This window comes from Gracilimonas sp. (assembly GCF_031581265.1).
GTDB lineage: Bacteria > Bacteroidota > Rhodothermia > Balneolales > Balneolaceae > Gracilimonas.
Genome location: NZ_JAVLBQ010000003.1, coordinates 93,328 through 135,685 on the forward strand (window position 1 = coordinate 93,328; position 42,358 = coordinate 135,685).

The 42,358-nt window shown below is 42.2% G+C and carries 37 protein-coding genes and 1 riboswitch; of the genes, 26 read left to right on the forward strand and 11 right to left on the reverse strand.

Annotated elements, in window-relative coordinates:
- From RI561_RS02420 to RI561_RS02435, 4 genes are all read right to left on the reverse strand, one after another.
- Positions 1 to 1,421: AAA domain-containing protein (locus tag RI561_RS02420; RefSeq protein ID WP_395078623.1), on the reverse strand; the 1,421-nt coding region annotated here is incomplete at its 3' end.
- Between the two features lie 73 nt (positions 1,422 to 1,494).
- Entirely contained in the window at positions 1,495 to 2,388 is an 894-nt protein-coding gene (locus RI561_RS02425; RefSeq protein ID WP_395078624.1) for a GntR family transcriptional regulator, read from the reverse strand.
- Between the two features lie 117 nt (positions 2,389 to 2,505).
- The gene (locus tag RI561_RS02430; RefSeq protein ID WP_395078625.1) at positions 2,506 to 3,231 is read right to left on the reverse strand and encodes a pyridoxine 5'-phosphate synthase; all 726 of its coding nucleotides are present in this window, start codon (positions 3,229 to 3,231) and stop codon (positions 2,506 to 2,508) included.
- A 127-nt stretch (positions 3,232 to 3,358) separates the two neighbouring features.
- Positions 3,359 to 4,576, reverse strand: coding sequence for a putative sugar nucleotidyl transferase (locus RI561_RS02435; RefSeq protein WP_395078626.1), 1,218 nt, complete (start codon positions 4,574 to 4,576; stop codon positions 3,359 to 3,361).
- Between the two features lie 92 nt (positions 4,577 to 4,668).
- On the opposite strand from RI561_RS02435, the gene glmS reads away from it, so the two are divergent.
- Positions 4,669 to 6,501 (forward strand): glutamine--fructose-6-phosphate transaminase (isomerizing), encoded by a 1,833-nt coding sequence (glmS, locus tag RI561_RS02440; protein WP_395078627.1) that lies wholly within the window; start codon positions 4,669 to 4,671, stop codon positions 6,499 to 6,501.
- Between the two features lie 338 nt (positions 6,502 to 6,839).
- On the opposite strand, the gene RI561_RS02445 is transcribed toward glmS, so the two are convergent.
- Positions 6,840 to 7,274 carry a GNAT family N-acetyltransferase gene (locus tag RI561_RS02445; RefSeq protein WP_395078628.1) on the reverse strand — a complete coding sequence of 145 codons (435 nt, stop codon included), beginning with the start codon at positions 7,272 to 7,274 and terminating at the stop codon, positions 6,840 to 6,842.
- 101 nt (positions 7,275 to 7,375) lie between these two features.
- On the opposite strand from RI561_RS02445, the gene RI561_RS02450 reads away from it, so the two are divergent.
- Positions 7,376 to 7,705, forward strand: coding sequence for a phage holin family protein (locus RI561_RS02450; RefSeq protein ID WP_395078629.1), 330 nt, complete (start codon positions 7,376 to 7,378; stop codon positions 7,703 to 7,705).
- A 64-nt stretch (positions 7,706 to 7,769) separates the two neighbouring features.
- On the opposite strand, the gene RI561_RS02455 is transcribed toward RI561_RS02450, so the two are convergent.
- Positions 7,770 to 8,780, reverse strand: a complete 1,011-nt coding sequence (locus RI561_RS02455) for an isocitrate/isopropylmalate dehydrogenase family protein (protein WP_395078630.1) — start codon at positions 8,778 to 8,780, stop codon at positions 7,770 to 7,772.
- Between the two features lie 149 nt (positions 8,781 to 8,929).
- Here RI561_RS02455 and RI561_RS02460 point away from each other — a divergent pair, with 149 nt between their 5' ends.
- Both RI561_RS02460 and RI561_RS02465 read left to right on the forward strand, forming a co-directional pair.
- Complete coding sequence (locus RI561_RS02460) at positions 8,930 to 10,354, forward strand: DASH family cryptochrome (protein ID WP_395078631.1); 1,425 nt, start codon at positions 8,930 to 8,932, stop codon at positions 10,352 to 10,354.
- A complete protein-coding gene (locus RI561_RS02465; RefSeq protein ID WP_395078632.1) occupies positions 10,329 to 10,529 on the forward strand; it encodes a hypothetical protein in 201 nt (66 codons plus the stop codon). Before RI561_RS02460 ends, RI561_RS02465 begins: the two co-directional genes overlap by 26 nt.
- Before the next feature lie 99 nt (positions 10,530 to 10,628).
- On the opposite strand, the gene RI561_RS02470 is transcribed toward RI561_RS02465, so the two are convergent.
- From RI561_RS02470 to RI561_RS02480, 3 genes are all read right to left on the reverse strand, one after another.
- Positions 10,629 to 11,348, reverse strand: coding sequence for an SDR family NAD(P)-dependent oxidoreductase (locus RI561_RS02470; protein ID WP_395078633.1), 720 nt, complete (start codon positions 11,346 to 11,348; stop codon positions 10,629 to 10,631).
- Positions 11,349 to 11,395: 47 nt separating this feature from the next.
- Complete coding sequence (locus RI561_RS02475; RefSeq protein WP_395078634.1) at positions 11,396 to 11,950, reverse strand: DUF6580 family putative transport protein; 555 nt, start codon at positions 11,948 to 11,950, stop codon at positions 11,396 to 11,398.
- 91 nt (positions 11,951 to 12,041) lie between these two features.
- A complete protein-coding gene (locus tag RI561_RS02480; RefSeq protein WP_395078635.1) occupies positions 12,042 to 12,647 on the reverse strand; it encodes a YceI family protein in 606 nt (201 codons plus the stop codon).
- A gap of 242 nt (positions 12,648 to 12,889) precedes the next feature.
- Here RI561_RS02480 and RI561_RS02485 point away from each other — a divergent pair, with 242 nt between their 5' ends.
- Entirely contained in the window at positions 12,890 to 13,417 is a 528-nt protein-coding gene (locus RI561_RS02485) for a DUF4168 domain-containing protein (RefSeq protein ID WP_395078636.1), read from the forward strand.
- A gap of 68 nt (positions 13,418 to 13,485) precedes the next feature.
- Here RI561_RS02485 and RI561_RS02490 read toward each other — a convergent pair whose 3' ends face one another.
- Entirely contained in the window at positions 13,486 to 14,085 is a 600-nt protein-coding gene (locus RI561_RS02490) for a DNA-3-methyladenine glycosylase (protein ID WP_395078637.1), read from the reverse strand.
- A complete protein-coding gene (locus RI561_RS02495; protein ID WP_395078638.1) occupies positions 14,085 to 14,993 on the reverse strand; it encodes a YihY/virulence factor BrkB family protein in 909 nt (302 codons plus the stop codon). Before RI561_RS02495 ends, RI561_RS02490 begins: the two co-directional genes overlap by 1 nt.
- A gap of 285 nt (positions 14,994 to 15,278) precedes the next feature.
- On the opposite strand from RI561_RS02495, the gene mutS reads away from it, so the two are divergent.
- The 21 genes from mutS to RI561_RS02600 all read left to right on the forward strand — a co-directional run.
- Positions 15,279 to 17,948, forward strand: a complete 2,670-nt coding sequence (mutS, locus tag RI561_RS02500; RefSeq protein ID WP_395078639.1) for a DNA mismatch repair protein MutS — start codon at positions 15,279 to 15,281, stop codon at positions 17,946 to 17,948.
- Positions 17,949 to 18,173: 225 nt separating this feature from the next.
- Positions 18,174 to 19,064: a GTPase Era gene (gene era, locus RI561_RS02505; protein WP_395078640.1), complete on the forward strand. Its 891-nt coding sequence runs from the start codon at positions 18,174 to 18,176 to the stop codon at positions 19,062 to 19,064.
- A gap of 569 nt (positions 19,065 to 19,633) precedes the next feature.
- Positions 19,634 to 19,769: riboswitch (SAM riboswitch) on the forward strand.
- A gap of 148 nt (positions 19,770 to 19,917) precedes the next feature.
- Entirely contained in the window at positions 19,918 to 21,246 is a 1,329-nt protein-coding gene (locus tag RI561_RS02510; RefSeq protein WP_395078641.1) for an O-acetylhomoserine aminocarboxypropyltransferase/cysteine synthase family protein, read from the forward strand.
- A gap of 200 nt (positions 21,247 to 21,446) precedes the next feature.
- Positions 21,447 to 22,487, forward strand: coding sequence for a homoserine O-acetyltransferase (gene metX / locus RI561_RS02515; protein WP_395078642.1), 1,041 nt, complete (start codon positions 21,447 to 21,449; stop codon positions 22,485 to 22,487).
- Positions 22,488 to 22,489: 2 nt separating this feature from the next.
- Positions 22,490 to 23,578: a hypothetical protein gene (locus RI561_RS02520; protein WP_395078643.1), complete on the forward strand. Its 1,089-nt coding sequence runs from the start codon at positions 22,490 to 22,492 to the stop codon at positions 23,576 to 23,578.
- 105 nt (positions 23,579 to 23,683) lie between these two features.
- The gene (locus RI561_RS02525) at positions 23,684 to 24,820 is read left to right on the forward strand and encodes a P1 family peptidase (RefSeq protein ID WP_395078644.1); all 1,137 of its coding nucleotides are present in this window, start codon (positions 23,684 to 23,686) and stop codon (positions 24,818 to 24,820) included.
- 357 nt (positions 24,821 to 25,177) lie between these two features.
- Positions 25,178 to 25,645 (forward strand): division/cell wall cluster transcriptional repressor MraZ, encoded by a 468-nt coding sequence (gene mraZ / locus RI561_RS02530; protein ID WP_395078645.1) that lies wholly within the window; start codon positions 25,178 to 25,180, stop codon positions 25,643 to 25,645.
- Position 25,646: 1 nt separating this feature from the next.
- Entirely contained in the window at positions 25,647 to 26,573 is a 927-nt protein-coding gene (gene rsmH / locus RI561_RS02535) for a 16S rRNA (cytosine(1402)-N(4))-methyltransferase RsmH (protein ID WP_395078646.1), read from the forward strand.
- The gene (locus RI561_RS02540; protein WP_395078647.1) at positions 26,570 to 26,977 is read left to right on the forward strand and encodes a hypothetical protein; all 408 of its coding nucleotides are present in this window, start codon (positions 26,570 to 26,572) and stop codon (positions 26,975 to 26,977) included. The genes rsmH and RI561_RS02540 overlap by 4 nt, the downstream gene beginning before the upstream one ends.
- Positions 26,978 to 26,980: 3 nt before the next feature.
- Complete coding sequence (locus tag RI561_RS02545) at positions 26,981 to 29,152, forward strand: penicillin-binding transpeptidase domain-containing protein (RefSeq protein ID WP_395078648.1); 2,172 nt, start codon at positions 26,981 to 26,983, stop codon at positions 29,150 to 29,152.
- A complete protein-coding gene (locus tag RI561_RS02550; RefSeq protein ID WP_395078649.1) occupies positions 29,153 to 30,613 on the forward strand; it encodes a UDP-N-acetylmuramoyl-L-alanyl-D-glutamate--2,6-diaminopimelate ligase in 1,461 nt (486 codons plus the stop codon).
- Complete coding sequence (gene mraY / locus RI561_RS02555) at positions 30,613 to 31,749, forward strand: phospho-N-acetylmuramoyl-pentapeptide-transferase (protein WP_395078650.1); 1,137 nt, start codon at positions 30,613 to 30,615, stop codon at positions 31,747 to 31,749. Before RI561_RS02550 ends, mraY begins: the two co-directional genes overlap by 1 nt.
- Positions 31,746 to 33,101, forward strand: coding sequence for a UDP-N-acetylmuramoyl-L-alanine--D-glutamate ligase (murD, locus tag RI561_RS02560; RefSeq protein ID WP_395078651.1), 1,356 nt, complete (start codon positions 31,746 to 31,748; stop codon positions 33,099 to 33,101). The genes mraY and murD overlap by 4 nt, the downstream gene beginning before the upstream one ends.
- A 249-nt stretch (positions 33,102 to 33,350) precedes the next feature.
- A complete protein-coding gene (locus RI561_RS02565; protein ID WP_395078652.1) occupies positions 33,351 to 34,541 on the forward strand; it encodes an FtsW/RodA/SpoVE family cell cycle protein in 1,191 nt (396 codons plus the stop codon).
- Entirely contained in the window at positions 34,534 to 35,640 is a 1,107-nt protein-coding gene (gene murG, locus RI561_RS02570) for an undecaprenyldiphospho-muramoylpentapeptide beta-N-acetylglucosaminyltransferase (RefSeq protein ID WP_395078653.1), read from the forward strand. The genes RI561_RS02565 and murG overlap by 8 nt, the downstream gene beginning before the upstream one ends.
- A 60-nt stretch (positions 35,641 to 35,700) precedes the next feature.
- Positions 35,701 to 37,074 carry a UDP-N-acetylmuramate--L-alanine ligase gene (gene murC, locus RI561_RS02575; protein WP_395078662.1) on the forward strand — a complete coding sequence of 458 codons (1,374 nt, stop codon included), beginning with the start codon at positions 35,701 to 35,703 and terminating at the stop codon, positions 37,072 to 37,074.
- The gene (locus RI561_RS02580; protein ID WP_395078654.1) at positions 37,075 to 37,803 is read left to right on the forward strand and encodes a cell division protein FtsQ/DivIB; all 729 of its coding nucleotides are present in this window, start codon (positions 37,075 to 37,077) and stop codon (positions 37,801 to 37,803) included. It begins immediately after the preceding gene.
- A gap of 44 nt (positions 37,804 to 37,847) precedes the next feature.
- The gene (gene ftsA / locus RI561_RS02585) at positions 37,848 to 39,107 is read left to right on the forward strand and encodes a cell division protein FtsA (protein WP_395078655.1); all 1,260 of its coding nucleotides are present in this window, start codon (positions 37,848 to 37,850) and stop codon (positions 39,105 to 39,107) included.
- A 366-nt stretch (positions 39,108 to 39,473) separates the two neighbouring features.
- Positions 39,474 to 40,814, forward strand: coding sequence for a cell division protein FtsZ (gene ftsZ, locus RI561_RS02590; protein ID WP_395078656.1), 1,341 nt, complete (start codon positions 39,474 to 39,476; stop codon positions 40,812 to 40,814).
- A 386-nt stretch (positions 40,815 to 41,200) separates the two neighbouring features.
- Positions 41,201 to 41,962, forward strand: a complete 762-nt coding sequence (locus RI561_RS02595) for an FkbM family methyltransferase (protein WP_395078657.1) — start codon at positions 41,201 to 41,203, stop codon at positions 41,960 to 41,962.
- 44 nt (positions 41,963 to 42,006) lie between these two features.
- The coding region (locus RI561_RS02600) for a transposase (protein WP_395078658.1) at positions 42,007 to 42,358 on the forward strand (352 nt) is incomplete at its 3' end.

Below are 42,358 nucleotides of genomic sequence, written 5' to 3' on the forward strand. Positions count from 1 at the left end.
GATGCTGCCTCCCCGTTATCCAGGCTACGTCCATCAGCCGGCTCTCCCGATTTCAACCGGCCTTCATAAAACACCGAACTGATGACTCCTGCCAAATCATCTTTCATGCGATATTGCACATCAAAAAAACTGGTGAAATTCTTATTAAAATCGTGCCAGTTGAATAGATCTTCCGTTGATTCCGATTTCGATACATAGGTAAAAATATCCTGCTCTAAAAAGTCCCTTGATTTGGGGTGGTTCGTGATCGCTATCGGGGGTAACTGCATGGGATCTCCGGCAACCACTAAGTGTTTTTTACTTTTGGCAGCCATCAACAGCATATAGGGAATTCCGGCCATCGAACCCTCGTCCACCACCACGGCATCATAGCTAAGACTATAGAATAGCTCAGACGTGCACACTTTAGCCAGCGTTGTAGCAACCAATTGCTTTTTCTTTAACTCGTATCGTTCGTTCAAGTTCATCAACCGGTCGATCTCAATTTCAAGAGACTCCACTCCACCGTGCTCATCTACTTTATTGCCGGCCAACTGACATTCCAAATCCAGTTTATCGGGAACCTCCTCCCCATTGCGTATCAAGTCATCTACTTTTTCTTGCAAGCTTTCATACTTGCTGAGTAGGTTTGACAGCTGTACTGCATCGGCTTTGCGCCCATCCAGCTTGGCTTTCACCTGGTGATCGAACAGAATGTCTTCGAGGCGGGCATCATCCAGAGCGGCTTCCCCAAACCGGGTAGTGTTTTGAAGATTGAAGCCGGGATCAATTTCATACAAGGCATCAATCACACTTAGCAATCCCACATCTACGGCACGATTGGTATTTGATACGAACAAAACCCTTTTTTTTTGCTTAAGCAAATTGGCAACGATATACCCTAAAGTTGCCGTTTTACCAGTTCCGGGAGGCCCCCAAACATATAATATGTTATTCTTGAGCGACTTTTCGATGGCGTCTCTCTGCGATTCATTTCTCAATTCATCTACTTTGATTTCAGCTGAATCGGAACGTTCTTTAAAATTTTTCTCGGGCTCAAGGAGTGCTTTTAGCTGAGGAATTTCATCCGCTTTTTCCTGAATTTTAAGCAGGTGTTCTTCCATTTTTTTGAGTACAAAATCATTTTCCCATTCCAGGAAAACCTCTCCTATTTTACTTCCTACATTTTTGGGGAATTCCAGGCGAACTTTTTTGTCCTTAAATTCTACCGGCTGCACCTTGTATTCTTTGTCATCGATTTTTGCCCTGATTTCTTCAGCAAAACGGAGTCCCTTATTTTGGGTGTCGAAGGTATAAATGAATTCTCCGGATATCTTTTCTAAATCCCCGTTGAAAAGTACGTCGGTAGATGGAGTTTCCCTCACCGCAATTATTTCATGTTCAATGGCTTCTATTGCCTGTTTTAAAACTTTCTTAATCAAAGTAATGCTAAGTGTTAAATGCTAAATGTTAAATGGTTGATCATTTAACATTTAGCATTATATAATTTAAAATTTATTGGTCCCACAATTCGGCTCGAATCATTTCTGAGCTTTTTTCTGATAGCAAGTATTCAAGTCTCAGCCTGCTTTTCTGAGGCACCTTTTGCTCAACCAACCGGGCACTGTCTGAGGTATATAGGACCAAATCAGATTCCCGCACAAAAAGTGGGAGTGATTTACCATAGATAGTCCCAGCCACAAAAGATCCTTCGAATTGAACCGATCGCTTCAACTCATCGATGATTTTGGGAATGGTCTCTTCAGAGCCGGTTACCAAACCGATGGTTTCAATAGCGGCACGATCTACCATAGAAAGCAAGATGTCTGGATCGTAATCATATACAATGGGAAGGATGAGCAGGCTTTCTCTCAGGCTCCGGAAATTACTCATCAAATGGATGGGTACAAATAGCGCATCGTATTTTGCCGCACTCTCATATTCATTAATACTGATGGCCTGACTTTTAACGCCCACTTGCTTCTTGATGGCATCCGATAACATTCGTGCCAGTTCATGATTTTGCCCCACACTGGCTGAAGTTTGAATACGATCGGGCCATTCCATAAAGCCAAGCTGCTCTTGAAATAACAGCTCTATCTCGGATTCATCCAGCCCATAACCAATAAGTTCTTCTACCAACGCCTGCACTTTCTCACCGCCCACTTCCAGCCGAGCCGATTTATCCAACAGTGTAGTCTGATTTTTAACGGTGAATCCCCGTCCCTTCTCACCTAAAATTAACCCTTCTTCCTCCAGTATATGATAGGCTTTTCGTACAGTATGAAAACTCGCCTCCAGCTGCTGACCCAAATCGCGGGTAGAGGGCAACATCTCACCCACCTGAAACTGCTTGGTGGCAATCATCAACCGGATACGGTCTGCTATGTGTTTGGCGGATGTTTTCAAATAATTTCATTCCTTTTTAAATGAGGTTCTGAATATCCAATATTCAGCATGGAATAACCAATGTCCAAGTTTTCTTCATTAGCATTCCGAGCCCTGTGTGGGCTTTTGGATATTTCCTCATCCATAAAAATTTTCGATAATTTCAATGTAAGCTTTTACAGTTCTATCAAGTCCCCAAAACAGTGATTTACTAATCAGCGCATGACCAATACTTACTTCATTCAGGTTTGGGACCGTTTCAAGCAGGTCGGGTAAATTTTCTAAATTCAACCCATGACCGGCATTCACTTTTATACCAAAATCATTTGCCATAATGGCCGCTTTTCGAAGACGGGTTAGCTCGTGCTGTTGTTTAGCTGAATCCGCATTGGCAAAATTCCCGGTATGCAATTCAATGGCATCCGTTCCCAGCTCATGTGCCAGTTCAATATCCCTGGGATTTGGATCCAAAAACAAACTGATTTCAATGTTGGTCTCCCGTAATTTGGGAAAAACACGATTCATGTAATCATCAAATACCACTTCCATATCTAGTCCACCTTCCGTAGTCAGCTCTTCCCGTCCTTCGGGGACCAGCGTACATAAATGGGGATCTACTTTTGTACATATTTCGAGCATCTCATCCGTGGCAGCCATCTCGAAATCGAGCTTTCCGCGTACATGATCTTTTAACCGAAATACATCTTCATCACGAATATGGCGGCGGTCTCCGCGCAAGTGAAATACAATCCCGGCTGCTCCGGCTTTTTCACAAATTTGAGCTGCCTCAATGGGATCAGGGTATCCCTCACCCCGTGCATTTCTCAGTGTTGCAACATGATCGATATTAACGAGCAGTTTCATTTTTGGCTTCAATTATTTCTGGTTGCTGTTAGTCTCTAAAACGGCCTTCTAAAGCCGGGACTAAAAGTAAGCATAAGAGCTTACAGTTACAGAAATGAAATCCACTCACAAAAACCTGCAGGGTCTTTTATTTGCTATCTTTTTCAGCAATGTATTCCATCATATTTTTGTACCCGTCACTTAATGGAATATCTCTGCGCTTCATCATAGAGTGCATGGCTTCAATGGCTTTATCAAATTTATACACTCCATACTCTTCTGACCCAACCCACGAAAATGAAGGAATGTATTTTGGTGGAAAGCCACTCATAAATATATTGGAACTAACGCCGCATACTGTCCCGGTGTTTAGCATAGTATTAATTGCTGTTTTGGAGTGGTCGGCCATGATAGTGCCTAAAAACTGCTGTTCTGTTTCTGTCTCTTGTTTTGTATTCCAATCTGTTATTCGAACGGTGCTGTAGTTATTTTTTAAGTTCGAAGTGTTGGTATCTGCTCCTAAATTCACCCATTGGCCGAACAAAGAATTACCGGTAAATCCATCATGGGCTTTATTGGAGTAGGAATGAAATATACAATTCATCACTTCTCCCCCAACCTTACAAACCGGACCGAGCGTGGTACCATCCGAAATTCGTGCTCCCATTTTCACCGTTGATCCTTTGCCAATGACCACAGGTCCCTTTAAAATACTGCCTGACTCAATACAAGCTCCCTTCATAAGAACGATCGGCCCCTTATTTGCAATTAAAGTAACCCCCGGTTCTAATTCTACTTCTTCAGCAATGAATGTGTTTTCGGGATGGGTGATAGTGGCTTCAAATTCATGTCCTAATTCTGCAACTGATTTTAACCCGGAAAGTGTGACATCTTTTTCGATTTCATAGGCATTAAGCATCAATAAATCCCACAGATGTTCCAGGTGGATAAGATCTTTGACTACTATCTCATCTAATCCATCAGCTGAAAATTTCTCTTTCTGAAACATTTCTGCTGATTTATCTGCAGTAACTTTTGCAGCTGCGCATGAACCATCAAATATAATGCACTGGTTTTCTTTTAGCACTTCCAGTGCATCCATTAGTATTTGGGATGGAAGGAACCGGGGATTCACCCATAAAATTACATCATCCCTATCTACCTCTCCTTGTTGAAACACTTCCTTCATGTAATTGGGCAGCAACCTGCTATATCTGTGTATCCCAAATGATCGCAACCATTTTTCGCGAATAGTGTACGCCCCGACACGTAGATCATCAACCGGACGGGTGAGTGTAAGCGGATGAAAATTTTTAGCTTTTTCATCCGTAAAGAAGCAGAGTTTATTAATTTTTTCAGAAGCCATGGGAACAAAAAATTGTAATCGTTATTAAATCAATAAGACATTATATTTAAGCATTATTAACCCCAAAAAAAATTTTTTGTGAGAGATTATTTATGTGTGGAATTGTAGGGTATGTGGGCAATAAAAAGGCAAGTGATATCATCATTAAGGGGCTTAAAAGATTAGAATACCGTGGGTATGATTCAGCCGGACTTGCTACAATAAATGGACAAATCAACCTTAAAAAAGGGAAGGGTAAAGTAGCTAACCTCGAAAAAATGTTGAATAGCTCCGATAATGGAAAAGTAGGCATTGGCCATACCCGGTGGGCTACTCACGGTGAACCAAACGATACAAATTCCCACCCTCATGTAAGTGAAGATGGTGATTTAGCCATTGTCCATAACGGAATTATTGAAAATTACAGCTCTTTAAAGAAAACACTTACAGAACAAGGACATAGTTTTTACTCGGAGACTGATACCGAAGTATTAGCTAAACTTATAGACAATTTTTTAAAAAAGGATGGAGCATCACTGAAAAACGCTGTAAGTCATGCACTCCATCAAGTACATGGCACCTATGGTATAGCCGTTATTCATGTAAATTTCCCGGAGCAAATTGTAGTTGCCCGAAAAGGTTCTCCATTGTTACTTGGAGTTGGAGATGGCGAAATGCTTATCGCTTCCGACGCCTCTGCTGTTGCAGCTTACACGGATAAAGTGGTGTACCTCGATGATGGCGAAATTGCCGTTATAACCAAAGATGATTACACCGTAGAATCATACGACCAAATTGAATTAACGAAAGAAGTTCATGAACTGGCGCTAAGTCTTGAAGAAATTGAAAAAGGTGGCTATGACCACTTCATGCTTAAAGAAATATTTGAACAACCTCGTGCACTTTCGTATTGCCTAAGGGGTCGTATCAATCCTGATAACGGGACCATTACCCTTGGGGGAATTGATAGTGTGATGGATAAACTCACCAATGCAAACCGGCTAATTATTGCTGCATGCGGCACCAGCTGGCACTCCGGTTTAGTAGGCGAATACTTATTCGAACACCTGGCTAAAGTGAATGTTGAAGTTGAATATGCTTCTGAATTCAGATATAAAGAACCTTTGATTAACGAAGACGATGTTATGATCGTGATTTCCCAGAGTGGAGAAACAGCTGATACACTGGCTGCCCTCAGAGAAGCACGGGAACGAGGTGCTACCGTCATTGGTGTGGTTAACGTGGTAGGATCAACCATTGCTCGCGAAACGGATGCCGGCGTATATATCCATGCAGGACCAGAAATCGGGGTCGCATCCACAAAAGCTTTTACTGCACAAGTAACTGTCCTTATCATGATGGCAATTAAACTTGGATTAGCAAAAGGCACCTTAACCAGGAAAAAAGCCAAAAAGTTAATTTCTGAGTTAGCAAAAATTCCGGGACAAATTAATGAGATCCTGGAACAGACCAATGAACTGCAGCGTATTTCGAATTTATTTTCCTATGCACCAAACTTCCTGTATTTAGGTCGCTCTTATAACTTTCCGGTAGCTTTAGAAGGTGCCCTTAAACTAAAAGAAATTTCATACATTCATGCAGAAGGATATCCTGCCGCTGAAATGAAACATGGCCCTATCGCTCTTATTGATGCAATGATGCCCGTTGTTGTAATTGCCGCCACAAAGCATACCAACGACAAAATGATTAGTAACATTGAAGAAGTTCGAGCCCGAAAAGGACGTATAATTGCTATAACTACCCCTAATAATGGTGAAGTTGGAGATCTTGCAGAATTTACTTCAATTATACCTGAGACCAGTGATGTATTGTCACCGCTTCTATCTGTAATTCCTTTACAGCTTTTATCCTATTACATCGCTGTTAACAGAGGTTGTAATGTTGACCAGCCCCGAAATCTTGCAAAAAGCGTGACAGTTGAGTAACAGAATGTGGATAAAACTTTATTACACCAAGAAGTAGTTTTTAAAATTATTTGTTAAACATCTTAAATAACGCATAAAAGCGTTTCCATAATTTTTAAAAATTGTTGTGGATAACTTGATTTTTTGATAATAATTGTGTTCAATAATGCTCTCTTGAGTTAGCTAATAAATTTGATTTAAATGAAAAACTGGAAAGCATTAATATTTAAAGTTGTAGTATTGGTTTTGATAGGCATCGTAATTTTCACGGGCTAACAAACTCCCAAAATTATTTCTCTCACTTCCCTTTTACGAGATCGCTCTATCTATCATAATTTTTAAAGATCACTTCTGGTTTATTACTTTTCTAAAACCATCTCGATGTGATCGATATCATCAACTACATACACATCACTAACCACTTTAAATCCTAATGACTCATAATAATATTGTAGAGCCGCCTGGGCTTCTATTTTTACGGTCTCTCCAATGCATAATTCAATTCCCTTCTTTACTAACTTCGGTCCCAGTCCGGTTCCTCTATATTTTGGAGAAACTATAATTCTTCCCAAACTGGCTTCTTCTTTATACTTATCACCGGGTTTAAAAATTCTTAGGTACGCAGCTAATACTTCTTCATCATAGAAAAATAAGTGGCCGGCTTTTGCGTCGTACCCGTCAATGTCCTCGTATAAACAAGTTTGCTCAATGATAAATACCTGCTGCCTCAGCCGAAACATATCTTCAGCTTGCCCGGGAGTAAGTTCGTTAAAGCCTTTATAAATAATATTCATATCTGCTTTTGGAAGTGTTTTGCTTTATTTGATATGGAAATGTAACCATTTTTGATTCTCTATCGTACAGTCAACTCACTTTTAACAAAATCTATGATTCTATGATTTGGGCTTGGTTATTAAATAGTATTTCCGTTTACGCAACTGCCAGTTTATTGAAGGGGGTTGAAATCAAAAACTTTTGGAGTGCTCTTTTTGTAGCAGCACTGCTGGCCCTTATAAATACCTTCATCAAACCGATATTGGTTATTTTAAGCCTGCCAATTACTATCCTAACCTTTGGCCTTTTTGTATGGGTCATCAATGCCTTGCTGATTATGCTGGTTGATGCCATGGTTGAAGGCTTTAAACTTAAAAGCTTTGGATGGGCACTCGGCTTTGGCTTGGTGATGTCAGTGATTAGCTGGGTATTGTTTAGTTTATTTGGATAGTAAACATAAAAAAGGCTGCCAATTAATTTGACAGCCTTTTTAAATTCAGCAAAAGAAGTGTGATTTAAATGTTATCACACACAGCCTGTGTGAAGGTCGAAGTTGTGCCCTCTCCCCCGATATCCGGAGTGCAATACACTTTCTTCTCTACTAACGTCTTATAAATTGCTTTCCTAATGTTTTCGGCCACCTGCTTTTGATCTATATGCTCAAGCATCATAAGAGATGAAAATAGCAACGCCATAGGGTTCGCAATATTCTTACCTACAATATCGGGTGCAGAACCGTGAACAGCTTCAAACATGGCAGCATCATCACCTATATTCGCTGCACCGGTCACTCCAAGTCCGCCCACTAACCCGGAAGCTAAATCTGATAAAATATCACCAAATAAATTTGTAGTTACCACAACATCAAACTGACTTGGCCGAATCACCATTTGCATAGCCATATTATCTACAATGACATCTTCGAATTCGATTTCAGGATACTCTTCAGCTACCTTTCGGCCAACTTCCAGGAATAACCCGGTGGTAAGCTTCAGGATGTTCGCTTTATGCACTAATGATACTTTTTTACGCTCATTTTGCTTCGCGTATTCAAATGCAGCACGTACAATTTTTTTACTTGCCTCTTCCGTTACTACGGCGATGGCTTCAGAATGTCTTTTATTTTCCCCCTCTTCAATCCACTTTTCTTTCCCGATGTACAATCCCTGGGTATTTTCACGGAAAAGTACCATATCAACATCTCTGAAAGGAGAGTCTATACTCGGCAGGGTATGAGCCGGACGAATGTTGCTGTATAAATTAAATTTTTGTCGCAATGCTACGTTGACAGAGCGGAATCCTGAACCTACGGGTGTTGTTAGCGGTCCCTTTAAGGCTATTCTATGCTCGTCAATAGCTTCAATTGTATCTTCAGGAAGTGGATTGCCGGTTTCTTCATATGCTTTCAATCCGGCTGATTTTTCGATCCAATTTATATCAGCACCGGCTTTTTCTAATATGGTTGTAACAGATTCAGTGATTTCCTGACCAATCCCATCGCCGGGTATTAAAACAATATTTTTCATTCAAAAAAGTAGTTTAGTTCTTCAATTTTCGAGAGCCCTAAATATATTGATTTAAAAGCCCAAATGTGAATTTCTACTGTACAATCTTCTACTCTTTAAATTGAATGATCGTTGCCTAAAAAAGCTTTCATAAATAAAAAAAAGAAATTATGAAAAGATCTCTTATTTGGTTCAGAAATGATTTGCGTATCCACGATAACGAGGCATTGATAAAAGCCTGCCAGGCTAAAGAGGTGGTTCCTTTGTATTGTATAGATCCCCGACATTTTGCAAAAACCTCATTCGGATTTCCAAAAACAGGCTATCATCGCACGAAGTTTTTATTAGAATCTCTGCAAAATCTGAGGTCCAATCTTAAAGAAATTGGCATTGACTTAATTATAAGAGAAGGCAAACCGGAAGAAATTATTCCTGAAATCATAGAAAAGTATGATATCGATCTTGCCTTCACCCACAAGGAAATCACAAGAGAGGAAATTGATGTTGAGAATTCTTTAAAGGATACACTGGGAGATACACTAACTTTCGCATGGAGCAGTACGCTTTTCCATATCAATGATATTCCTTTCAGCAAAGAGGACGTACCGGATGTGTTTACTCAGTTTCGCAAGAGAACAGAAAAGGAATCGAAGGTCAGAAAAGAATATGAAGAACCTACAAGAGCTTCTTTAGTTCCCGGCATTGAAGCCGGTAAAATTCCAACTGTAGAAGATTTAGGCTTAGAAGATAAGCCCGATGACCCAAGGGCTGTACTGAATTTTAAAGGAGGCGAAGACGAAGCACTCAAAAGACTACAGAACTATTTTTGGGAAGGTGATCATCTAAAAAATTACAAATTTACACGCAATGGCTTGTTAGGTCCTGATTATTCTTCAAAGCTATCGCCATGGCTGGCTAATGGCTGTATCTCACCTCGCAGAATTTATTGGGAAGTGAAACAGTACGAAGAAAAACGAAAGAAAAATGTATCTACCTACTGGATGATTTTTGAACTTCTTTGGAGAGATTATTTCCGATTTTCGGCTTGGAAATATGGTGATAAAATCTTCTGGCCTTCCGGTATCCAGGGTAAAAAAAGAAAATGGAAGACCGATCGGGATATTTTTAATAAATGGGCTGAAGGTAACACCGGAATTCCTTTTATTGATGCTAACATGAGAGAATTAAATAATACCGGTTATATGAGTAATCGTGGTCGCCAAAATGTAGCGAGCTTCCTCGCTCAAAACTTAAATATAGACTGGAGAATGGGGGCAGAATATTTCGAATCCCTGTTAATTGATTACGACCCATGCAGTAATTATGGCAACTGGGCATATAACACCACAGTAGGACATGACCCTCGAAATCGATATTTTAATATTATTAGTCAGGCTGAAAAATACGATAAAAAAGGTGAGTACGTTAAAAACTGGGTTCCTGCATTACGAAAAGTATCAAAAGACTTTATTCACGAACCTCATAAAATGAATCAGGATCAACAAACGTTATTTTCAGTGGATATTGGGAATGGATATCCTGAACCAATGATTAACCTGGATGAAAGCTATGAAGAAATCAAAGCAAGAGATTAAAGGTAAAATTTTACGCTTTAGTAAAACCAAGAGGTACGAAAATGATGTTTCGCCCACGGAGGTCACTAAAAATTTATTCTCCGGTATTTGGAAAAACCATGTTGATGGAGAAAGGACTTCCATCAAAAAGCTGCATAAGCGAAAATTAATTCTGACTCCTGTAGACAGAGATTAGGCCTAATTATACTGGCATGGTTAAGTAGATGGGAGAAATGGAGGGCTAACTGGGTTAGCATAAAATATTGCAACGCAAGCTGTAGCAGAAACAAATGAATTACAATCGATTCCAAAGCCACTCAGGAACACATTTAGCAACCCAAGCCAACAGCCTCCATCTTTTAGTCACATACAAATAGTTTTTTCGCTTTTCGATTCCCTTTATCATTTGTGACGCTGCTTTCTCGACCGGTGCTACCCAAAACATACCTTTCGCCCGCTCTGTCATTTCAGTCCAAATATATCCAGCCCTTATCTCTGTAACCGCAATATCGGCATCTACACGACGAGCCTTTTGCCTGTACCCAACCAGGTAGTTCGATACGAAATGTTTTGTGGCCGTATAAGCTGTAGCTCGATGATGCGCAACCAAAGAAGCCATGGATGACATCCCCACAATGTGCCCGTATCCTTGTTCTTTAAAATAATCGAAAGCAAAATGACAGCCATGCGCAAAAGCGAGAGCGTTTACTTCTATAAGTTTAGATTCTGCCCTCCAGGGTGGCATCATCTGAATGCGACCGATACCCGCGTTTAGAATCATAACATCCAGTCCACCCATCTCATCAATCAATTCCTGATATGACTTCTCAGCGGACTCATGCTCTGTAACATCCTGATTTTTTATATAAACTTTCTCTCCTATTGTGGATTGTAATTCTTCAAGACGTTCCGTTCGCCTGCCAATCAAGCCCAAAATATGTCCTGCCTCTCCATACTGAAGAGCGAGTTCTCTCCCAATACCTGAGGTTGCACCGGTTATGATAATCTTTTTCATAGTAGCTTAAACTAAAAAAGGCTTCAGTGACTGAAGCCTTTTAAATATTACTTAGCCAATTGCAGTGCCGGGACTTTTTGTTTCGCGTATTCAAAAGCTCCAAACATCACCCCGGAGTAAATGAGGTCTCCTGCAATGGTGTAGTTAAAGAATGGAATACCCGCGCCATAACTCATCATCAGCCCTGAAAGAGATTGCGGATATATCGGGCTACCCAACCATGCACCAAAATTGGTTATCAAAAAGAATATGATGGAGGCACTCAAGCTACCTGCAACCACGGTTTTCAGATTAACTTTCTTTAGAATAAAAACTCCCGCTAAAACAATAAGAGCTATGGAAACATACATCCAATAAAAACCGGGTGTGAATAGCACAAAGCCGTTGTAGTAATTTGCAAAAAGTAAATTGTTAACCAACAAATCACTTATAAAAAATGCTGCTAACGGAAGTAAAAAAGAAAATTTCTTGTCCGTAAAATACGCCGCTCCAAAAAGTGACATAGCTCCCATCGGAGCAAAATTATAAGGATGAGGCACAATTCTTGAGAGTGCAGCTATGACTATAAATCCGGATAGAACTAAAAAGCGCTTTTTATTCATTGATCTTGTTGATGCTTGGTTTAGGCGTTAAAATAAAAAAAGCATCGTCTCAAATGAAACGATGCTTTTAAAATAACGCTAATTTTTGAAATTACTTATCGGCGTTTAGCTCAAGGTTTAAATCAATGGTAACTTCATCACCAATAACGGCATCAGAAGCCCAGTCACCGGTCCCTACCGTATATTCTGTTCTATCTATTACTGTTGAAGCCGTTATACCTGCTACCATAGTTCCCTCTTCCATGGGGTTATCCATGATTCCTAAAAGTTCAAATGGCAAAGAAATTTCTTTGGAAACATCCTTTATTGTGAGTGTTCCGTTAGCGACATACTCGTTCTCTCCGGTTTGTTCTATGCTGTTGCTTTTGAATGAAATGTGAGGCCATTTCTCAGCATTGAAGAAGTCATCTGTTTTCAGGTGACCATCTCTTCTTTCATTTTTAGTATCAACGCTGTTCACCATAATTTTAACATCGATCATACTCTCATCCAAGTTCTCCGGATCAAAGTTAATAGTAGACTCGTAATTATTGAATTGTCCATTTACGGGAGTGAAGAAGTGAGTAACCTCAAAATTGATGGCACTGTGTGCTTTATCAATAGTCCACTCATTTGCTACATATTTTGTTAATGCTATGGAAGAAACAGCAAAAATTGTTACTGCTATTATTGTTGTTATTTTATTTAATGATTTCATTTTACTGATTTATTGTTCTTGATTAATAGTTGATTTGAAAACAGAATGTTTTTTTAAATAATTTCATTCAATGTTAAACAAACTCTTTTGTTCATCAATATGATGATCCCAAATCAACCAATCTTACCGAAATCATGTAACAACATGTAAAACAACTTTAAGAAACCGAACATTTTCCCTTTTCTTGTGTTCTGAACAACACGACATAAATATACCCAATCATTCAATACACAGATTATATCATGAAGAATTTTTTTAAGCTCTCACTTATTATTTTAGTGGGTACACTTTTCAGTACAGCTGCCATTGCTCAACAGCAGCAACAACAAATGCCACCACAGCCGGAACCGTTAAGTCCTGAAGAAGTAACAGACGAACAACTGGAAATGGTTTCTAACGTAACTAAAGCCGGACAAGGCATTCAAGAGGAAGCCGATACAAAAATGAGAGAAGTCGTTGCAGATGTGGATATGGAATTTCAACGATTTCAGCAAATTATGATGGCTCAACAAAATCCTCAAATGGCCGGTCAACTTGATCTTTCTGAAGAAGAACAACAAACCCTTCAGCAAATTCAGCCTCAATTGATGCAAATAAGTCAAGAAACTCAGCAAAAGTATATTGCTAAAATTCAGGAAGAAGGACTAACAATTCAAAAATTTCAGCAAATCACCCAAGCTATACAGGCACACCCTGAAGTAGCAGAGCGTTTTGAGGAAATTAATGCCGAAGAAGATGAAGGAGACGGCGACGATGGAGATGACGGATAAGTCTTAACCTCTTTCATAATTCTTTTTATTTAAGCCCGGTGAAGTTCATCGGGGTTTTTTATTCCGTGTTATTTGCTTACCCAGTCACTGCAATTTAGTGTAAATCGCCAAGGTAGTTTGGCATCCTCACCGGCGTAATCAACCCCTATTCTTGTACTTGTTTTAATCTGATGGTCTTCAATCTTATGTTCTCCATTTTCAACCCAGATTAAATCACCACATAAATCCGTTTTATCAAGTTTTGTGGAAATACCCATTGCCTGAGATAATTTTCCTGGTCCGTTGGTTACAACCGGTTTCAGCCGTTCCCTCCCTCTCCTCTCTAACATTTTTTCAATTCCCTTAACAGGCCGAACAGCTCTTACCAATATTGCATCGGCCATTCCTTTTTTATTTGTCACAATATTAAACAGATGATGAATTCCATAACACAAGTACACATAGGCAAAACCCGGTGGACCATAAATAGTTTCTGTCCTCGGCGTTCTTACATCCGGGTAGGCATGACAAGCCTGATCTGTCCTGCCATTGTATGCTTCCGTTTCAACGATGATTCCGGAGGTGAGTGTATCCCCAACATGCGTATATAGTACTTTACCAATCAAATCTCTGCTTATTTGAACGACATCCTCTCGTTCATAAAATGTTCGGGGGAGCTTGGTTGGCATCAGGAAATCGCAGTGTATGGGTTTTCTTGGACCGCAGGTTTATTGATCATGTAAATATCTTTGTAGGCTCGGGCTACAATTCCGCTAATCACAAAAAGAAGAGCCGTATAAAAAGTCCATACCGCCAAAATAATAAGTACGGTATAACCTTGATAAAAATATCGGTACGTTGAAAAAGCATATTCCAGGTACATACTCACGCCATATTTAGCTACCTCAAAAAGCATGGTATAGACGGTTGCTGAAATTAATGCCACTTTAGGAGAAATTTTGCGCTCACTTACAAAACGATAAGCCACGTAAACCACAAAAAAGGCTAATATAATGGGCAATAAAAAGTTCAAGAAATCATAGATCCAGGGTAACTCAATCACCATATTTGTTAATGGTATATTAATCTCACTAAGATTAAATAATGAGATCGTTGATACTGCAAGGCTAAAAAATAAAAACACAATTCCTATCAAGCTAAAACCAAAGAAATTATAGATCACATCCATGATGGGGTGTTTTCGCTCTTTGATATCGAATACATCAAAAAGTACGTGCTTGAGGCTGTGGAGTAATCCCTGTGTAAAAAAGAGCAGTACAACGATACCCACAATTCCAAAAATTCGCCGTGCTCCAATAAGCGGCTCCAGCAAGGTTTCTATGGTTATAGCACCACGAAATACATCGTCACTTTGGGTCTCATAAGTAAAGCTTGGGAAAAACTCTCGTCCATATCGCACAATTTCATTGAAAGCTTCCTCAGCAGAAAGCAAATATCCAATTATGGAAATGAGGATTAAGACAAAAGGAACTGCACAAATAAAAAGATTAAACGTAATAGCTGAAGCATTGAAGAAGATGTCCTTCTTACTTGCCAGCTTAAGCACTCGTTTCCAGAATTCTTTTTGTTTATCCAAAACCTGCTTTTGATTAATGATACGTCAAAATTCGCAGGATGTACGGTTAAATACAAGCAGTGATTTTGGGAAGTGGTGAAATAAGGTCCATAAGGGAGTCTGATTTAGTTATTAGTGAATTTGTTAATGCTTTCTTGAAATAACAATAGAATTAAAACAACCAATTACCGGTTTAACCATCTCCGAATAACCAACAAATCCCCTTTAGTTTTTCAGTTATTTCATTACTAAGTTCCACATTCAAAAATCAGCAATCTAACAGCTTAAAACACCTATTTACAGCGCATGGCTGCTAAAAAAAAGCAAACTCCGCTGATGCGGCAGTACTTCCAAATTAAAGATGAACACCCGGGCACCATTCTGCTATTCCGGGTCGGAGATTTTTACGAAACCTTTGCCGACGATGCCCAACTCATCAGCAAGGAATTGGGAATTACGCTTACCAAACGAAATAACGCCGGCGATCAAACTCCACTGGCCGGATTTCCCTACCACGCGCTGGATAATTACCTGCCCAAACTGGTTAAAAAAGGCCATAAAGTAGCGGTTTGTGAGCAAACCGAAGATCCCGACGAAGCCAAAAAAGCCGGACGTAAAATTGTGACTCGAGAAGTAACGGAGATTACCACTCCCGGAGTCACGATGTCTGAAAAGCTGCTGGATCATAAACGAAATAATTACATTGCCTCTCTTCACTGGGATGGATCAACTATTGGTGTAGCATTTTCAGATATTTCCACCGGAGAATTTGCCCTAAGTCACATAAAAGAAGATAACCTGGATAATTTTTTGGCAGCAATCCAGCCCTCGGAAATCCTTGTTCAGCAAAAAAAGAAAAACAAGCTGGATGAATCTCTCAGCCATCATAATATTACTTACATCGAAGATTGGGTGTATGATGGCGATTATGGCTACAATCTGCTCACTGATCATTTTGAAACCCACTCTTTGAAGGGATTCGGTGTCGAAAACATGGAGATTGCGCATGTAGCTGCCGGTTCGCTAATGCATTATATGCAAGAAACCCAAAAAGCATATTTACGTCACCTGCGCCGATTGTATGCCTATGAAAGCAATGAATTTATGAGCCTGGATGCGTCCACTAAACGCAATCTGGAGCTGACGGCCAGCATTCAGGAAGGTGGGACTGAGGGAACCCTGATCTCTATTTTGGATGATACTTGCACCGCGATGGGTGGTCGTCTTCTGCGCCGGTGGATCATGCGTCCCCTCAAGCGACTTAAACCAATCCAACAACGATTGGACTCCGTCGAAAGGATCTATGATAACAACGAAATCCGAAAAACACTCCGGGATGAACTGGAGCAGATTGGCGATATGGAACGGCTTATCTCCCGCATCTGTATGGGACGAACCAATGCCCGGGATGTGGTTCAACTAAAATTATCTCTTGCCCAAATTCCCCGCTTAAAAAGCCAGATTTCTTCTATTGATGATCCGCTGCTACAAGATATTTTAGGCAGATTAAAATTATTAATCGAAGTACAAGAACGTATCGGTTCAGCCCTTAAAGAAGATCCACCTGCCAGTGTTAGAGATGGTGGCATGATTGCTGAAGAGTTTAATGAAGAGCTCGATGAACTTCGGGATGTAGCTAAAAATGGGAAGAAATACATTGCCCAAATCAAAGATGAGCTTGCCAAAGAACATAACATTCCTTCCCTCAAGATTGGTTACAACAAGGTATTTGGCTACTACATTGAAGTAACCAACACGCACAAGGATAAAGTCCCCGAGAGCTTTATTCGCAAACAAACGCTGGTGAATTCCGAGCGATACATCACTCCGGAATTAAAGGATGTTGAGGAGAAAGTTTTATCGGCTGAAGAACGGAGTAAAACACTCGAGTATGAGCTGTTTGAAGAACTTAGGCTTTGGGTGGCTGAGTTTGCCGATGACATCCAGCAGATTTCCCAGGCCATTGCCGATCTCGATTGCTTACAGGGATTTGCGGAAGTCGCATTCCGAAATAATTACGCCAAGCCGGAAGTGGGCGATCACCAAGAAATTGACATCAAGAAAGGTCGGCATCCGGTGGTGGAAAAGTCCTTGCCGATGGGCGAACCGTTCATTCCAAACGACATCAAACTGGACAATGAAAACGATCAAATCCTGATCATCACCGGGCCGAATATGGCGGGTAAGAGTATTATTTTACGTCAAACAGGATTGATTGTGTTACTGGCACAAGTTGGAAGTTTTGTTCCTGCAAAAGCAGCTAACATTGGTTTGGTTGATAAGATTTTTACCCGCGTAGGAGCTTCCGATAACCTGGCTGCCGGAGAAAGTACTTTTTTGGTGGAAATGAACGAAGCCGCCAATATTCTCAACAATGCCACTCCGCGCTCACTGATTTTATTGGATGAGGTTGGCCGGGGAACTTCTACTTTTGACGGATTGAGTATTGCCTGGTCTCTGGCAGAATATTTACACAATCACGCTCCTGTTGCAGCCAAAACGTTATTTGCAACGCACTATCATGAGTTGAACGAGCTGGAACAAATGTACGAGCGCACCAAAAATTATAATGTGCAGGTAAAAGAGCATGATGGAAAAGTGGTTTTTCTGAGGAAATTAGTCCCCGGTGGAGCCGATCACAGCTACGGAATTCAAGTCGCCGACATGGCCGGATTGCCACAGGTAGTAATTGAACGAGCTAAAGAGATCTTAAAAAATCTTGAAAGCCACAGCCTAGATATCACAAATAAAAATGGAACAATTGAGAAGGAAGCATCATCCAAAAAAGAAGCTTCCAAGAATCTTGCAGACAAAGTTGAAAAACAACCCGATACTTCACAAATATCGATGTTTCAAACCCATGTAGATCCACGAATTGAAACTGTTCTTAACAAGCTCGAAGCTACCGATCCGAATAGGATGACGCCTATTGAGGCACTGATGATGATCACCGAATTGAAGAAGTTGGTGGATTGAAGGAAATTGTTTTACAAAGCCAATAAGAAAGTCCTCCCTTGAGGGAGGTGCCGGAGTGAGTGAATACGAACTCGGGCGGAGGGTGTTGTCACCAACGACATTTATATCTTAATTAATCAATGTGCGCATTATCAGCAACCCCCCACGAAATTCAAAAAAGGAACAACTTTTTTGAATTGATCTCCCCTCAAGGGGAGACTTATTTTCAACCCAATTATTACATTTATGCCTGAAACCAAAGCTCACAAATCCGGATACGTAGCCATTATTGGAAAGCCGAATGCTGGTAAATCTACCTTGATGAATTATATTTTGGGGGCAAAGATCTCTATCACAACGCACAAGGCACAGACTACGCGACATCAAATTGTGGGTATTTTTTCGGATGAGGATACGCAGATTGTTTTCTTGGATACACCCGGAGTCATCTCCCCAAAATATGAACTCCAAAAAGCCATGATGAAAACCGTGGAGCGTGCACGGGCTGATGCGGATGTCATTCTTTTCATTCACGACCCGATGGATAAGCACCCAACCGATGATGTGATCAAGCTCATTAAGTCCATTAACAAACCGGTATTTTTGGTGGTGAATAAAATGGATGTAGCTAATGAAGAGAAAGCCCGAAAATCGGCTGAAGAAATTGAAGATAAACTCAAGATCCGTTCTACACATTATGTTTCTGCAACGGCCGGAACCGGAGTGAAAGAATTGATGGATGATATTCGAGGCTGCCTGCTTCCCGGACCTCCCTTCTACCCAAAAGAAGATTTAAGTGAGCACCCGGTTCGGTTTTTTGTTTCTGAGTTGATTCGTGAACAAATTTTCCTTCAATTTCACCAAGAGATTCCCTATTCCTGCACTGTAGAAATTGCCTCATATGATGCCGATGTGGACATTGACCGCATTCATGCCGATATCATCGTCAACCAAAAATCCCAAAAAGGAATGTTGATTGGCAAGGGAGGTTCAGCCATTAAGGAGCTTGGCATAGAATCCCGCAAAACGATTGAGGAATTTATTGGCAAGCAGGTATATCTGGAGCTGCACGTAAAAATCCGTGAGAAATGGAGAGAGAAAGAAAATTGGGTTCGGAATTTAGGGTATGGGAAGTAGTGGAATGGATACCCGAAGACTTGGGGGAATGGAACGCGGATGACGCAGATTGGGTGGATTTTCGCTGAACGGTTTTTAAGGTAACCTTCAAAATCTGGTATTCTCACCATTTTTTTCAAAATTAATTTTAAGTAAGAACAACCGTTTAGAATCCGTGCCCACCCGCAACATCTGCGTCATCCGTGTTCAATCAAAAAAATAATTTGCACCAACCAAATTCTCCCCGTAGTTTTGTAGTCATGAAATTATTCCGACAAAATATCACCAACCCTTGTGCAATGATGTGTTGCATGCAAATGTGTTGCGCGCAGACATAAGGGCTATGGTATAGAGACAAAAAGATATTCGATAAAGCCCTTTTGAATGCAATTCAGAAGGGCTTTTTTGTTGGATGATAGTTTCATTCGTTCTTAATAAAGTCTTTGAAAAATCTGAGGTTTTGGTCAAGATCAAAGCTTGAGTGAATTTAAAACCGGAGCTTATTGGTTATAAGTGAGGATTTTAAATTCACGAAAATGCAGAGATTGAGCAAAACCGCGATTTAGCTAAGACTTTTAAATACTGTTGCATTCTCATTACGAAAGGTGGAGGGATCAGGTCCTTTGAAGCCTTGGCAACCGTTCCCCGCACATAAAAATTTATGTGCGGGGAAAAAGGTGCTACATCCTGCTTGGTGAATCATTCATTCATCAGGAAAGATGAGTTCGATAAGACCCGGTTTTTGTAAGGAAAGCCTCTTTCGGATTCATCTCTGAAAGAGGCTTTTTTGTTTTCTGCAATGAAGTCTCACAGAGGAGAATCATCAGTCAAGATTCAAACAAAACAAAAAACACTTACAAAACACTACATAATCATGAGCAACAAAAAAGAAAACCGAGACTTCAATTTTGAAACCCTGCAGCTTCATGCAGGACAGGAACCCGACTCCGCAACCGGATCACGAGCGGTTCCAATTTATCAAACCACCTCCTACAACTTCGATGATACCGAACACGCCGCCAACCTTTTTGCGTTGAGGGAGTTTGGAAATATCTATACACGAATCATGAACCCGACTACGGATGTATTCGAAAAGAGACTGGCTGCCCTCGAAGGTGGAACGGCTGCTTTGGCAACAGCATCCGGTCAGGCCGCACAGTTTCTTGCCATCACCAACCTTGCTGATGCGGGTGACAATATCGTATCTACGCAAAACCTTTACGGTGGGACTTACAACCAATTCAAGGTTTCTCTCCCCCGGTTAGGTATACATGTGAATTTTGCGGAAGAGGATACCGTGGAAGCTTTTGCCAAACACATTGATGATAAAACAAAAGCTATCTATGTAGAATCCATCGGAAATCCGCGCGGAAATATTGCCGACTTTGAAGGACTTTCGGCTCTTGCCAAAGAACATGGAATCCCTCTTGTTGTTGATAACACCTTTGGAGCCGGTGGAGCTTTGGTTCAACCCATCAAGCACGGGGCCAATGTGGTAACAGCTTCTGCCACCAAGTGGATCGGTGGACATGGTACTTCCATCGGAGGAGTGATCATAGACGGAGGTAATTTCAACTGGGGCAATGGGAAATTCCCGGGATTCAGCGAACCCTCACCCTCCTATCACGGACTCAATTTCTGGGAAGTATTTGGGGAAGATGGTCCCTTTGGGAATATTGCCTTTGCTATTCGTGCACGGGTTGAAGGACTGCGTGATTTTGGCCCTTCACAATCTCCATTCAATAGTTTCCTATTACTTCAGGGGTTGGAAACGCTCTCACTGAGGGTTGAACGCCATAATGAAAATGCTCGAATATTAGCCAGCTGGCTTAAAGATCATGAGGCTGTAGATTGGATCAATTATACCGGACTTCCCGAGCACGATTACCACGAACGTGCCAAAAAATATCTGAAAGAAGGACACTTTGGCTCTGTGTTCACTTTTGGAGTGAAGGGCGGGTACGATGCAGCCCGTGATTTCATCGAGAATGTGGAACTTTCCAGTCACCTGGCTAATGTGGGTGATGCCAAAACGCTGGTCATTCATCCCGCATCCACTACGCATCAGCAACTCAATGAAACGGAGCAAAAAGCAAGTGGAGTGAAAGGTGACTTAATTCGTGTTTCCGTTGGAATTGAGCATATCGATGACATCATCGAAGATTTCGAAAAAGCCTTTGCCAGAATAAAAGTGCCGGTCTAACTCTGATAAGTACTCCATTGCAGGTCCGGTGGAAAACCCGGGCCTGCTTTTAACTAAAACCTCTAAGCCTGAATATACACTTTTGGAGAACCTGCGAGCGTCCCCAAGACCTCACAGCGTTCGGCTATAGATTTTGAAAACAAACCGCAACGCTCGCAGGTCCTGTCGGACGCTGCGAGGTTGCTTACAAGTTGACAAATATGAACAAAGACATCAAAATTACTACGCTTAAAAAGAACTGGACTACCGAATCCGGGCATTCATTTTCTGAAGTAGATATTGCCTGGAAAAGCTGGGGTTCCTTAAATGAGAACCGCGATAACGTACTCCTGATATGTCATGCTTTAACAGGTCATGCTGCAGCCGATGAATGGTTTAGCGGGTTGTTTGCTGAAAGTGGCATCCTTAATCCAGAAGAGCAATTTATCTTATGCATCAACGCGCCGGGAAGTTGCTACGGTTCAACCGGTCCAACCTCTATCAACCCAAAAGCTGACAACCCATGGCAAGCTGACTTTCCTGATATCACAATAAGGGACATCGTCACTTTTCAACAGCTTTTGCTCGATGAGTGGGATATCACCGGCATTGAAATGGTAATAGGCGGATCTATGGGTGGGATGGTTGCGCTTGAATTTGCTCTCATGGATCAGCGGGTTAAATCGGCTGCGCTTTTTGTTATGGGGAAATCACATTCTCCCTGGGCTATAGGAATCAGTGAGGCTCAGCGACAAGCCATTCAAGCAGATGAAAACTGGAAAGATGGATTTTATGATCTGAATAATCCACCCAAAAAAGGATTAGCTGCTGCACGGGCCATGGCCATGATTACCTACCGCGCCCCTGGAAATTATCAAGCCAAATTTGGTCGTGACATTCACCCCGAAAAAAATATCTACCAGGTTGAATCTTATCTCCGCTACCAAGGTGAAAAACTGGTGCAGCGATTTGATGCCAACACCTACATCATTCTCTCCAAAGCCATGGATTCGCATGATGTTTCCCGCGATCGTGGATCATTTAAAGACGTATTGGGGAGCTTAAAAAAACCTGTACTCATTGCCGGCTTCACAAGCGACATGCTCTACCCTATCGAGGAGCAACGCGAATTAGCTGATCTCATTCCCAACAGTCACCTTGCAGAACTGGAATCCCCATACGGACACGACGCTTTTTTGATCGAATTCGAAAAACTGAACGCCGAACTCAAATCATTTTATAACGCAATCAAAGAAACTTAATCATGTCACTTGCACTCAAAAAAACAGTACCTGAATCAAAGAAACACAAGAAAACACTCTCCATTTTTGTAGCCGGAATTGGCGCTGTCGGAGGAACTTTATTGAAGCAAATCACCGGACTAAAACACTCCTCATTTGATCTCGATATTATCGGGATTTGCAACAGCCGGTTTGTACGCTGGTATCCTTCAAAGAAAGAATTGAATATTTCCTCGGAAATTCAAAAAGACACAGAAACAAATTGGGACGAAATCACCAAAAAACTCATTGCCAGATCTGATGATAATATCATATTTGTGGATGCAACGGGAAGTAAAACCGTGGCCGAAATCTACTCTGAATTATTAAAGCACGGAATACATATTGCAACCCCAAGTAAGCGCGCCAATTCCCTTTCACAACATTATTTTGATGAACTTATTCAATCATCAAAAAAAGGCCGTTCTCACTATCGGTTTGAAACAGCCGTGGGTGCCGGACTTCCCATCATAAGTACCTTAAAAACATTGTTGAACAGCGGAGATGAAATCACAAAAATCTCCGGCGTTGCCTCTGGTACAATGACCTTCCTATTCACTCAGTTGCAAAACGGAACTCCATTTAGTGAAGCGGTTAGAAAGGCCAAAGCAGGCGGATACTCTGAACCCGATCCACGGAATGATCTTTCCGGTGAAGATGTAGCCCGGAAATTTTTAATCCTGGCCCGCACCTGTGGCTATCAATTTGAGCGGAATCAAATTCGGGTAGATACCCTTGTTCCTGAAAAACTGATCGAACTCTCATCTCAAGAATTTCTTGAAAGGCTGCCAGACTATGACAGCCACTGGAAAAGCCGAAATGCACAGGCTATGGTCAACAATCGAAAACTGCGATATGTTGGGGAATTCACGCCTGAAGGAATTTCGGTTGGGGTGAAAGAAGTCAAAGCAGATTCTCCCCTTGCCAACTTGAAGGGAACTGATAACTTGTTGCAGATATACACCAGACGTTACGCAGATTCCCCGATCGTAGTTCAGGGCCCCGGAGCCGGTAAAGAAGTAACCGCAGCCGGTGTTTTGGGGGATATTATTGATATTGGTGAGTTGGTTTAAGGAATTCAAAATGGAAAATTTAAAATTTTGAATTACTCTCCTTTGTATATCTTTATATTTTGGAGAACAAAATCCTGATAACACTATTTCATTACAATCAATCTTATGAGATTACTCCCCCTATTACTCATCTCTATTCTTTTCCTACAAACAGGGTATTCACAAGACCGTCAAAGAGCCCGTGACCTCGGTATCAAACCGGGAATATTAACACCGGGTGCTTTGAATGCCATCACTGATGTTGACGGAGTAAAAGTAGGGCATCGAACGATTATTGAAGGGGAAGATATTCGCACCGGTGTTACCGTAATTATGCCGCATGGGGGAGATCTCTTCAAATCGAGAGTACCGGCTGCGGTTTATGTAGGCAATGGTTTTGGAAAAGCATTGGGGTTTACCCAGGTACAGGAATTGGGAGAAATTGAAACCCCAATCGGACTTACAAATACCCTTAGCATTCACACCGTAGCGAATGGTATCACGGATTATGTACTCCGTCAGCCCGGCAACGAAAATGTACGATCTGTAAATCCCGTAGTCGGTGAAACCAATGACGGATGGCTAAATGATATTCGCGGCCGACATGTGACCATGCAACATGTGTTTGATGCCATCGAAAATGCAAAAGATGGACCTGTTGAAGAAGGCAGCGTTGGCGCCGGAACTGGAACATCAGCCCTTGGTTTTAAAGGAGGTATCGGAACTTCCTCCCGACAACTTCCCGATGAATATGGTGGATATACCGTAGGAGTTTTGGTGCAATCCAATTTTGGGGGTGTCCTTACTATCGACGGAGCTCCGGTTGGCGAAGAGCTGGAAAACCATTATATGGCAAGCGATGTTCCGTACGATGTTGACGGCTCCATCATGATAGTAGTTGCTACCGATGCTCCCCTCCTTTCGCGAAATTTAGAACGACTCGCCAAAAGGGCCCTGCTTGGTATTTCACGAGTTGGAGGATTCGCCTCAAACGGAAGCGGCGATTACGTGATCGCTTTTTCAACCAGTGAAGATATTCGAATTGATACCAGGACATCCGGTTCAACCCAAAGCTATACAGAACTGGAAAACTCAGCTACAACTCCACTCTTCCTTGCTGCTGTGGAAGCAACCGAAGAAGCCATTCTCAATTCCCTATTTATGGCTACCACTGTCACCGGAGATCGAGGTCATACACAGCAAGCTATACCTATAAATGAGGTCCTCGAAATCATGGAAAAACACTCCCTTTTGGAGGAGTAAATAGAGCCATTTTGGTACCCTTTTTTGTGCACAGAAATCAGTGTTCTATTAATTAGAGTCTGTAAGACATAATAATCTTCCATTCTCTCCCACTGATGTTCCACTTTTCCTTTCGTGAATACTGCCCAATCCAAAATCGACCTTCAGGCTTAGTATTTGAGGATTTTTAATGTTTCTGCTTGTATTCACCTTATTTGGGATACGATCAAAGTGCTGTTCAAAACAATTTTTAAAGATTTAATGGAAAGCTCTTGACACATAGTGGTGGTTTGGGGTACATTGTGGGGTGAAGTGGGAGATTGTGGGGAGCACTCTATTCTCACTTAATTTTAGCAATCTAAACACCGCAGGGATATCGTGCCAAGTTTCAAAGGACAATACGAGCATAGTATAGATGCCAAGGGGCGAGTAGCCTTCCCTGCAAAGTTACGCAAATCTTTAAGTCCGAATGCACAAGAACGCTTCACTGTAGTGCGCGGACAAGAGCCATGTCTTTATTTATATCCCGAAGATGAATGGCAAAATGTAGAAGAGAAATTATCCCGCATCAACAACTTCACAAAGAAAGGCCGCCTGGCTAAAAGAAACTTCTTGCGCTATGCGGAGGATGTATCCCTCGATAGACAAAACCGGATTGCCCTCCCCTCCGATCTTACTGACTACGCTAAAATAGATGGTAAGGCCGTATTCCTCGGGATGGGTGAATATATAGAAGTCTGGGATCCTGAAAAACTAGCCGAAGCTGATGAAGCACTTGAAGACGGTGCTTTTGAGGAGATTTTTGAACAAGTAATGAGTGATAATCCCGAAACCGATGATAGCTGATATGACTTCATATATAGAACATATCCCGGTTTTACTGAGCGAATCAGTTGAGGCCCTCATCACTGAAGAGGATGGCACTTATATAGATGGCACTCTTGGCGGAGGCGGCCATTCCAAAGAAATTTTGAATAAGCTTGGTGAAAACGGACGGCTATTTGGCATCGACCAGGATGATGAGGCGCTTGAAGCTGCTTCAAACAGAATTGGCGATGACCACCGTTTTACCCCCATAAAAGGCAATTTTGGCTATCTGACCACTATTCTACCTCCCCATACCCACGGTCAGATAGCCGGAATCCTTTTGGATCTTGGTGTTTCCACTCATCAAATTAAAGAACCTGAGCGTGGTTTTAGTTTTCAGGAAGATGGTCCCCTTGATATGCGCATGGGAAACCTATCCGGTGTCTCAGCTTACCAAGTGGTAAACGAATATGACTATGAAAAACTCCGCGATATCATCTTCCACTACGGAGAAGAAAAACAGAGCCGAAAAATTGCGAAAGCGATAATTGAAGCACGTCCCGTTGAAACTACCGGTGAATTACAGAAGGTGGTTTCATCCGTTGTAAACAAGCATTATGAAGTGAAATCGCTGGCTCGTGTTTTCCAGGCCATCCGTATTGAAGTGAACAGAGAACTGGAGATGCTGGAAAAAGTTTTGGAGCAGTCTTTGGAAGTATTGAAACCCGGCGGACGTATTGAAGCTATTTCCTATCACTCCCTTGAAGACCGCATTGTAAAACGATTTTTTAAATCCGGGAACTTCAAAGGTAAAATAGAAAAAGACTTTTACGGAAACCCGATATCCCCAATCAAGCCTGTAAACAAACAGGTTATAATCCCCACCAAAGAAGAGGTTTCCGAAAACCCCGCAGCACGAAGCGCTAAACTTCGGATTGCTGAAAAAGTAGAAGGAGGTGAATCATGATTGTACAATCCCCACTGAAGAAACATGATATTCGCCCAAACCTTCGTAAAGTTCCTTCCCCAAATGGAAATAATGGAACTCAAAATAATAGCAAAGGTAATTTTGCCCCCAAAACCAAGGGTAAAGTCAGCATGCCCAAAATCAAACCCTGGAAAGTTATTCTGGGTAGTATACTGATTGGTATAATGGGTTTGCTTTATCTAACCCACGTCTTTTCCACGCAGCAGCTGTTGGAAGAAGTTCAGGCTATAGAAGCAGAATACAACCGGGCAAGGGCGCAATACGATGAGCTTAAGCTTAGCTATGATCGTATGGTTGGTCCTGCTGATATTTACCAAAAAGCGGAAGAGCAGGGCTTTATAAATGGCGGGCCTGCCGAAGAAGTCATCATCATAGAGGAGTAAAAGATGGATGAACGTACTGCCATATTGAGCCGAATGTTTATTATATTAGGACTACTCCTTCTGATACCCTTTGCCTTAGGATTTCAACTTCTTCGCGTCAATTATTTTGAAGGAGATGAGCTTAGAGCACTTTGGAATAAACAAGCCATTGACCAAATCCCCATTCCTGCTCAGCGTGGCAACATCTACGATGCCAACGGAACACTTCTGGCTACCAATGCCGTAGATTATAAACTCGCATTTGACCCAAAGGTACCTAACAATGGCAAAATTGGTGTTCCTCAAGATAAGGTGAAAGCTTTAACTCAGAAGCTTGCATCACTGACTGACAAAAGTGCCGCTTATTATCAAAACAAAATTAATTCGGCTCCCTCACAATCAAGATATATTGTCTTAGAGAATAATCTCTCTGTCATTGCTAAAGACGAGATCAAGGCGCTCAATATTAAAGGAGTGATATTAGAGGAAAACTATCGAAGAAAATACACTTTTGGATCACTCGCAGCTCATGCCCTTGGATTTGTAAACCACGAATCTAACGGAAGAATTGGAATTGAGGCTTTCTATAATAATGAACTAAAAGGAGAAGACGGCCTCAGGCAAGTACGACGAGATCCATTTAACCGAATTTTTGAATACGTAGGCGCCCCCAAGAAACTTCCCAGAGACGGATATTCTCTTCACACCACCATTGACGCATACCTTCAGGCCATCCTTGAAGATGAACTTAAGGCAGGAGTTGAAAAACACTTAGCTACCTATGGTACCGGAATTATCATGGATCCCAAAACCGGTGCAATCAAGGCAATGGCCAATTATCCTACGTATGACCCCAACTATCCTGCAAGCAGTGAAGAGGAGAACCGCCGAAACTTCGCAGTATCTGACATGATAGAACCTGGCTCCACTTTTAAACTAGTTACTGCCATTGCTGCTGTAGAACAAGGGTTGGTTGATTTTGATGAGGTTTTTGAGACTCCCGATAATGGTGAGGTTGTGATTCATGACCTTACCCTACGTGATCATGACCCTTTGGGTGATCTTACTTTCCAGGAAGTTATTCAAAAATCCTCCAATGTGGCTACTGCTGAAATTGCCATGAGAATGGAGCCGGATGTATTCTATCAATATGCCCGAAATATGGGCTTTGGCACTGAAACCAATATTGACCTGATTGGGGAAGTTGAGGGAAGTCTTGCCAAACCCTATCAATGGAGTTTGGTGACGCTCCCATGGATGTCTCACGGATATGAAATTCAAACTACTCCCTTGCAAATCACCCAAGCGTACTCAGCCTTTGCTAATAATGGAGTGATGATGCGTCCCTATTTGGTAAATCGTGTTGAAGATAAAAATGGAAATGTGATTTCTGAGCATGAGCCTGTTAAGATTCGGAGAGTGGCTAAAGAATCAACCGTAGAAAAATTACTGCCCATATTTGAAAGTGTGGTAGCTGATTCCGGAACCGGTGATTTAGCCCAGGTTGACGGACTTCGAATTGCAGGAAAAACCGGTACCGCTAAAAAGGTTGTGAATGGACGATACACCAACAGGTACCGAGGATCTTTCGTTGGATTTTTCCCGGTGGAAGTCCCAAAATATGTCGTTTTCATTTTATTAGATGAGCCAAAGACAAGCGGTTACGGAGGATTTACAGCAGGACCAATTTTCAAAAATGTGGCTACCCGTATCGCAGGCCTGGACAGTGACATTCAGCGAAACATGAAGAATGATGAGGTCTTTAATCCTCTTACTGCCCGGATGCCTCTATTAAAAGGACTTTCTAAACAACAAGCCGAGGTGCTGCTAACAAATTTGAACCTTCCCTATGACACGGAAGGAAATGCAGGATATGTAGCACAACAATCCCCTGAGGCCGGAACAGAGATTTCACGGGAAAACGAAATTAAAATTACCCTGTCGGAAACTTATTCAACCGAAGAGGGTGAAAAGGTAAAAGAAGGCTTTGCAGAAATTCCCGATCTGAAAGGAATGAATATGAGACAAGCCACTACCCTTTTAACCGATTTAGGTTTAAAAACTGAAATCATTGGTTCAGGAACAGTATTAGCTCACTACCCCAGAGCCGGAGAATGGCTTCGCGAAGGCTACACCGTTACCGTTCGTGGCAAAGCTCGTTCACTTAATTCATTAACCCAAGTTAGCAATCAATAGTTGACACTCGATACTATCATAGAAATTTGTAAACCGCTTCACGTCAGTAATAAAGATATTGACCATGAGTTGACTACGTTCGTACTCGATTCCAGGGAAGCGGAACCGGGTTCGGTATTTATTGCTATCAGGGGCACCCAGGTTGACGGGCACATGTTTTTGGAAGATGCCATAGACCGTGGGGCAAAAGTAATTATCTGTGAAGAATCATTCTACACTGAAGAGGAAGATGTTTGTGTAATAGAAGTTGAAAACACCAAACCTCTTGCAGGCCCCCTTGCACAAGCTTTCTATGGAAATCCGGCTAAGAATTTAAAAGTAATCGGGATTACAGGAACTAACGGTAAGACAACGACTGCAACTTTAGTATATCAAACACTCCGGGCTTGCGACAAAAAAGCGGCATTACTCGGTACTGTAAGCAAGAAAATTCTGGATGATGAGTTTGACAGTAAACTCACCACAAGCGATCCCATCGAGCTTGCCGCTGATATGCAACAAATGGTTGATATGGGATGTGAATATTTAGTAATGGAAGTATCATCCCACGCTTTACATCAGCACCGGGTAGCAGGGTTCGATTTTGAAGTGGCTGCCTTTACGAATTTAAGTCACGATCATCTTGACTACCATGAAACCCTGGAGGAATACGCCAAAGCAAAACAAATGCTTTTCAACACTCTTCCGGAAACCTCAACAGCTGTGGTCAATATTGATGACAAATTTGGAAAAGAGATGCTGACCAACTGTAAGGCAGAACAAGTATTCCTCAGTTTTGATAACGAGACCGCTTACATACTCAACAATTCAGCGGAAGGAATTTCTGTCATCATAGATGGTGAAAAAATTGAAAGTTCTTTAGTGGGTAAATTTAATGCTTACAACCTGGGGCTCAGTTTTCTGATCTGTGAAACCTTGGAATTACCTGTCTCAGATATTAGTGCTGCACTAAGTAAAGCTAAAGGAGCCGCCGGACGTATGGAGCCGGTAAAAACAGATAATGAAAATCAGCCATTGGTAATTGTGGATTATGCCCACACTCCGGATGCCCTTCAAAATGTATTATCTACCCTCTCTGCCGTAAAAGATGCTGAACAGAAGCTCACCGTAATATTCGGCGCAGGAGGAGACCGGGATACTTCCAAACGACCTGAAATGGCCAAAGTATCTCAAGAATATGCAGACTCTATCATTGTAACGAGCGATAATCCCCGTACCGAAAATCCTGATCTGATTATTGCAGACATACTTTCAGGCTTTGATAATCTCGAGAATGTTAAAAGTATCACTGATCGTAGAAAAGCCATTGAATACGGCATCGAACATGCTGCTTCAAATGATATCGTACTGATTGCCGGAAAAGGCCATGAAGATTATCAGGAAATTAATGATGAACGATTTCCTTTTGATGATCGAAAAATTGCCCTCGAATTTTTGAATCTTAATACTGGGGGTAACTAATGTTACACGAACTATTTACATGGTTAGATGCAACTTATGATGTTCCCGGAACCGGTGCAGTGGCTTTTATTTCAACCCGTACGGCTTTAGCAGCCATTACTTCCCTGCTCATTAGTTTATTTATTGGCCGTAAGATCATTCACTGGCTAAGCAGTTTACAACTCAAAGAAGTAATTCGGGATGATATTGGGCTCGACCACCACCTTACAAAAGGATCAACCCCAACCATGGGTGGAGTTATTATCATTTTATCCATAGTGATACCCACTGTTTTATGGGCACGCATGGATAGCATCTACAGCTGGCTGATTGTTTTTGTAGTCCTTGCTTTAGGAATCGTAGGCTTTATTGATGATTACATAAAAGTAGTCAAGAAAGATAAAAGCGGACTCGCAGGATGGTTTAAAATTGCGGGACAAGTCAGTGTTGGTTTAGTTGTTGGTGGAGTTCTTTACTTCTATCCTGAATTTGAGTCTTTCAATTCCCTCACAACGGTCCCCTTTCTCAAAAATGTGAATCTGGATTATGCATTCTTTGGCGATACCCTCGGCTGGATGATCTATCTTGGAGTTGCCGTTTTTGTGGTTACAGCAGTATCTAACGCAACAAATTTAACAGATGGTCTTGATGGGCTTGCAGCAGGCACTTCTGCTATTTGTGGCATTGTCTTTGCCATTTTTGCTTACGTATCCGGGCGTGTAGACTTTTCCGGTTTTTTAGACATCATGTATCTGCCCGGAGCCGGAGAGCTTACCATATTTACTGCTTCACTCATCGGAGCCTGTATCGGATTTCTATGGTACAACACAAACCCGGCCTCAGTATTTATGGGTGATACGGGATCGCTGGCATTAGGTGGTGCATTTGGTGCCCTCGGGCTAATGCTCCATAAAGAATTACTGCTGCCCTTTATCTGTGGAATCTTTTTTATTGAAACGCTTTCAGTCATTATTCAGACAACCTACTTCAAATACACAAAGCGGAAGTACGGAAAAGGAAAGCGTGTATTCTTAATGACTCCCATCCACCATCACTTTGAGAAAAAAGGATGGCCGGAACAAAAGATCGTAGTACGGTTTTGGATCATCACCATTTTACTGGGAATTCTGAGCTTTCTAACTCTGAAAATCCGATGAGAAAAGTTGAAAACAAACATATAGTCGTGATTGGTGCTGCCAAAAGTGGTATTGCAGCTGCCCTACTCCTTGCTAAAAAAGGAGCTGACGTTTTTGTATCGGATTATGGCCAAATCTCGGGTGATGCCAAAAAGAAATTAAACAAAGCCGGAATTCCATATGAGGAAAACGGTCATACTTATAAAGCCAAATCGGGTGATTTTGTGGTCGTTAGTCCCGGCGTGGCCACCGAGGCTCCCATCATTCAGCATTACCTAAATGCGGGGAAGGAAGTACTTTCTGAAATAGAAGCCGCAAGCTGGTTTACCGATCAAAAAATTATAGCCGTAACAGGCAGTAATGGAAAAACCACTGTTGCCAATTGGTTAGATCATGTTTGGGAAACCGCCAAAAAAGAACATGCATTGGCCGGTAATATCGGTGTTGCATTTTCTGATCAGGTAGAATCCAATAAAGGAGATTTCCTGCTTGAAGTAAGCAGTTTTCAACTTGATCACATCAAAGACTTTAAACCGGCAGTGAGTATGATTTTGAATATCACTCCCGATCATTTGAATCGCTACCAAAATAGCCTTGAAGCTTACGCTGGGGCGAAATTCAGGATTACAGAAAACCAGACGGAAGAGGATCAGTTCATCTTTAACTATGACGATCCGATCATTCAAAAACACGTTGAACAGCTAAAGCAAAAACAATCAACTCCCCAACTTTGGGCCTTTTCAAATGAAAGGGAGGTCCCTGAAGGAGCTTTTGTTCGCAACGACCATATCATCTTCAAATTCAACGACGAGGAAGAACCACTTATGCACATAAAAGAAATAGGATTACGAGGCCGACACAATTTAAGTAACGGCCTTGCAACAGCTCTTGCTGCTCGCGCTGCAGAAATTAAGAACGAAGCCATACGTGAAAGCCTGAAATCCTTTACCGGAGTTGAGCACCGGCTTGAAATAGCACGAGAAGTTGAAGGCGTGAAATATATAAACGACAGTAAAGCCACGAATGTGAATGCAGTCTGGTTTGCCCTCGACAGCTTTAATGTGCCTGTGACTTTGATTTTGGGCGGCCGGGATAAAGGAAATGATTACAGCGAATTAAAAGATCAGATTCGAGAAAAGGTTCACACCGTAATTGCAATTGGAGAATCCAGAGATCGAATTGAAGAACAGCTTAAAGATACAGCGCCCAATTTTGTACGAGTTGAAACGATGGGCGGAGCAGTACGAGCTGCACAAAAAGTAGCTAAGAAAGGAGAAGTCGTGCTATTGAGTCCGGCTTGTGCCTCTTTTGATATGTTCGACAGCTACGAACACCGAGGTAAAATTTTCAAAGACGAAGTGAATAAACTCTGACAAATAAATACCAAAAACCAAATTCCAATTATCAAAGTAACAACTCAAATATCGCCAACGCCCGTCATTGCGAGAAGGCTTTCAAGTATGAGTCGCATTGATATGTTTGCCGACGAAGCAATCTCCTTAAAACGATTTTCCAAGTATTTCGGGGAGATTGCCGCGTCGTTAGACTTTCTAAATCGAGATTGGACAAAAAGCCTCCTCGCAATGACTGTACTTAAAGTAACTACTGAATCGAAATAATTAATGATATACACCAGTCCACATAGCAATATTTCCAACATCATCGGCACTTCGGCTGAGGATATCGATACGCGCAAGCAAGGCAGCGATCGGTATTTATTGATGGCTGTGGTTATCCTGATGACTTTTGGTATGCTGGCGGTGTATTCGTCCATTGCGTTTTTTGCGGAGACTAAATCGACTACAGCCGGACAATTGATTATTGGGCATTTGGTTAAACTGGGTATCGCCTTTATTGGAATGTTGATCTTATCAAAATTCAACTATCATACCTTGGCCAAATTCAGTCGTGTTGGAATGGTTGTGAGTTTATTTCTGCTAATGGCCGTACTCGCTTTTGGAACCGAACAATTTGGAGCAAGACGTTGGCTGAATATCGCAGGATTTTCATTTCAGCCCTCTATGGTGGCCTCTGTAGCCCTAATATTACACGTATGTGTTCTACTAAGTGAAAAGCAGGAATACATCAAAGATTTTAAAAAGACCTTCCTCCCTATCATGTTCTGGGTCATTCTAACCTGTGGGCTTATTGGATTAGAAGATTTCAGCAGTGCCGGAATTTTAATGGTTATTTGCCTGGTGATTATGTTTATCGGCCGGGTAAGTGTGATACAACTTGGAGCCTTAATTGCCATAGGAATACTTGGCGGTGTGCTTTTAGTCGGACAATCCACGAATCGACAAGACCGTATTGATCAGTATATAACTCAAGTTAAAGACATTCCCAGCGATCATTTCATTCAAGGCAGTGGGTATCAGGCTCAACAGGCCCATATTGCCATTGCCAAAGGAGAACTACTGGGTGTTGGAATTGGCAAAAGTACGCAGCGAGATTTCCTCCCCGCCCCTTACAACGATTTTATTTTTGCCATCATCGCTGAAGAATACGGCTTGGTTGGTACTATGACGCTCATACTAATGTTTACCCTGATATTGTTTAGGGGAGTGGTTTTCATAGCCAGAAATGCTGAAGATCATCTTGGCTCGCTGTTGGCGGTGGGCTGCACATTGATGATTGTGCTTTATGGATTTGTAAATGCCGGTGTTGCCAGTGGCATTCTACCGGTAACAGGACTCCCCATGCCTTTTGTAAGCTACGGCGGAACAAGTATGCTATTTGCCGGTGGTATGGTGGGTATCCTTCTCAACATCTCGAAACATAACCGGGACCGGAGGCCTTTGTTCTATGGATAATCCAAGAATTTTATTGGCAGCCGGCGGAACAGGCGGACATGTATATCCTGCTATTGCAATTGCAGATGCTCTAAGGGAAGAAAACCCCGATTCAGAAATTTTATTTGTGGGCACAAAAAACCACATGGAATGGAAAGCGGTACCCAAAGCAGGATACAATATCCTGAATGTTTGGATCAGCGGTTTCCATCGCCGATTTACGTTTAAAAACGCATTATTTCCGGTGAAGTTGATCACCAGTTTATTCCAAAGTCTAAAAATATTGAGTGATTTTAAACCGAATGTTGTGGTCTCCTGCGGGGGATACGTTGCAGGTCCGGTTGGATGGGTAGCAGGCAAAAAAGGCATCCCGGTTGTGATACAAGAACAAAACAGTTTTCCCGGTGTTACCAACCGACTGTTGGCTAAATTTGCCGTCAAAATATTTACCGCTTTTAAGGAAGCCGACCAGTATCTCCCCAAAGAGAAAACACAAGTAACCGGAAACCCAACACGATCATCTCTTAAAGACGCCGATCGTGAGCAAGCACTTGAATCATTTGGATTCAGTGAGGATAAACAAGTATTGCTGGTAATGGGCGGAAGCGGTGGAGCTAAAACCATTAATGAGGCGATGAAAGCCAACATTGAGAATCTGCATGATGAAGCCGGACTACAAATTATCTGGCAGTGCGGGCCTCGATATTATGATGAACTTTCAACTGAAATCGATGAGCAGAAATTAGAAAACCTGAGGCTCCTGGCCTATCTCGATAATATGGCTGAAGCCTATGCCGTGGCTGACTTAGTGATAAGCCGTGCCGGGGCAAGTTCATGCTCCGAGCTGATGCTGACGGGAAAACCAAGCATACTGGTTCCCTCGCCTAATGTTGCGGGAGACCATCAAACGCAAAACGCAAAAGCAATGGTTAATGCCGGAGCTTCAAAAATGCTGGAGGACAGCACTATGAAAGAAACCATGAGTGAATTAGTAGAACAACTGATCCACGATCAGGAAAATCTGAAGCGAATGAATCAGGCTGCGTTAAATCTTGCCAAGCCTGATGCAGCCAAACTGATTGCCAAAGAAATTTTAGAAATCGCAAAATCCAAGTTATAAGCAGCAGTGGAAAAACGCATCGAAACACAACCCGTATTTGGCCGCACTAAACATATCCACATGGTGGGTATAGGTGGCATTGGTATGAGCGGGATGGCCGAAATATTGTTACAGCGCGGTTATAAAGTAACCGGCTCAGACGGTGCAGAAACCGAAACTACGCGACGGTTACAGGAACTTGGTGCTACCGTCCATAAGGGCCATGATGCCAAATATATTGAAGGCTCCGATGTAGTCGTCTACACCAGTGCTGTAAAAGCCGACGAAAATGTAGAAACTAAAGCGGCCATGGAAAACCGTATTCCTACTATCAAACGTGCGGAAATGCTGGCTGAATTGATGAAAATGAAATTCGGTATCGGGGTAGCGGGTACTCACGGCAAAACTACGACCACCACAATGGTCGGCCATGTAACCCAAGATGGTAATTACGATCCAACCATTATTGTAGGCGGCAAAGTCCACAGTTTTGATAAAACCAATGCCGTAGTTGGCACAGGGGATCTCATTGTAGTGGAAGCCGATGAATTTGACCGAACATTCCTGCGCCTCTCCCCTTCCATAGCTATTATCACAAATATAGAAGCCGAACATCTCGACATTTATGATGACCTGGAAGATGTACAACAAGCTTTCGTTGATTATGCCAATAAAGTTCCCTTTTACGGTGCCGTGATTGTATGCCTGGATGATCCGAATGTGCGAAGCATTTTGCCACAGCTGGAGAAACGAGTGATTACCTACGGATTAAATCCCCAGGCTCAACTTCGAGCTACCGATATTCGCGTTGATGCGTTCACCAGCACTTTTTCTGTGATTTATGAAGGGGAAAAACTTGGGGTGATCACACTGAATGCTCCCGGTGAGCATAATGTAAAAAATGCTTTGGCCGCTGTGGCAACAGGAATTGAACTTGGTATTGATTTCAAACTAATAAAGAAAGGCCTGGAACATTTTGAAGGGGTCTTCCGAAGATTTCAGCTGAAATATGATAACGGCTGTATGGTGATCGATGATTATGCACATCACCCCACCGAAGTTCAAGCCACTTTACAGGCTGCTCGCAAAGGCTGGCCCGATCGCAGAGTAGTAGCCGTATTTCAACCTCATTTGTATTCCCGTACACAGGAACTTTATAAAGAATTTGGCCTCTCCTTTTTTGATGCAGAGATGTTGATCTGCACCGATGTATATCCTTCCCGCGAAGAACCTATTGAGGGAGTAACCGGGAAGTTGGTAGCCGACACCGCTGAACAATACGGACACAAAAATGTGAAGTATGTTGAAAAAAAGGAAGAGATCACCCAAACCTTGAAAGAAATTGCAGAAGAAGGCGACATCATCATCACGATGGGCGCCGGTGATATTTACCGATTTGGCGAAGATTTTATAGAAGCATTGAAGTCAGGCAAATTCAAACCAAAAGCGAAATAGTTGAGTAAGAAGCAAGCAAATACATCCTTATTACCCTGGTTAACCGCTGTTTTGATGGTGACTGGGATTGCTGTGCTTGCCGCCATGTACTGGAACCGAAATGTGACGGTACAAGATTTAAAAGTGAATGAACTGACTTTTGTTGAATATGAAGAAGTCAAAGAATCAGCGGCAGTACCAACCGGTATTAAACCTGACAGTTTGAATTTAGAGGAAGTCGCACTTCGCGTAGAGAAATTGGATTACGTGCAAAAAGTCACCTCCTATATCGAGCCGGATGGAAGCTTGCGATTGAATATTACCGAACGCGAACCATTGGCTCTGTTAATTGACGGCTCAAATCGCATTTATGTAGACGCTCAAGGGGTGAAACTCCCAATTCTGGAAGGAAAAACAAGAAATTTACCACTGCTATACGGCTATAGCTCCAATCAGGATGACACCTTGCAGGATGAATCCTTTTTGCAAGTGAGTGACTTTTTGGTTCAGGCTCGAAATGATCGTTTTGGATGGACGACCATCAGCGAAGTAGCTTTTGACGAGAATGATGGCGTGGTGGCTCTGAGTCATGAGAACGGAGTTAAACTGCTATTTGGCCGAAACAATTTTAAAACCAAACTGCAGAACTGGAAAGCATTTTATGCACAGGTCGTCAAAACCAAAGGCATTGACAGCATGCAACAAGTTGATCTTCGGTTCACAAACCAAGTGGTAACCCGTGAAATTTAGATACTTAACATTTTTAGCAATCATCAAAAACACAGCGGATCGTCATGGAAGAACATGAAAACATAATGGTAGGTCTCGATATCGGGACCACGAAAATTTGCGCAATCGTAGCCTCAATCGATGAACAGGAACGCATTCATATCCTCGGGGTGGGCAAAGCTCACAGTGATGGATTGAATCGCGGTGTTGTGGTAAACATCGACAAAACCGTAAATGCTATCAAAGATGCCATCGCTCAGGCTGAGCTGGCCTCCGGCATTCAGGTGAACTCAGTAAATGTGGGTATCGCCGGCGACCACATCCGAAGTATGCGCAGCAAAGGTGTCATCACTATCAACAACAAAGACAATGAAATTACGGCTAAAGACGTAGAACGCCTGCTCGAAGATTGTCAGCGTATCATGCTTCCAACCGATCAACAAATCCTGCATGTGATTCCACAGGAATTTGTGGTTGACGGTCAGGATGGCATCAGCGATCCCGTTGGAATGAGCGGCATGCGAATGGAAGCGGAAGTCCACATTATAACCGGACTGGTTTCGGCTGCTAAAAATATGTATCGCTGTGTGGAAAAAGCCGGTTACCAAGTTGCAGACTTGATTCTGGAACCTCTTGCCTCTTCGTACTCAGTATTGGATGATGAGGAAAAAGAAGCCGGTGTGGTATTGGTTGATATCGGAGGCGGAACTACCGACCTCGCCATTTTCCAGGATAACACCATCCGGCATACCGCTGTTGTGGCTATCGCCGGACAAAAAGTAACGGACGATATACGTCTTGGATTAAGTGTACTCGACGATCAGGCTGAAACCTTGAAACGCAAACACGGCGAATGTTATGCCGATCTCATTGAAGATGACGAAACCATCACGGTTCCGGGCATCGCAGGTCGACCTCCCAAAGAAATTACCAAAAGCATACTTGCCAAAATTGTACAAGCCCGCATGGAAGAGATCCTCGAAATCGTGGGCATTGAAATTAAGCGCAGCGGATATGCAGAATCAATGAGCGCCGGCGTGGTTATTACCGGTGGCGGTTCATTGATCAAAAATATTTGTCCGCTGGCAAATGAAATTTTAGGACTGGATGCCAAAGTGGGAATTCCACTGGGTATCACAGGCGGACTGAAGGAAGAAGTGAACAGCCCCATCTACGCAACCGGTGTAGGTCTGGTAATGCATGCCCTTCGTTCAGGAACCGCAAACAATCAAACGATGATGCCATCATCATCAAAAGGAACCAACGTGGAGCAGGTGATGCAGAAAATCACTGAGCGTATGAAGAGTTGGTTCAAAGAACTTTAAACAGTGAACAGTTTACAGTGATCAGTAAACAGAATTAAACCGTCTGACGAATTATATAGGCAACATAGCTTAAATCATCCATCAGAACGACTTAGAGTGGTCAGATGGAGTGTGCATCTTTCGTCTGACGGATGGATTCAAGAATGAATATCAAAGAACTTTAGAAGTAAAATCAGCAATCAACAACACAACGGAATGAAATCGTCTGACGAATTTAATAAGCAACATAGCTTGAATTATCCATCAGAACGACTTAGAGCGGTCAGATGGAATAAGAATCTCTCGTCTGACGGATGGAATTCCAAAAGCAATCATCTACAACTAACAATCCAGTAAAAAAACAACAACTCAAAAGGAGTTAATATCATGGCTAACAATTCACGTTTCTTTTTCGACGAGCAAAGCCAGGAAAACGCCAAGATCAAAGTGATCGGCGTAGGCGGCGGTGGCGGTAACGCCATTAACAATATGATTAACATGGGACTCGAAAGTGTGGAGTATATCGCTCTGAACACAGATGCACAGGCCCTCAAAAACAGCATGGCGGATATCAAGATACAGGTGGGCTCAGCCCTTACCAACGGACTTGGTGCCGGAGCTCGACCTGAAATCGGTCGGGAAGCGGTGGAAGAAAATCGCCATGAAATTGAGGAATCTATCGAAAATGCCGATATGGTCTTTGTGACTGCAGGCATGGGCGGTGGAACCGGAACCGGGGGAGCTCCTGTAGTTGCCGGCATTGCCAAGCGACGCGGAATCCTGACTGTGGGTATCATCACAACCCCATTTGAATGTGAGGGTAAAGTTCGTAAGAAGTATGCCTTGGAGGGAATCACCGAACTCAAGAAAAATTGCGATACCGTTATCGTAATTCCCAATGAGCGACTGCTTGATATCGCCGACGAGAATACGTCTCTGATGGAAGCTTTCGCGATGGCAAATGAGGTACTTTATAATGCAACCCGAGGCATCAGTGATTTAATCCTCATGCCCGGACTTATCAACCTTGACTTTGCTGACGTCCGCACTACAATGAGTGACGGTGGAGCAGCGATCATGGGATCTGCAACAGCAGACGGACAAGACCGAGCCGAAAAAGCAGCACGTTCTGCTATCAACTCTCCATTGCTTGATGGGGTGAGTATCCGCGGAGCACGAAATGTATTGGTCAATATCTCAGCCGGTTCCAACCTTGGAATGCGCGAAACTACTACTGCAACCAACATCATCCACGAAGAGGCCGGAGAAAATGCCGAAATCATTCTCGGTACCGTATTGGATGAGGAATTTGGCGATCAGATCAGAGTTACGGTAATTGCTACCGGTTTTGACCTTGCTGAAGATCGTACTAAGGCTAAAGTCTCCGGCAATAAAGAAAGTTCGCTCAACAAAGCAGCTGAAAATGCACAAGCCGAAATACAGTCATCCAACAAAAAAGCTGATGTACCTAAGCGATTTTCCCGTTCAACAGGCGACTATTACAAAGGGGAAAATAACCTTAAAAAGTTGGATACTCCCTCCTATCTTCGTCGCGATCTAAACGTTCGCAAACAAGAAGAAAACATTGAAGCTCGTGAAGAGCCTACCAATGAAAAGGAGAGCGAAAATGATGCTCAGGATAATATCGCCCCATTTCAAAGTCGGGCGGAACGTATCCGTAAAGACGATACCGATCAGCCTGCTTTCTTAAGAAAGATCATGGACTGATAAAATCATTGAGATACCGGTTTTTAGTTTAGCCATGGGACCGGTGTCTCTGTGAAACTTGATTTTACTGGATTATAGCTTCCATAAAGCTATAGATTGCTAACAATAGAGAAGGCTCCTTGATAGGGAGCCTTTTCTTTTTTTTGATCGCAGATTTTGTGATTGCGCAGATTTCACTGATAAAAAAATCATTGAAAACCTCAGTTCGATTATAAACCTCAAGAAGTTGTCATCCATGTAGATGTTAGATAATTCTTTGACATTTTTTGTTAAACTTATCAGAAAAAGAGTATGATTCATTGGTCAGTAATTCACTTAGACAATCAACAAATAATAACCTACTTTTTTGGAGCCCATAGAACCTTCAAAAAATTATGATAAAAGTTTTGCTTCAAAAGATAGTCCCTCGTTTCCTGCTCCGCCGGTATAAGGAATTCCGATATTACCAGCTTCTCAGGGATTATGATATCAATGATCAACCGGACCTTTTGGTAGCTAAAGAACTGGTGAGTAAAGAATCTACTTTTATCGATATTGGTGAGAATGTTGGTTTATACACCCGGTTTCTTTCGCCCGAAGTTTCGAAAGTGTTTAGCTTTGAGCCGGTTCCTTTTACCTTTGATATTCTATCTAATAATATGGAGCGATTTAAGCTTGATAATGTAGAGCTTCACCAAGTCGCCATTTCAAATTCGAATGGGGAATCGATTATTGAAGTGCCTATTTACGGTGGAACCCGGAACTACTTTCGGGCCTCGTTACGCAAAGACTGTTCTGATATTTCTTCGGATATGCAATTCACTATTCAGACGAAAACCATCGATACTCTCTTTATTGATAAAGCTGATGCCATTTCACTTGTTAAATATGACGTCGAAGGACATGAACTCAACTGCATAAAAGGAGCTTCCGAATTTCTGAAAAAATCTGACGCAGCCTGGCTTATTGAAATCTCTGAATCTCCTGATGATACATCCTCTTCCGGATTCAAGGTTGTTCAACTCATGGAACAACATGGTTTTCAAACCTACCTCTTTGAGGAAAACTCCTTACGTCCCAGAAAACCCGGTGATAACAGCGTTAATTATTTCTTTCTGAAAGAACATCATCTGAATACACTAGGAGTCTGTCGGACTTTTTGGGGGTAAATTGTTAGTTTAGGATGAACTTTAATTGAACCTGAAACGCTTTTATGTCTGTTAATTTTCGCTTGGTGGATCGTGAGACCGCCTATTTGCTTCCACCATCTATAGATGAATGGCTTCCGGAAGATCATTTAGCCCGGTTTGTGGTAGAAATTGTTGACCAGCTTGATCTTTCAGCTCTTGAGGGAGCCTATGCAGGAAGGGGTTCAGCTGCCTATCATCCTCGCATGCTCCTTGCCTTATTATTTTACAGCTACGCTCGTGGAACCTTTTCCTCCCGTAAGATTGAGGCAGCCACCTACGAGTCGGTTCCGATGCGTTATATTGCAGCCAATCAACATCCTGATCATGATACTATTTGCACATTTCGAGGTAGGTTTTTGGATGAGTTAAGTGATT

Bases quoted from the DNA above. Each gene is read 5' to 3' on its own strand.
- era (WP_395078640.1), top strand. From the start codon at position 18,174: ATGCCTGAAACCAAAGCTCACAAATCCGGATACGTAGCCATTATTGGA.
- ftsZ (WP_395078656.1), top strand. From the start codon at position 39,474: ATGGCTAACAATTCACGTTTCTTTTTCGACGAGCAAAGCCAGGAAAAC.
- murD (WP_395078651.1), top strand. From the start codon at position 31,746: ATGAGAAAAGTTGAAAACAAACATATAGTCGTGATTGGTGCTGCCAAA.
- RI561_RS02430 (WP_395078625.1), bottom strand. From the start codon at position 3,231: ATGAAACTGCTCGTTAATATCGATCATGTTGCAACACTGAGAAATGCA.
- RI561_RS02475 (WP_395078634.1), bottom strand. From the start codon at position 11,950: ATGAATAAAAAGCGCTTTTTAGTTCTATCCGGATTTATAGTCATAGCT.
- RI561_RS02450 (WP_395078629.1), top strand. From the start codon at position 7,376: ATGATTTGGGCTTGGTTATTAAATAGTATTTCCGTTTACGCAACTGCC.
- RI561_RS02485 (WP_395078636.1), top strand. From the start codon at position 12,890: ATGAAGAATTTTTTTAAGCTCTCACTTATTATTTTAGTGGGTACACTT.
- RI561_RS02435 (WP_395078626.1), bottom strand. From the start codon at position 4,576: ATGGCTTCTGAAAAAATTAATAAACTCTGCTTCTTTACGGATGAAAAA.
- glmS (WP_395078627.1), top strand. From the start codon at position 4,669: ATGTGTGGAATTGTAGGGTATGTGGGCAATAAAAAGGCAAGTGATATC.
- RI561_RS02510 (WP_395078641.1), top strand. From the start codon at position 19,918: ATGAGCAACAAAAAAGAAAACCGAGACTTCAATTTTGAAACCCTGCAG.
- RI561_RS02525 (WP_395078644.1), top strand. From the start codon at position 23,684: ATGAGATTACTCCCCCTATTACTCATCTCTATTCTTTTCCTACAAACA.
- RI561_RS02540 (WP_395078647.1), top strand. From the start codon at position 26,570: ATGATTGTACAATCCCCACTGAAGAAACATGATATTCGCCCAAACCTT.
- RI561_RS02520 (WP_395078643.1), top strand. From the start codon at position 22,490: ATGTCACTTGCACTCAAAAAAACAGTACCTGAATCAAAGAAACACAAG.
- rsmH (WP_395078646.1), top strand. From the start codon at position 25,647: ATGACTTCATATATAGAACATATCCCGGTTTTACTGAGCGAATCAGTT.
- RI561_RS02545 (WP_395078648.1), top strand. From the start codon at position 26,981: ATGGATGAACGTACTGCCATATTGAGCCGAATGTTTATTATATTAGGA.
- ftsA (WP_395078655.1), top strand. From the start codon at position 37,848: ATGGAAGAACATGAAAACATAATGGTAGGTCTCGATATCGGGACCACG.
- RI561_RS02465 (WP_395078632.1), top strand. From the start codon at position 10,329: ATGAAGAAATCAAAGCAAGAGATTAAAGGTAAAATTTTACGCTTTAGT.
- murC (WP_395078662.1), top strand. From the start codon at position 35,701: ATGGTGGGTATAGGTGGCATTGGTATGAGCGGGATGGCCGAAATATTG.
- RI561_RS02445 (WP_395078628.1), bottom strand. From the start codon at position 7,274: ATGAATATTATTTATAAAGGCTTTAACGAACTTACTCCCGGGCAAGCT.
- RI561_RS02480 (WP_395078635.1), bottom strand. From the start codon at position 12,647: ATGAAATCATTAAATAAAATAACAACAATAATAGCAGTAACAATTTTT.
- murG (WP_395078653.1), top strand. From the start codon at position 34,534: ATGGATAATCCAAGAATTTTATTGGCAGCCGGCGGAACAGGCGGACAT.
- mutS (WP_395078639.1), top strand. From the start codon at position 15,279: ATGGCTGCTAAAAAAAAGCAAACTCCGCTGATGCGGCAGTACTTCCAA.
- RI561_RS02455 (WP_395078630.1), bottom strand. From the start codon at position 8,780: ATGAAAAATATTGTTTTAATACCCGGCGATGGGATTGGTCAGGAAATC.
- RI561_RS02565 (WP_395078652.1), top strand. From the start codon at position 33,351: ATGATATACACCAGTCCACATAGCAATATTTCCAACATCATCGGCACT.
- RI561_RS02490 (WP_395078637.1), bottom strand. From the start codon at position 14,085: ATGCCAACCAAGCTCCCCCGAACATTTTATGAACGAGAGGATGTCGTT.
- mraY (WP_395078650.1), top strand. From the start codon at position 30,613: ATGTTACACGAACTATTTACATGGTTAGATGCAACTTATGATGTTCCC.
- metX (WP_395078642.1), top strand. From the start codon at position 21,447: ATGAACAAAGACATCAAAATTACTACGCTTAAAAAGAACTGGACTACC.
- RI561_RS02460 (WP_395078631.1), top strand. From the start codon at position 8,930: ATGAAAAGATCTCTTATTTGGTTCAGAAATGATTTGCGTATCCACGAT.
- RI561_RS02470 (WP_395078633.1), bottom strand. From the start codon at position 11,348: ATGAAAAAGATTATCATAACCGGTGCAACCTCAGGTATTGGGAGAGAA.